This window comes from Acuticoccus kalidii (assembly GCF_021556395.1).
Taxonomy (GTDB): Bacteria; Pseudomonadota; Alphaproteobacteria; order Rhizobiales; family Amorphaceae; genus Acuticoccus; species Acuticoccus kalidii.
Window position 1 is genome coordinate 1 of record NZ_JAKGCS010000032.1, and the last position, 47,555, is coordinate 47,555.

At 65.3% G+C, this 47,555-nt stretch carries 37 protein-coding genes, 2 tRNA genes and 3 rRNA genes; 21 read left to right on the forward strand and 21 right to left on the reverse strand.

The features are described 5' to 3' along the window. From L1787_RS18295 to L1787_RS18305, 3 genes are all read left to right on the forward strand, one after another. On the forward strand, nt 1–840 hold an 840-nt coding region (locus L1787_RS18295), incomplete at its 5' end, for a pirin family protein (RefSeq protein WP_235710535.1). 103 nt (nt 841–943) lie between these two features. Then, nucleotides 944–2,209, forward strand: coding sequence for a DUF5996 family protein (locus tag L1787_RS18300; RefSeq protein WP_235710536.1), 1,266 nt, complete (start codon nt 944–946; stop codon nt 2,207–2,209). Between the two features lie 333 nt (nt 2,210–2,542). Next, entirely contained in the window at nt 2,543–3,460 is a 918-nt protein-coding gene (locus L1787_RS18305; protein WP_235710557.1) for an MBL fold metallo-hydrolase, read from the forward strand. Between the two features lie 312 nt (nt 3,461–3,772). Here the strand turns inward: L1787_RS18305 and L1787_RS18310 are convergent, their stop codons facing one another. The 7 genes from L1787_RS18310 to L1787_RS18340 all read right to left on the reverse strand — a co-directional run bounded on the left by L1787_RS18310 (nt 3,773) and on the right by L1787_RS18340 (nt 10,495). Further along, nucleotides 3,773–4,300 (reverse strand): carboxymuconolactone decarboxylase family protein, encoded by a 528-nt coding sequence (locus L1787_RS18310; protein ID WP_235710558.1) that lies wholly within the window; start codon nt 4,298–4,300, stop codon nt 3,773–3,775. Nucleotides 4,301–4,321: 21 nt separating this feature from the next. After that, nucleotides 4,322–4,687: a cupin domain-containing protein gene (locus L1787_RS18315; protein WP_439648301.1), complete on the reverse strand. Its 366-nt coding sequence runs from the start codon at nt 4,685–4,687 to the stop codon at nt 4,322–4,324. 60 nt (nt 4,688–4,747) lie between these two features. Beyond that, entirely contained in the window at nt 4,748–5,542 is a 795-nt protein-coding gene (locus L1787_RS18320) for an SDR family oxidoreductase (protein ID WP_235710560.1), read from the reverse strand. A 490-nt stretch (nt 5,543–6,032) separates the two neighbouring features. Further along, a complete protein-coding gene (locus L1787_RS18325) occupies nt 6,033–6,737 on the reverse strand; it encodes a response regulator transcription factor (protein ID WP_235710561.1) in 705 nt (234 codons plus the stop codon). Next, entirely contained in the window at nt 6,727–7,116 is a 390-nt protein-coding gene (locus L1787_RS18330) for a response regulator (RefSeq protein ID WP_235710562.1), read from the reverse strand. Before L1787_RS18330 ends, L1787_RS18325 begins: the two co-directional genes overlap by 11 nt. Continuing rightward, entirely contained in the window at nt 7,113–7,760 is a 648-nt protein-coding gene (locus L1787_RS18335; RefSeq protein ID WP_235710563.1) for a response regulator transcription factor, read from the reverse strand. The genes L1787_RS18330 and L1787_RS18335 overlap by 4 nt, the downstream gene beginning before the upstream one ends. After that, nucleotides 7,757–10,495 (reverse strand): PAS domain-containing sensor histidine kinase, encoded by a 2,739-nt coding sequence (locus tag L1787_RS18340; protein ID WP_439648300.1) that lies wholly within the window; start codon nt 10,493–10,495, stop codon nt 7,757–7,759. Before L1787_RS18340 ends, L1787_RS18335 begins: the two co-directional genes overlap by 4 nt. Before the next feature lie 255 nt (nt 10,496–10,750). Here L1787_RS18340 and L1787_RS18345 point away from each other — a divergent pair, with 255 nt between their 5' ends. The 8 genes from L1787_RS18345 (at nt 10,751) to L1787_RS18380 (ending at nt 17,746) form a co-directional block, all read left to right on the forward strand. Beyond that, nucleotides 10,751–11,518 carry an SDR family NAD(P)-dependent oxidoreductase gene (locus L1787_RS18345; protein WP_235710565.1) on the forward strand — a complete coding sequence of 256 codons (768 nt, stop codon included), beginning with the start codon at nt 10,751–10,753 and terminating at the stop codon, nt 11,516–11,518. Between the two features lie 213 nt (nt 11,519–11,731). Next, nucleotides 11,732–12,568: an alpha/beta fold hydrolase gene (locus tag L1787_RS18350; protein ID WP_235710566.1), complete on the forward strand. Its 837-nt coding sequence runs from the start codon at nt 11,732–11,734 to the stop codon at nt 12,566–12,568. Between the two features lie 85 nt (nt 12,569–12,653). After that, nucleotides 12,654–13,259 carry an LOG family protein gene (locus tag L1787_RS18355; RefSeq protein WP_235710567.1) on the forward strand — a complete coding sequence of 202 codons (606 nt, stop codon included), beginning with the start codon at nt 12,654–12,656 and terminating at the stop codon, nt 13,257–13,259. 319 nt (nt 13,260–13,578) lie between these two features. Then, complete coding sequence (locus L1787_RS18360) at nt 13,579–14,544, forward strand: Bug family tripartite tricarboxylate transporter substrate binding protein (RefSeq protein ID WP_235710568.1); 966 nt, start codon at nt 13,579–13,581, stop codon at nt 14,542–14,544. A 63-nt stretch (nt 14,545–14,607) separates the two neighbouring features. Further along, nucleotides 14,608–15,099, forward strand: a complete 492-nt coding sequence (locus L1787_RS18365; protein ID WP_235710569.1) for a tripartite tricarboxylate transporter TctB family protein — start codon at nt 14,608–14,610, stop codon at nt 15,097–15,099. After that, a complete protein-coding gene (locus L1787_RS18370) occupies nt 15,096–16,604 on the forward strand; it encodes a tripartite tricarboxylate transporter permease (RefSeq protein ID WP_235710570.1) in 1,509 nt (502 codons plus the stop codon). The genes L1787_RS18365 and L1787_RS18370 overlap by 4 nt, the downstream gene beginning before the upstream one ends. A 120-nt stretch (nt 16,605–16,724) precedes the next feature. Further along, a complete protein-coding gene (locus L1787_RS18375; RefSeq protein ID WP_235710571.1) occupies nt 16,725–17,207 on the forward strand; it encodes a cupin domain-containing protein in 483 nt (160 codons plus the stop codon). Nucleotides 17,208–17,290: 83 nt separating this feature from the next. Continuing rightward, complete coding sequence (locus tag L1787_RS18380) at nt 17,291–17,746, forward strand: DUF6790 family protein (RefSeq protein WP_235710572.1); 456 nt, start codon at nt 17,291–17,293, stop codon at nt 17,744–17,746. Nucleotides 17,747–17,765: 19 nt separating this feature from the next. On the opposite strand, the gene L1787_RS18385 is transcribed toward L1787_RS18380, so the two are convergent. Continuing rightward, nucleotides 17,766–19,643, reverse strand: coding sequence for a tetratricopeptide repeat protein (locus L1787_RS18385; protein WP_235710573.1), 1,878 nt, complete (start codon nt 19,641–19,643; stop codon nt 17,766–17,768). Between the two features lie 234 nt (nt 19,644–19,877). Between L1787_RS18385 and L1787_RS18390 the strand changes: the two genes are divergently transcribed. The 4 genes from L1787_RS18390 to L1787_RS18405 all read left to right on the forward strand — a co-directional run bounded on the left by L1787_RS18390 (nt 19,878) and on the right by L1787_RS18405 (nt 24,941). Further along, the gene (locus L1787_RS18390; RefSeq protein ID WP_235710574.1) at nt 19,878–20,117 is read left to right on the forward strand and encodes a hypothetical protein; all 240 of its coding nucleotides are present in this window, start codon (nt 19,878–19,880) and stop codon (nt 20,115–20,117) included. A gap of 47 nt (nt 20,118–20,164) precedes the next feature. Next, a complete protein-coding gene (locus tag L1787_RS18395) occupies nt 20,165–21,862 on the forward strand; it encodes an arylsulfatase (protein WP_235710575.1) in 1,698 nt (565 codons plus the stop codon). An 89-nt stretch (nt 21,863–21,951) separates the two neighbouring features. Then, complete coding sequence (locus tag L1787_RS18400; protein WP_235710576.1) at nt 21,952–22,953, forward strand: HAD family hydrolase; 1,002 nt, start codon at nt 21,952–21,954, stop codon at nt 22,951–22,953. Between the two features lie 620 nt (nt 22,954–23,573). Beyond that, nucleotides 23,574–24,941, forward strand: a complete 1,368-nt coding sequence (locus L1787_RS18405; protein WP_235710577.1) for a phenylacetate--CoA ligase family protein — start codon at nt 23,574–23,576, stop codon at nt 24,939–24,941. A gap of 559 nt (nt 24,942–25,500) precedes the next feature. Here the strand turns inward: L1787_RS18405 and L1787_RS18410 are convergent. After that, nucleotides 25,501–27,285, reverse strand: a complete 1,785-nt coding sequence (locus tag L1787_RS18410) for a potassium/proton antiporter (protein WP_235710578.1) — start codon at nt 27,283–27,285, stop codon at nt 25,501–25,503. Nucleotides 27,286–27,694: 409 nt separating this feature from the next. Continuing rightward, nucleotides 27,695–27,985 (reverse strand): hypothetical protein, encoded by a 291-nt coding sequence (locus tag L1787_RS18415; RefSeq protein WP_235710579.1) that lies wholly within the window; start codon nt 27,983–27,985, stop codon nt 27,695–27,697. Between the two features lie 665 nt (nt 27,986–28,650). Between L1787_RS18415 and L1787_RS18420 the strand changes: the two genes are divergently transcribed. Then, the gene (locus tag L1787_RS18420) at nt 28,651–29,340 is read left to right on the forward strand and encodes a sulfotransferase family 2 domain-containing protein (protein ID WP_235710580.1); all 690 of its coding nucleotides are present in this window, start codon (nt 28,651–28,653) and stop codon (nt 29,338–29,340) included. A gap of 10 nt (nt 29,341–29,350) precedes the next feature. Here the strand turns inward: L1787_RS18420 and L1787_RS18425 are convergent, their stop codons facing one another. From L1787_RS18425 to L1787_RS18445, 5 genes are all read right to left on the reverse strand, one after another. Further along, nucleotides 29,351–29,989: a helix-turn-helix transcriptional regulator gene (locus L1787_RS18425; RefSeq protein ID WP_235710581.1), complete on the reverse strand. Its 639-nt coding sequence runs from the start codon at nt 29,987–29,989 to the stop codon at nt 29,351–29,353. 584 nt (nt 29,990–30,573) lie between these two features. Further along, nucleotides 30,574–31,815, reverse strand: a complete 1,242-nt coding sequence (locus tag L1787_RS18430) for a M20 family metallo-hydrolase (protein WP_235710582.1) — start codon at nt 31,813–31,815, stop codon at nt 30,574–30,576. After that, complete coding sequence (locus L1787_RS18435; RefSeq protein ID WP_235710583.1) at nt 31,812–32,705, reverse strand: alpha/beta fold hydrolase; 894 nt, start codon at nt 32,703–32,705, stop codon at nt 31,812–31,814. The genes L1787_RS18430 and L1787_RS18435 overlap by 4 nt, the downstream gene beginning before the upstream one ends. A 10-nt stretch (nt 32,706–32,715) precedes the next feature. Next, nucleotides 32,716–33,501, reverse strand: a complete 786-nt coding sequence (locus L1787_RS18440; protein WP_235710584.1) for an SDR family oxidoreductase — start codon at nt 33,499–33,501, stop codon at nt 32,716–32,718. 54 nt (nt 33,502–33,555) lie between these two features. Continuing rightward, a complete protein-coding gene (locus L1787_RS18445) occupies nt 33,556–34,689 on the reverse strand; it encodes a pyridoxal phosphate-dependent aminotransferase (RefSeq protein ID WP_235710585.1) in 1,134 nt (377 codons plus the stop codon). Nucleotides 34,690–34,915: 226 nt separating this feature from the next. Here L1787_RS18445 and L1787_RS18450 point away from each other — a divergent pair, with 226 nt between their 5' ends. The 5 genes from L1787_RS18450 to L1787_RS18470 all read left to right on the forward strand — a co-directional run bounded on the left by L1787_RS18450 (nt 34,916) and on the right by L1787_RS18470 (nt 40,212). Next, nucleotides 34,916–35,902: a Bug family tripartite tricarboxylate transporter substrate binding protein gene (locus L1787_RS18450; RefSeq protein WP_235710586.1), complete on the forward strand. Its 987-nt coding sequence runs from the start codon at nt 34,916–34,918 to the stop codon at nt 35,900–35,902. 61 nt (nt 35,903–35,963) lie between these two features. Then, nucleotides 35,964–36,458 carry a tripartite tricarboxylate transporter TctB family protein gene (locus L1787_RS18455; RefSeq protein ID WP_235710587.1) on the forward strand — a complete coding sequence of 165 codons (495 nt, stop codon included), beginning with the start codon at nt 35,964–35,966 and terminating at the stop codon, nt 36,456–36,458. 18 nt (nt 36,459–36,476) lie between these two features. Beyond that, nucleotides 36,477–37,994: a tripartite tricarboxylate transporter permease gene (locus L1787_RS18460; RefSeq protein ID WP_235710588.1), complete on the forward strand. Its 1,518-nt coding sequence runs from the start codon at nt 36,477–36,479 to the stop codon at nt 37,992–37,994. Further along, nucleotides 37,984–38,664 (forward strand): GntR family transcriptional regulator, encoded by a 681-nt coding sequence (locus tag L1787_RS18465; protein WP_235710589.1) that lies wholly within the window; start codon nt 37,984–37,986, stop codon nt 38,662–38,664. The genes L1787_RS18460 and L1787_RS18465 overlap by 11 nt, the downstream gene beginning before the upstream one ends. Nucleotides 38,665–38,868: 204 nt before the next feature. Continuing rightward, nucleotides 38,869–40,212, forward strand: a complete 1,344-nt coding sequence (locus L1787_RS18470; RefSeq protein WP_255720632.1) for a KAP family P-loop NTPase fold protein — start codon at nt 38,869–38,871, stop codon at nt 40,210–40,212. A 6-nt stretch (nt 40,213–40,218) separates the two neighbouring features. Here L1787_RS18470 and L1787_RS18475 read toward each other — a convergent pair whose 3' ends face one another. The 6 genes from L1787_RS18475 to L1787_RS18500 form a co-directional block, all read right to left on the reverse strand. Next, nucleotides 40,219–41,616: an MFS transporter gene (locus L1787_RS18475; protein WP_235710591.1), complete on the reverse strand. Its 1,398-nt coding sequence runs from the start codon at nt 41,614–41,616 to the stop codon at nt 40,219–40,221. Nucleotides 41,617–41,916: 300 nt separating this feature from the next. Continuing rightward, nucleotides 41,917–42,031: ribosomal RNA gene (gene rrf, locus L1787_RS18480) — 5S ribosomal RNA — on the reverse strand. Between the two features lie 278 nt (nt 42,032–42,309). Continuing rightward, nucleotides 42,310–45,019 (reverse strand): 23S ribosomal RNA (locus L1787_RS18485). Nucleotides 45,020–45,426: 407 nt separating this feature from the next. Next, nucleotides 45,427–45,502, reverse strand: a tRNA-Ala gene (locus tag L1787_RS18490). Between the two features lie 52 nt (nt 45,503–45,554). Continuing rightward, nucleotides 45,555–45,631, reverse strand: a tRNA-Ile gene (locus tag L1787_RS18495). A gap of 217 nt (nt 45,632–45,848) precedes the next feature. Beyond that, nucleotides 45,849–47,312 (reverse strand): 16S ribosomal RNA (locus L1787_RS18500). Together the 16S, 23S and 5S rRNA genes with 2 tRNA genes alongside form the textbook arrangement of a ribosomal RNA operon. Nucleotides 47,313–47,555 lie beyond the last annotated feature (243 nt).

Consider the following 47,555-nt stretch of genomic DNA (forward strand, 5'->3'; position numbering starts at 1 on the left):
GGCTTCGAGGTGCGGCGCGCTCTGCCGGCGCCGAAGCGGCAGATGGTCGGGCCGTTCATCTTCTTCGATCAGGCCGGGCCGGCCGAGCTCCTCACCGGCCAGGGGGTCGACGTGCGGCCGCACCCGCATGTCGGGCTCGGCACCGTCACCTACCTGTTTCGCGGCGACTTCCACCATCGGGACTCGACCGGCGCCGATCAGATCATCCGCCCCGGTGCGCTGAACTGGATGGTCGCCGGGCGCGGCGTCACCCATTCGGAGCGCACCTCCGCTGCCGCCCGGACCGGACCCAACAGCCTGTTCGGCATCCAGACCTGGCTCGCTTTGCCCGACAGCCACGAGGACATGGCGCCCCTCTTCGAGCATTACGGCAAGGACACGCTGCCGGTGATCGAGGATCGCGGCGTCTCGGTGCGGCTCATTCTCGGCACCGCCTATGGCGAGACCGCCCCGGCGCGCATGCTCTCCGAGACCTTCTATGCCGACGTGACGCTCGCCCCCGGAGGCCGCCTGCCGATGCCGGACGATCACGAGGATCGCGGCATCTATATCGTCGACGGCTCGATCAGCGTCGCCGGCCAGGACTATGCGGCGGCGCAGATGATGGTCTTCCGCCCCGGCGACCCGATCACGGTGGCGGCCGGCGAACGCGGCGCGCGGCTGATGATCCTCGGCGGCGCGACGCTCGGCGGACCGCGTTATATCTGGTGGAACTTCGTCGCCTCCTCGAAGGAGCGCATCGAGGCCGCCAAGGCCGAATGGCGGGCCGAGAATTGGGGCGTGGGGCGCTTCGATCTGCCGGTCGACGACCGGGACGAGCACATCCCTCTGCCGGACTGACCGCCGCCGCGCCGACGAGACACCCGTCCGCCCGCGGCTCGACCCGCGCCGGACGACCGACACGACACCGCGTGCCGCGCGCATGCTGGATGGAGGACGCCGAATGCCCGACGCGAATGCATGGCCCGAACTCGATTATCTCGGCTGGCGCGAGACCTGCTCTGCCTTGCATCTTTATTTGCAGGTGGCGGGCAAGTATCGGCTGGCGCACACCCCGTGGATCAACCATTCCTGGCACGCGACCTTTTATGTCACGCCGCGCGGCCTCACCTCCTCGCCGATCCCGGACGGGCCCGGCATCGAGATCCTGTTCGATCTTCACGAGCACAAGGTCGTCGGCACCAATGGCGAGGGCGGCACCGCGTCCTTCGCGCTCGGGCCGACGACGGTGGCGGCGTTCCATGCCGACTTCGTCCGCCTGGTGACCGAGCTCGGCGGCACGCCGACCTTCGACGGGCTGCCGAACGAGGTGCCGAACCCCGTCCCGTTCCGCGAGGATCATCGCGACCGGCCCTATGATCGCGACGCCGTCCGCCGCTTCCACCGGGCCTTGATGGCGATCGACCGGGTCTTCCAGACCTTCCGCACCGGCTTTCTCGGCAAGTCGAGCCCCGTCCACCTGTTCTGGGGCAGCTTCGATCTGGCGGTGACCCGCTTCTCCGGCCGGCGCGCGCCGCTCCACCCCGCCGGCATCCCGACCTTGCCGGACGACGTGGCGCAGGAGGCCTACGACCGTGAGGTGTCCTCGGCGGGCTTCTGGCCGGGGGGCGGCGGCATCGACTATCCGGCCTTCTATGCCTACGCCTATCCGACGCCGAACGGCTATGGCACGACGCCGGTCCGGCCCGATGCCGCCTTCTGGCATGACGGGCTCGGCGAGTTCGTCCTGCCCTATGAGGCGGTGCAGTCGGCGGCCGATCCGGCCGCGGCGCTTCTCGCCTTCCTGGTCTCGACCTACGAGGCGGCGGCCGATCGCGGCGGATGGGACCGCGATCTCCTCGATTGCGCGACGGGGAAGCCGGGCGAGGTGCGCCCGCCGGACGCGGTGACGGAGAAGGCGAAGACGGCGCTGCCGCCGGCCGACGCGCCGGTCGAGCGGGAGGACGGCGCGGCGAAGGGGCGTTACCGGATGGTCGTCGACGGCATCGAGGCGGAGATGACCTATAGCCGGGCGGGCGACGGGCTTCTGATCATCGACCACACGGAGGTTCCGGCAGCCTTGCGCGGCCGCAAGGTGGGCGAGCAGCTGGTGCGCCGGGCGATCGAGGACGCCCGCCGCGACGGGATCGCGATCATCCCCCTCTGCCCCTTCGCCAAGGCCCAGATCGACCGACACCCCGAATGGCAGGACGTCCTGCGGCGGTCATAAAAACGGCCGGCCGCACGGGCCCCGCCCCAAAGAGGCCCGCCCGGCATCGCGGGGCGGGGCGCTCCGCCGGTACGGCGCGAGCGACGCCCGAGACGTGATGCGATGTGCGTTCGTTAGTCCCGTCCGATCCCTCGTGCGCTGTCGTTCGCGGGGACTTTATCGTGTGCGGGGGGTTGGGCGCCGCCAAGAGGCCGAGGTCGGAAGAGGGCCGAGCGCCCCTCAACCATACCATCACGCAGGCCGATCTATCCCTCGGTTCAGTCGTTCGCGGGTCGCCGCGGACGTAGCGTCCCCCGATGCCGCATGTCTGGCGGCGGTCATCTGGAGACGAACATGAGCCTTGAGAATATAGCGAAAACCATCCGCCCGGTGCGCGACGAGTTGGTCCCCTCGCGGTATGCGCTGCGGATCGGCGAGATCGACGTGCTGGTGGTCAGCGACGGGGTCTTGCCCCTGCCGACCGCGATGTTGGCCCACAACGCGGATCCCGCCGTGCGGGAGGCGTGGTTGGACGACATGTATCTGCCGCAGGATGCGTTCGATTGGTCGCTCAACGTGGTGGTGGTGCGCAGCGGCGCGCAGACCATCCTCCTCGACGCCGGCCTGGGTCTCGATCCTGATCTCAACCTGCCGCGGGCCGGGCAGTTGATCCGACGGCTGGAGGCCGCCGGCATCGACCTCGGCGCCGTCACCGACATCGTGCTGACCCACATGCACATGGACCATGTCGGCGGGCTGCTCGTCGACGGGGTGAAGGAGAGGCTGCGCGCCGATCTGCGCATCCATGTGGCGGCCGCCGAGGTCGAATTCTGGAAGGCGCCGGATTTCACACACGCCGTCATGCCGCAAGGCTTTCCGGATGCGTTGCGGGCGACCGCCACGCGGTTCGCCGATGTCTATCGCAGCCGGTTGTGCCTGTTCGACGAGACGGCCGAGGTGGCGCCCGGCGTCGTGGCCCAGCGAACCGGCGGGCATACGCCCGGGCACAGCGTGATCCGCCTGTCGTCCGGCGGTGAGCGGCTGACCTTTGCGGGCGATGCCATCTTCGCGGTCGGATTCGACCATCCCGATTGGCACAACGGGTTCGAGCACGACCCCGAGGAAGCGGCCCGCGTCCGGATCCGCCTCCTGAGGGAACTGGCCGGGACCGGCGAACAGCTGGTGGCCACGCACTTGCCGTTCCCGTCCATCGGCCGCGTGGCGGTCGATGGCGACGCGTTCCGATGGGTGCCGGCCTTCTGGGACTACTGAACGCTCGCCCGTCACGGACGAGATCGGGGCGCCGACCCATGACGTCATGGGGCGGCGCCTTTTGTCGTTTCGGCGTCCGCGTCGGTGGGGGAGGGAACAGACGTGCCGCAGGATGGGATCGTCGGCCGCACAGGAGATCGAAATCCGGCGGGTGGCGCGCGCACCAAGGCGGCCCGAGCGAGAACGCCCGGACCGCCATGCGAAAAGACGTTGCGGCGACGGTGAGCCTGGTTCGCCAGGATCGGCGCCTCTGGGCCGGCGGCGTTCGGGGACTCGCGAACGCGCGATCCCGTGCCACGGCCACTCCCCGTGTCAGCCGAGACCGGCCTTTGTCAGCCCGTATTTTGCATCATAGGCGCCGGGTACCGGCCGAAAACCGACATTCAGCCGGTTCCACGCGTTGATCGCGACGATGATGAAGGACAGATCGGAGATCTCCTTCTCGGAAAACTCGGCGCGGACACGGTCGTAAAGGCCGTCCGGCACACCGTGTTCCCCGATCTTGGTCAGCCCTTCGGTCCAGGCGAGAGCGGCGCGTTCGCGCGCGGTGAACAAGTGCGATTCGCGCCACGCCGCGATGTGGTGCAGCCGCAGGTCCCGCTCGCCATGGATCTTCGCCATCTTCACATGCATGTCGATGCAGAAGGTGCAGCCGTTCATCTGCGATGCCCTGATCTCAACGAGATCGCGGATCGGCTCTTCGATCGCGCCCGTTGCGATCGCGACATTGAACTCGGTCAGCTTCTTCAGCAATTGCGGCGACTGCTCGGCATAATCGAGGCGTTGAGCCGGGCCGGTCGGCAGGGTCGCCGGCGCGCGAGGGGTGGTGTTGATGTCCATCTGTCTATCCTTCGCGGGGCATTAATCTTCGTAGGTCGCAAGTTCGGTCTCGTCCGTGTCGAGGACGAAGACCGCGAGGAGGCGGGCCGGCTCGGTCTGGCTCGCATTCTCGCTGACGGAGTGGTGATCGCCGGGAAATTCCGACCAACTGTCGCCGGCGCGGTAGACCGTGACGGGGCCCCCATTGACCGCGCTACGGATCGTCCCTTCGAGGACGGTGGCGTAGATGAAGGCCGAGTTCGGATGCGTGTGCGCGGGCGAGGTGCCGCCGGGAGCGTACTCGACGACAACGCCCCGGATGCTCATGCCCGGCACGTTCGGGAGCGGCTGGTCATAGGCGAGCGTCACGGTGGCGCTTTCATCGTGCGCGCAGACGGCGGCGGGCATGAGGACGATGCCGGCGCCGACGATGATGGTTCTGATCATGAAAAACTCCTCTCTCGGGGGTCAGGCCGGCTGTTTCGCGGGATGGTGTGCAGCGGCCGGTTGCGGGGACTTTGCCGAGCGGGCGAGCCAATCGGCGTAGCGGATGGCGCCGATACGGGCGCCGTCGTCCGGGACGAGCGAGCGCTCGTCGAGCGTCGCGCCGAAATACGGGGCGTCGACGTCGGGCATGACCGTGCGCGGGTCGTGGATCGCGGCGAGATATCGTGCGACGGCCTCGGCGAGGGGGAGGCGGTCCGGTCCGGCGATCTCGACGATGCCGCCGGCGGGGGCGGATAGGGCGACGTCCGCCATCGCGTCGGCGACATCGTCGGCCGCGATGGGTTGGACGGCGGCCGGTGAGATGCGGGGCACGCCGTCCACCGATCCCGATATCGCGATCGCGCCCATGAACTCGAAAAACTGTGTCGCGTGGACGATCGTGTAGGGAATCCCGGCAGCGCGGATCAGGTCTTCTTGCGCGCGTTTGCCGCGAAAGTAGCCGCTCGCCTGCAATCGGTCGGTGCCGACCACGGAAAGCGCGATGTGATGTTCGACGCCGGCCGCCGCCGCGGCGGCGAGAAGGTTGCGGCCGCTCGTCCGGAAGAAGTCGAGCACCTCCGCATCGTCGAACGAGGGGGAATTGGCGAGGTCGATGACGACATTCGCGCCGGTGAGGGCCTTGGCGAGGCCTTTGCCGGTGATCGTGTCGACGCCCGAAGCGGGGGAGGCGGCGAGGACCTCATTCGCGGTGCGACGCAAGCGTTCCACCGTCTTCGAGCCGATGAGCCCGGTGCCGCCTATGACGACGATCTTCATGGGTCTGTGTCCTTGGTTGGGGTGAGAAACCGGCCGCCGGAACGCGCCGGCGGCGAACGCCTCGGGAGCGGGAGGCGGCATTTCGAGGCGTCGGGACGACACGTCCGATCCGCGGATCGTCGACGTCCGACGGGCCGGGGCGGGATCGAACATCGCGCGACACGGGCGCGATGGCGTTCGATCGGCTCGCCTCCTCGTGTTCGGATCGGCCGGCTGCTTGCGAGAATGCGGGGGGCGTGTGCGCGGCGCTATCGGACGGACGGCGTGCTCGGCCTCGCCGAAGGTACAGGTCGGCGATCGATTGGGACGATGCGGACCGCCACGTGGCCCAGCCGGACCGCTGTCCGGCGATGGAGCCGGCATCGGTCCGAAGGCGACTGCGGGGCCTATCTGCGCGGCGCGCTGCGGCCGGCCACCAGCGCGGCCGGATTCTGCCCTTCCAGCCGGTGCATAGGGGACGCCAAGGCGGACCGCGGCGGCGCGGGAGGGGTCAGTGGGTTCGGCGCGCCCCGGTATCGGCCGTGCGCACGTGCGGGGGCAGGGTCTCCCACAGTCGGATCAACGCGGCGAGGGACGGCAGCTCCAGCTTTCGCATGCCATTGCCCCGATGCAGCTTCACGGTGACTTCGCTGATGCCGAGATCGAAGGCGATCTGCTTGTTCAAGCGCCCGAGCGCGACTTCGCCGAGGACCTCGCGTTCGCGCGGCGTCAAGCTATCGAGACGCTCGACATTGCGACGGACGACCGCCGCCTCCGCGCGGCGCGCGCTGTCGAGCGCGATGGCGGCCAACACCGCGTCGAGCAGCGCCTGATCCCGCACCGGCTTGGTGAGAAAATCGATCGCACCGCACTTCATGGCCTGGACGGTCATCGGAATGTCGCCGTGCCCGGTCAGGAAGATGACGGGCTTTTGGTCCCCCCCGGCCGCGAGCTGGCTCTGCAGATCGAGCCCGCTCGCGCCGGGCATCCGAACATCGAGGATGAGGCATCCGGGCTCGTCACGGACGCCGGCATCGAGGAGGTCGCCGGTGGAGGCGAAGGACACCGCCTGAAGTCCGCTCGACAGGATCAGCTCGGTGATCGCCTCGCGTACGGCGGGGTCATCGTCGACGATGAAGACGCACGGGTCTTTAATGGATCGGCCGCCACCTGCGGATGAAGCCGGCCGTTCGCGGATCGGTCGTTCACGTCCCATCGTCATCCTCCTTGGTTTCGGTGTGCAAGGCGTGGTCGACCGCCGCGAGAAGCGCGTCGCCATCGAAGGGTTTGCGGAAGAAGCCGGCCGCGCCCCGTGCGCGGTGCTGGTCGGCGATCTCGTGGCGTCCGGTGATGAGGAAAACCGGCATCTCCGGGCGCACCGCCCGCACGCACTCGCGCAGGTCGAAGCCGTTCATGTCCGGCATGCCGATATCGGTGATGAGGAGATCGAGGCTCGCGAGTCCCTCCTCGAGGAGGGCGCGCGCGGAGGCGTAGCTCCGGGCGACATAGCCCGCCGATTCCAGAAGCTCCTCGACCGATTCCCGGAGGCGCGGATCGTCGTCGACGATCGCCACGACGGATGGCCTCGCGCTCATGACACGTCACCGGAAGGGCGGCGCGAATGGGTGATCGGGATCTCGAGGCGTTGCGCGATGCGCACGAGATCGGCCAAGGACGCGGCCGCCATCTTACTCATAACGTTCCTTCGATGGATCTGAAGCGTCACCTCGCTGATGCCGAGCTCGGCGGCGGCCTGCTTGTTGAGAAGGCCGCTGACCACGAGGGGAAGAACCTCGCGCTCGCGAGGCGTCAGATCGTCGTAGCGTCGCCGCAATGCAGCTTGATCGGCGCGGGCCGCACGGTGCGCTCGGTCGAGATCGACGGCGGTCTCCACTGCGCCGATCAGGTCGGCATCACTGAAGGGCTTCGTCAGGAAATCGACCGCGCCCTCCTTGATCGCGCGCACCGAGGACGGAATGTCGCCGTGTCCGGTGATGAAGACGATCGGTGGATGCTCGCCAGCGGCGATCCTGCGTTGGAGGTCGAGCCCGTTGATATCGGGCAGCTCGACATCGAGGATCAGGCAAGCGGCCGCGTCGGGCTTTTCCGCCTCGATGAACGCGCCGGCGGAGGCGAAGGCGACCGTGCGCATCCCGTGTGACGCCAACAGCTCCTCGAGCGCTTCCCGGATCCGCATGTCGTCGTCGACGACATAGACGATGAAATCCGGACCGCTCATGGCGCGACGGCCGCCGAGACGGGCAGGGTGAAGACGAACGTCGCGCCACGAGGCGCGTTCGCTTCGGCCCAAAGGCGGCCCCCATGGGCCTCGACGATCGAGCGGCAGATCGCGAGCCCCATGCCCATGCCTTGATCTTTCGTCGTGAAGAAGGGCTCGAAGATCTTCTCGGGCGAGAGGATCCCGCCGCCGCAATCGGAGACCGCGATACGGATCGCATCATCCATCCGGCGCGCTTCGATGCGGATCGCCCGCTCGCTTTTGGGGGCCTCCACCGCGTCCATGCCGTTGCGGATGAGATTGACGAGGACCTGCTGAATCTGGACGCGGTCGACGCACGCGGGCGGCACGTCGGTCGCGATCTCGACGAGGAGGCGAATGCGCCGCCGCGTCGCCTCCTCCGCCATCAGCTCACGGGCTTCGGTGATGACGTCGGCCGGCGCGACGAGATCGCGCGTTTCGGCGGACTGTCGGAACAGGGCGCGAATGCGGCCGACCACGTCCGCCGCGGCGTTCGCATCGCGGATGATGCGTTCGGCCGTCGTCTTCGCGCGCTCCAGGTTGGGCGGGGCCGCCGACAGCCAGCGATGGCATGCGTGCGAATTGGCGACCACCGCGGCCAAAGGCTGGTTCACCTCGTGCGCGATGGAAGCGGAGAGCTCGGCAAGGCTCGCCGCGTGACTGGCGCGCGTCAGCCGATCGTGCGCGAGGCGCAGCTCTTCGCGGGCGCGCACCTCTCCATCGATGTCGAGGCAGATCAGGTTCCACTGGACGATGTCGCCACTCTCGCCCCGCATCGGCGCCGCGCGCGTTTCGACCCAGCGATATTCGCCATCGAACCGACGCAGCCGATGCTTGCGCAGATACGGCTCTCCCGTGGCGAGGCATCGGGCATAATGCTCCTTCACCGCGGCACGGTCGTCGGGGTGGATGGCGGCGTCGAGCGTGCGGTTGAGGCGGGTTTCGCCCGCCCCGTCGAGCGTCTCGACCCCGAAACCGAGATAGGTGCGCAACCGCTCGCTGCGATAGACCGGCTCGCCGGCCGGGTCGGCGCACACGATCATCGCCGGAAGGGTCTCGACAAGCTGCCACAAGGCACGCTCCCTCTCGCGCAACGTCTCCTCGATGCGGAGCTGGTCGTCGATATCGTGGCAAAGGCCGTACCATTGGGTGATGGCCCCGCTCTCGTCGCGCAGCGGTTCGGCCCGGACCGACATCCAGCGATACACCCCGTCGGCGCGTCGCAGGCGATGGTTCAAGGCGAAGCCCTCGCCGGTCGTCAGGCAGCGGTCGAGGGTTTCGATCACCCGCGGAAGGTCGTCCGGGTGGACGTGCGCCGTCGCCGAGGCGCCGACGCCGGCTTTTCCCGGCAAGTCGAAGGCCTCCACGTCGTCGCCGAAATATTCGACCATGCGCTTGCTGAAAAAGACCGGCCGACCGTCGGGGTCGAGGCGCCAGAGCAGGCCGGGAACCATGTCGACGAGCTGCGCCAGCTCTCGCTCGCGGCGCCGCGCCTCGTCCTGCGCGCGGACCTGGTCGTCGATGTCGAGACACAGGCCGTACCATTGGACGATGCGGCCGCCCTCGTCCGTGAGAGGCTCCGCGCGGCTCGACATCCAGTGATAGGCCCCGTCGGCCCGGCGCAGGCGATAACGCAGGGCGAAGGGCTCGCCGGCGTGGAGGGACCAGCCGAGCGTGCGCCGAAAGGCGGCCTGGTCATCCGGGTGAACCGCCGCGGCGAGACGGTCGAGCCGATCGAGGCCGGGGTTCGACATGGTCCCGACATCGAAGCCCAGAAAGTTGGCCATCCGGCGATTAAAGAAGATCGGCTCGCCATCGGGCGCGAGGCGCCACAGGTGGCTCGGAACCAGGTCGACGAGCCGAGACATTTCCCGCTCGCGCTCGACGAGCGCCGCCTCGGCTCGCTTCTGGTCGTCGATGTCGATGGTCGTGCCGTGCCAGCCGACGATGCGGCCCTCGCGGTCACGCTCGGCAAGGCCGGCGTTGCGGAACCAGCGATATATCCCATCATGACGACGGAGCCGATGCTCGGTGTCGTAGGGATCGCCGGTCGCGAGTGAGTGCCGCCATGCCTCGATCACGCGGCCATAGTCTTCGGGATGGACGACGCGCCGCCAGCCGAACTCATCCGAGCCCGGCAGCGGTGCAAGGTCGGCGACGGGCGCGCCGAGATAGTCGAGCGTGTTGGGGCTGACATATGTGAAGCGACCACCCGGATCGGCCGACCATGCGTGCGCGGGCATTGCCTCGATGATCCGGGTCGCGATCGCCGGCCGCCCCAACGGCGACCGCCCCGCCTGGATGGCGATCGTGCGGCCCACGGCGAAGGCGACCGCGCAGAACGCGGCCCAGTCGAGCGCGCGATGGGCGATGTCGGGGGGCGCGAGACCGGCCGCCAAAGCGAGCACCCCCGCCGCCACGGCGAGCGCGCCGTTCACGATGCGGGTCGCCGTCCCTCCGGCATAGAGGAGGAGGGCGGCGAAAGGTGCGAGGAGACCGAAGGGCGTGCCCGTCGCCACACACGCCGCGAGCCCGACGAGGAGCGCGAGAAGCACATTCGCCTCGCGCGGTTGGGAAACGACAGCTCTCATGCTCGGCGGCTCCTGCCGGAAAGGGCCCCGGTGGCGAGGGCCGCGCGCGGGCGCACGGCCCTCGATCCGGGATCTGCGGACCGACGCGCACTCTAGTCCCGGCCGCCTTCGGCCGCACCTCATGGAAACCCATGCATCGGGGCGGTACGGGCGAGCGCCCTTCGCCCCTCGTCGTGGGGACCCCACACCTCGGCATAGTTGTTCCGCGGCGTTGCTTCGACGAATTACGGCGTCGTGACACGGCGTCGGCCGAACGGATGCACGAGAAGAGATCGTCCCGCGTGGCCGGCCCGTCGTACTCGCCTCGCCGTCCGGCGCGGGCGAACGCGTCACCCGATCGTGGCCTCAGGCCGGTCTTACCGAATGAGAGAAACGGGCATGGATTTCGACCATAAGACGGACTTCGACCAGAAGGTCGTGATCGTGACCGGCGGTGGATCCGGGATCGGCCGCGCGGCGGCCCTCGGCTTCGCCAGCCGCGGCGCCCGGGTTCTGATCACCGGCCGTCGCTCGGAGCCACTCGAAGAGGTGAGCGCGGCGCATCCCGGCATCGTCGGTTGCATCGCCGACGTCGCGCAGACGGCCGACGTGGACCGGACCGTCCGGTCGGCGATCGACCGGTGGGGGCGGCTCGATGTTCTCGTGAACAATGCCGGAGCGGGCGCGATCCTGCCGCTTGCGGAGGCCACCGCCGAGCGGATCGCTTCGATATTCGCGGTCAATGTGGTGGGGCCGAGCCTGATGGCGCGCGCGGCGCTCGCATATCTGACGGCGGGGCAGGGCTCGATTGTAAACATCTCTAGCACATTCGGGCACAAAGCGGCAAAGTCGCTGTCGCACTACGCCGCCAGCAAAGCGGCGCTGGAGCATCTCACACGCTGCTGGGCGCTGGAGCTCGCGCCACTCAAAGTGAAGGTCAACGCTGTTGCCGCGGGGCCCACCGCCTCGGGGGCGCTGACCGGCATGATGGGCCTTTCAGCCGAGGCCGCCGCCTCGGTCGAGGCCGAAGAACGCGAGACCATTCCGCTCAAGCGTCGCGGGATCCCTGACGATGTCGCGCGGTGGATCCTCCACCTCGCCGACCCTGCCGCCGACTGGGTGACGGGACAGGTCATCTCCGTCGACGGCGGTCTTTCCCACTCGTGAACCGAGCCGTTCTCAACAAGGAGATTCGATGTGACGGACACGAACAACGACCCCCGAACGACGCCGGACCCGCGGCGCGAAACGGGGTTCGTATTGAACCGAAGGGACGCGTTGGCAGCCGGTGTCACGCTCGGCCTCATGGCCTTGGCGCCCGACATCGCGTCGGCGCAGCCACGCGACAGGACGGAATCCGATTTCAGCAGGAGCAGCAACATGAATTTCGTGACGACGCGCGACGGTGTTCAGATCTTCTACAAGGATTGGGGCCCGAAAGACGCCCAACCCATCGTTTTCCATCACGGCTGGCCGCTCAGCGCCGACGATTGGGACAACCAGATGCTTTTCTTCCTCGGCGAAGGCTATCGTGTCGTCGCCCATGATCGGCGCGGGCATGGGCGGTCTTCCCAGGTCTCGGACGGTCACGACATGGATCATTATGCGGCGGACGTCGCGGCGGTGGTCGAGGAGCTCGACCTGCGAAACGCGGTGCATATCGGCCACTCCACCGGCGGCGGGGAAGCGACGCGCTATGTCGCCCAACATGGGCAGCCGGCGGACCGGGTGGCGAAACTCGTCATCATCGGCGCCGTTCCGCCCATCATGGTGAAGACCGAAGCCAATCCCGGCGGCACCCCGATCGAGACGTTCGACGGCTTTCGGGCGATGCTGGCGGCCAACCGCGCCCAGTTCTATCTCGATATCGCGGCCGGTCCGTTCTACGGCTTCAATCGTGCCGGAGCGACGCCGAGCGAGGGGGTCATCCGCAATTGGTGGCGCCAGGGCATGGCGGGCGCCGCGAACGCCCACTATGACGGGATCAAGGCGTTCTCCGAAACCGACTTCACCGAAGACCTCAAGACAATCACCGTGCCGACGCTGGTGATGCACGGCGACGACGATCAAATCGTCCCGATCGCCGACAGCGCGCCCCTGTCGGCCGCCCTCCTGTCCGACTCCACCTTGAAAATCTACGAAGGCTTTCCCCATGGCATGTGCACGACACACGCCGATGTGGTGAACCCCGATATACTCGCTTTCGTCAAAGCGTGACCCTCGCGGCGTGCCGGGCCGCCAAGCCCGGCACGTCAGGGCGGGCAGCCCTCTTCGCCATCACGCGCGAAATGGACGGGAACACATGCGTATCTGCATCTTTTGCGGGTCCAATTCGGGATTCGATCCTCAATTCGTCGACGAAGCGCGGGAGCTCGGGCGGGTTCTCGCGGCCAACCGGATCGGGCTCGTCTATGGCGGCGCCTCGGTCGGGCTGATGGGCGCCGTGGCGGATGCGGTCCTCGCGCACGGCGGTGAGGCGATCGGCGTTATCCCGGAGGCCCTCGTCGACAAGGAGATCGCCCATCACGGCCTTTCCGATCTGCGGGTCGTCGGGTCGATGCACGAGCGCAAGGCGCTGATGGCGGACCTGTCCGATGCGTTCGTCGCGCTACCGGGCGGCATGGGAACGCTCGAAGAGATGTTCGAGGTCCTCACATGGGCGCAGCTCGGTTTTCATTCCAAGCCCTGCGCCGTCTATAATATCGGCGGGTTCTTCGACACGCTGTTGGCGTTTCTGGATCAGTTGGTCGCCACGGGTTTCGTGAAGTCGCAGCACCGGGACATGGTACGCGTCGCACACTCTGCGAGCGCCTTGTTGGACCGTCTGCGCGAGGACGCGCCGGTCGTCGTGTCGAAGTGGCACGACGTGCCGTCCACCGGCGGCCCGGCGCCGCGAAAGGGGCGTTGATCCGGCAACCGATGGTGGGCGGGGCCGAGCGCCGTGCGTGCGTCCACCGATATTGCGGGCCGAGGATGGCGGACTGGCGCGGCCGCCATTCGCCGCGAACGTCCGCCTTCAAAATTCCCATTCTAATTTACAACATCGGCGTGTAGGTTTCGCGCGAACGCGAAAGGGCGCCGTTTCGTCCTCAGCCGTCGGGCGGTGCTGCCGCGTCGCGGTTATTGGGAAATGGCAGGCTGCTTTTTTGCAATAATGCCGTCGCACGCGCGAGCAAAGCGTCGGGGAAACGAGCCGGTTCAATCGGCCGGCCGAGAGGAGGAATACGATGCGAAAGACAATCGCCGCGCTGGCGTTCGCCGGCGCATTGCCGTTGATGGCGGGCGGCGCCGCCCTCGCGCAGGATTTTCCGAGCAAGGACGTGCGCGTCGTGGTGCCCTGGGGCGCCGGGGGCGGCACCGATGCGATCGTGCGCAAGATCACGACGCTCGCGGAAGGCGAACTCGGCGGCACGATGTACGTCGAGAATGTCGAGGGTGGGGCGAGCGCCACCGGCATCATGGAAGTGATGAACGCCGCACCCGACGGCTACACGGTCGGTGCGCTGACCTATGACAGCGTCGTCACCGTGCCGCGCCAGGGCCTCCTCAAGAGCTATTCGCTCGACAAGTTGGCGCCGATCGCCCGCATTACCAGCGAGCCGGACGCGCTGATGGTCTCCAAGAACGCGCCGTTCCAGACGTTCGACGAGATGATCGCCGCCGCCAAGGAGCAGCCGGGCGGGGTTCGCGTCGGCATTCAGAATATCGGCTCGCGCACGCATCTCGCGATGCTCCAGCTTCAAAAGCTCACCGACACGGAGTTCGACCTGATCGCCTATCCGGGTGGCGCGGCCCCGCAAAAGGAAGCGGTGCTGTCCGGTGAGGTTGACGCCGTGGTGACGAGCCTCGGCGACTTCGCCCCGCTCATCCAGTCGGGCGACGTGAAGGGCGTCATCGAGTTCTCCACCGATCGCAATCCGACCTACCCGGACGTGCCGACGACGGCGGAGAAGGGCGTCGACTTCCAGATCGGCAGCTTCATCCTGCTCGCCGTTCCGGCCGGCACGCCCGATGCGGTGGTCACCAAGCTGACCGATGCCTATCAGGCCGCTTATGACAGCGAAGCGTTCCAGAGCTGGGTGTCGACCATCGGCGTCACGCCGAGCTGGCTCGCCGGCGCCGAAGCGCAGTCCTGGATGACCTCGACCCAGGCGGAACTCTTCCAGTTGATGGACGAGATCGAAGGCAAGTAGCGCCGGACATGCGGGCCCGGTTCATTGCCGGGCCCGCATCTGGCTCACAACGTCGGCGGTTCCATGCACCTCATCGCGCGTTTGTTCGTTCCGCTCGGCCTCATCGGCTTCAGCGTGATCTACTTCATCGAAGCGGGCCAGATCCGGTCGATCTATGACACCGGACCGATCCGCTCGGGCGACTATCCGAAATTCCTCGCCGTTGCGCTCGCGGTCGCCGTGGTGGTGGCGGTGGCGCTCGACTTCCGCAAGGCTCACAAGGCCGAGCGGGTCGAGTGGGGCGGCGTCGGGCTCGCCTTTCTCGTGATCGCGACGTGCGCGGTCTATCTCCTGCTCTTCCAGTTCGTCGGCTATTTCGTGTCGACGATCCTCTTCACCCTCGCGCTCCTCGCGATCTTCTCGCGCCTCGAGATGAGCATTCCGCGCACCATCCTCGAGGCCGTCGTCCTGACGGCGGTCGTCTACGGCCTGTTCGCCGTCGTGTTCGAGGTCCGCTTGCCGGCCTTCCCCTCCTTCGGTGGCGCGACGCCGCCTGCGGTTGAGGCACCCCAATGAGTTACCTCGCGGACGTGCTCGGCGGCAGCCTCGCGCTGTTCTCGCCCTCCGTGTTCGGGTTCATGGTCCTCGGATTTCTGATCGGGACATTCTTCGGCGCGGTTCCGGGGCTGACGGCGGTGCTCGCCATCGCTCTTCTCCTGCCCTTCACCTACAGCCTCGATGCGGTGAGCGCGCTCGTCATGTGCGCTTCGATCTTCATGGCGGGGATGTATGCCGGCTCGATCACCGCGACGACGGTGAACATTCCGGGTGCGCCGTCCTCGATCATGACCGCCGTCGAGGGTTACAAGCTGATGCAGAAGGGGGAGGGCGCCAACGCGCTCGGCCATGCCGCCCTCGGCTCGATGATCGGCGGCGCGATCGGCGCGGTGCTCCTCCTCGTGTCGATGCCGCTGACGGCTGAGCTCGCCCTCCTCATCAAGACGCCCGGCAAGTTCTCGCTCATCCTCTTCGCCCTCGTCGTGATCGTGGTGGCGCAGCGCGGCGAGGTCGCGAAGGCGGTCGTCGCGGCGCTCCTCGGCATGATGATCGCGACCATCGGCGTCGACGTGATGCAGCCGATCCCCCGGTTCGCCTTCGGCACCGAGACGCTGGTGGAGGGGATCGACCTGATGCCCCTGATCATCGGCACCTTCGCGATCAGCGAGATCATGATCCAGGCGGCGACGCGGGATGATCCGGCGGTCCGGCAGGCGGCGAGCCAGGCCGCGCGCGCGTTGCGTCGGCGCGATTTCGTGCCCCGCTGGAGCGAGATCCGCGAGATCGGGATCATCACCTACATCAAGAGCTCGCTCATCGGCTATGGCGTCGGCGTCCTGCCGGGGGCGGGCGGGTCGATGGCGGCGTTCGTCTCCTATGCGGAGGCGATGCGGGTCTCGCGCAAGAGCGAGGAGTTCCGCCATGGCAGCCGCGAAGGTATCGCCGCGGCGGAGGCGGCCAACAACTCGATGTGCGGCGGCGCCTTCGTGCCGATGCTGATGTTCGGCATTCCCGGTGATCCGACGACGGCCGTGGTGCTCGGCGTCCTCGTCATCAACGGCCTTCAGCCGGGGCCGCAGCTTCTCACCACCCAGACGGAGCTGCTCGGGCCGATGATCGGGTCGCTGTTCTTCAGCGCGCTCCTCCTCATTCCGCTGTCGCTCTTCCTGTTCGGGCCGCTCTTCATCCGGATCGTGTCGATCAGCCGGCCGCCACTCTATGCCGCGATCGCGCTCGTCGCTCTCGTCGGCGCCTATGTCGCCACCTATTCGATGTTCCAGATGGCGTTGACGCTGGTGTTCGGCGTGCTCGCCTTCGCGTTGCGCCGGGCGGGCTATCCGATCGTGACGCTGCTCCTCGGCTTCATTCTCGGACCGAGCCTGGAGGAATATCTGCGACGCTCCCTGTCGCTGAGCAAAGGCGACCCGACGATCTTCCTCACGAGCCCGGACAGCCTCGCATTTCTGGCCCTCACGGTGGTGTTCGTCTTCATGCTCACGCGGCCGCGGCGCACGCCGGCCTGAGGCGCCAATTTCGCCTGACAACGGCATCGCGGCGGCGCATATATACGGGCGCCGCCGTTCATCAGCAGGGCCGCACAGCGTCTCGTGCCGACGCTCCCTCGCGGTCGAGGACACCCGACATTGCCGATCGTCTTCAGCCATTCCCGCGGAACGGAACCCGCGATCGACGTTCCGGCCATCGGCCTCAATCTCTTCGTGCGGTTGCCGCCCGAGGCGAGCGGCGGGACCTACTGCTTTATCGAGACGGTGAACGCGCCCGGCGCGGGGCCGCCCCGGCACCGTCATCCCCAGGCCGAGATCTTCCGCGTCATCGAAGGGCGCTATCTCTACGAGGTCGATGGCCGCCGCTTCATCGCCGAGGTGGGCGATGTCGTCAGCATTCCGGGCGGCACGCCACACGCCTTTCGCAATGTCACCGACGCACCCGCCCGGCAATATATCCTGATCGCGCCGGCTCTCGATGCCGCCGGCTTCTTCACCGAGCTTGCGGCGGTGATGCGCGACGGCATTCCAGACAAAGCGGCCTTGAACGCCTTCGGAGCGAAATGGGAGGTCGATTTTCTCGGCCCGCCTCTGTCGCACACCGACGGCCCGACCGACTGAGGCCGGGCGCCCGAGTTCGACCCGGCGGCCTCTCGTCCGCCGTCGCTGACTGACGCCGTCGTTCAACTCTCGCGGAGGGTGCCGTGTACGTCGTGATCGTCGTCCTACTCACCGTGATCGTTCCGGGTCTGTCGATCGCCGTCGACTGGCTCCGGGGCGCCGGTGATCTCGTCGTCCTGCTCGGCAAATGGTTCGTCTTCTGGGGCGGCGGCGTGCGGCTCCTGCTCGCCGGCCTGTCCCAGGTCATGCGGCCGGCCGTCACGAGTGGTATCCTCGGCATCAAGGATCCGGCCGCCGAGAAGGTCGTGGCCGAGCTCGGCTTCGCCAATTGCGCGATCGGCCTCGTCGGGATCCTCAGCCTCTTCGTGCCGGGCTGGACCGCGCCCGCGGGGCTCGTGAGCGGCCTCTTCCTCACCGCGGCGGGGGTGAAGCATGCGCGCAATGCGGAGCGGACGCTTCGCGAGAATGTCGCGATGGGGACGGACCTCTTCGTCGCCCTGATGATCGCGATCTATCTCGTCGGGTGGCTGATCCGCTGATCCGGGACCGGCCGCGCCGCTATGGCCGGGCGGCGACCGCCTCGGCGTGCTGCAAACCGCGCGACAGGGCCTCGACGATCTCGTCGTTGGCGCCGTGGCGGCGGAAATAGGCGCTGGGATCACGCGAGAGCGGCCCGTACTCTGACAAATCGGCCAGCGCCTCCGCGGTCCGTTCCGGCATGTCGAGGGCGCCGGCCGCGATCGCGATGAGCGCTTCGCCGATGCCGAGACCGGGCGCGGCCGAACGTTCGGCGAGGCTCAGCATCTCCTGATAGTCGCCCCGCAGATAGAGATCGATCGCAATCAGATGATTGTACCATCCCGGCGGATCGACGCTGCGGGCGATCGCACGTTCGAGCAGGGGGATGCCCTCCTCGAAATTCCCGCGGACGGCGAGGCGCCAACCGAGTTGGGCAAGCGCGTCCGGATCGTACGGATTGCGAGCGACCGCCTCGCGCGAGAAGCGTTCTCCTTCGCGAAAGCGGCCCATATAGTGGTTGATCGCGGCGATCGCCTTGAGGGCGAGGCTGTTGTGCGGGTCGAGCGCGAGGGCGCGCGCGGCGACATCGAGCGCGCGTACGTAGCTCTCGTCCTGGGGGACGCCGTCGGCGAACTCGAACCGGCCCGCATCAAGATAGAGCCAGCCGAGCATGGCGAGCGCGTCCGGGTAGGACGGATCACGGGCGACGGCCTCCTCGAGGCAGGCGAGCGCCGGCGCGAAGGCCCTCCGGGCGAACGTTCGCCGATAGGTGTAGGCCTGCATGACGCACAGATAGCTCGACATGCTGGCCGTCGCGGGCGAGGTGTGAAGCTGGGCGGCCTTGTTGACGATCCCGTAGGGCTGGGCGAGCGCGGTGGCGAGTTCGCCGGCGAGATCGCGCTGCAGGCCCATCAGCGCCTCGGTGGTGAAGGGGCGATCATAGGTCGTCGCCCAGATCACTTCGCCGGTTCGCGCATCGTAGAGCTGGGCGGTCAGGCGGGCGTGTTCGGCTTCGATGCCGACACGGCCATCGACGACATAAGCGACACCGAGGTCGCGCCCGAGCGCGGCGGGCGATCCGTTGGCCAAGGGTTGGGCGACGGGCCTCACATAGACGCGAAACCCCGGAAACTGCATCAGGTGCCCGATCAGCTCGTTGCTGATGCCTTCGGCGAGAATGGGGCCGTCCTCGGTCCGGCCGAACGCCTTGAAGGGAAGCACCACGACGGCGGGTTCGCCGGTGCCGATCGGAGGCTTGGTCTCGCCGAAGACGAGCCACAGCGCCGTCGCGAGCATCGCGAGGCCGAAGATCGCCACGGCAGCGGCGGCGAGGAAGACCATGACATGAAGGCGGCGCGATGGGGCAGCCGGAGCGGCGTCGCTTGTCGCCGGCTCCAACGGCGCCGGTACCTGCGTCACCGGCGCGGTGTCGGGCTCGGCTAAGGGGGCGGGCAGGGCCGTCGCATCGGCGACGGGGAGGGGCTCGCCCGCCAATGCGCTCTCCGGCACCTCGAGGGGCGCGGATGGACGCGGCTCGGGGCGGGCGTGCCACTCGAAATTCGGCACATAGCCGCCCTTGGGGATCGAGATGCGGACGGGGTCGTGATGGCCGGCATCGAGATAATAGCTGTCGAGATCGCGCCGAAGCCTCCGCGCTTCGAGGCGCACGACGGGATCGGCGCTCGAATCGAAGGTTTCGTCACGGCCGAAGACGGATACGGCAATCGTGTAACCCTTCAGCCGGTCTGACCGGCCGTCGAGGGTTTCTTCCACGATATAGCGCAAGAAGGCGCGGCGTCGCTCGCTCGCATCGAGCCGCGGATGCGAGAGGAGGCGATCGAGCTCCTCTCGTATGTCGTTCGGAGAAGGGCCGGGATGACGCGGCCCTTCGCCGATTGCGACAGAAACAGGGCGCACCGATCGCTCCGTTCAAAAAAAGATGCGGGCGAGGCCAAACCAATCCGCAGGTGACAATAACACTTTTGGCGGGGATTTGCCAAAGACGTGGCGTGAACGCGCCGCCGCGGTGAAAGGTACGAACACGTTCGTACTGCGTATCGCAGCCGGAAACAGGCCAGAACCGTTCGCGTCTACCGGACTTTGGAAACCGCGAATGTGCGTCTCGACCGATCCGACGGGAGCAACGGGGCGATGCCGGACTCTATCCGCTCGATCGTCGAACGCTTCCCCGAGCGCGAGCTCGAGCTCTATCGACGCTGCGCGCGGGATGCACGGTTCCGGGCGGTCTGCGCCGATTATGAAGAGGCGTCGGCCGCGCTGCTCCGCTGGCAAAACGTTCCGGCGACGGGGCCCGGCAGGGTGGACGAGTATCGCCACCTGCTCGCCGAGCTCGAGGTCGAGATTCTCGCCCAACTCGAAAGGCCGGCCTGAGCGTTCGGGTCGCCTCCCAAAACAACAATATTTTCATGGAGAATGACATGCCGAACACCCCAAGACGGGGCCGAGCCAGCGTGCGCGCGTGCGTGCCGGTGCTCGCTCTCGCGATCGGCACGTTCGCCGTCGCGCCGGCGTTCGCCCAGAAGTCGACGCCGGACACCGGCGCGGCGAGCGAGGCCAAGCCGAACATTCTGCTGATCGTCTCCGACGATACCGGGTGGGGCGATCTCGGCCCTTATCTCGGCGGCGGTGCGCGGGGTATGCCGACGCCGAATTTCGACCGGCTCGCCGATGAAGGGATGACCTTCACCAACTTCTACGGACAGCCGAGTTGCACGCCGGGCCGCGCCGCGATCCAGACGGGCCGCATTCCGAACCGCTCCGGCATGACGACGGTCGCCTTCCAAGGCCAAGGCGGCGGGCTGCCGCACGCGGAGTGGACCCTCGCCTCGGTGCTCAAGGAAGCCGGCTACAAGACCTATTTCACCGGCAAATGGCACCTCGGTGAATCGGACTATGCGCTGCCGAACGCGCAGGGCTACGACGTGATGAAGTATGCCTTCCTTTATCACCTCAACGCCTACACCTACACCGATCCGAAATGGTTCCCGGGGATGAGCCCGGAGCTGCGCGAGATGTTCACCAACGTGACGAAGGGCGCGCTGTCGGGCAATGCCGGCGAGGAGGTCAAAGAGGACTTCAAGGTCAACGGCCAATATGTCGACACGCCGGACCAGGGCGTCGTCGGGATCCCCTTCCTCGACAAATATGTCGAGAGCGCTGCCGTCGAGTTCCTCGAAGACGCGGCGAAGGACAAGAGCACGCCGTTCTTCATCAACGTCAACTTCATGAAGAACCACCAGCCGAACATGCCGGCGCCGGAGTTCGAGGGAAAATCGATCTCCAAGTCCAAGTACGCGGATTCGGTGGTCGAGCTCGATGCCCGTGTCGGCAATCTCCTCGAAAAGCTCGATGAGCTCGATCTCGCGGACAACACCGTCGTCTTCTACACGGTCGACAACGGCGCCTGGCAGGACGTCTATCCCGACGCCGGCTATACGCCGTTCCGCGGCACGAAGGGCACGGTGCGCGAAGGCGGCAACCGGGTTCCGTCGATCGTCCGTTGGCCGAACAAGGTCGAGGGCGGATCCGTGAACGACGACATCAGCGGCGGGCTCGACCTCATGGCGACCTTCGCCTCGATCGCCGGCCAGGACCTGCCGACGAACGACCGCGAGGGTGAGCCGATCATCTTCGACAGCTACGACATGACCCCGGTTTGGACCGGCAGTGGTCCGTCACCCCGCAAGGAGTGGTTCTATTTCACCGAGAACGAGCTGTCGCCGGGCGCCGTCCGCGTCGACAACTTCAAATACGTCTTCAATCTGCGCGGCGATGACGGGGCGCAGACCGGCGGGCTGGCCGTCGACACCAATCTCGGTTGGAAGGGGGCGGAGAAGTATGTCGCAACCGTTCCGCAAGTTTTCGACCTTTTGGCCGACCCGCAAGAGCGTTATGATACGTTCATGACGAACTTCGTCGAACACACTTGGGCGCTGGTTCCGGCCAACGAGGCCATTGCCAAGCTCATCAAGACGTATGTGCAGTATCCGCCGCGGAAGCTGCAGAGCGAGAGCTACACGGGGCCGATCACGCTGACGAACTATCAACGGTTCCAGTGGGCGCGTGAAGCGCTTGCGAAAGACGGCGTCAATATCGGGTTGCCGACCGGAAACTGAGCCGGCGGACACATGCGGCCTACGGGTCGCCTTTCGGGCCGCACGTCGGCCCGAATCCCTGATGCGCCAACGGATCGAGGAGATATCTGATGCCGCTTGCAACCATGGTCCGCAGGCTCGCGTGCCTTGCCGCGATCCTCGTCACCGCCGCGCCCGCTTTGGGCGCCGACGATCCGCTCCCCTCCTGGAATGACGGGGCCAACAAGTCGGCGATCGTCGAATTCGTGGAGGCGGTGACGCGCGAAGGCGGCGCCGATTACGTGGCGCCCGCCGATCGCGTCGCCACGTTCGACAATGACGGCACCCTTTGGAGCGAGCAGCCGATGTATGTGCAGCTCGCCTTCGCGCTCGACCGGGTGAAGGCGCTGGCGCCCGAGCACCCGGAATGGACGACGACGGAGCCGTTCAAGTCCGTCCTCGCCGGCGATATCGCAGGCGTCGCGGCCGGCGGCGAGAAAGCCGTCCTCGAATTGATCGGCGCCACCCATGCCGGGATGAGCACCGACGAATTCGACACGATCGTGTCGGACTGGATCAAGACGGCGAAGAACCCGAAGACGGAGAGGCTCAACACGGCGATGATCTATACGCCGATGGTCGAGCTGATCGACTATTTGAAGGCCAACGAGTTCGAGGTTTTCATCGTGTCGGGCGGCGGGATCGCCTTCATGCGACCCTGGACGGCGAAGGTCTACGGGATCGAGCCGGAGAACGTCGTCGGCTCGTCGATCAAGCTGAAATACGAGGCGGGCGAGGCGGGGGCCGCGCCGTCGATCATGCGCCTCGACGAGGTCGACTTCATCGATGACGGGCCGGGTAAGCCCGTCGGCATCGTGAACCATATCGGCAAGCGCCCGATCGCCGCCTTCGGCAACTCCGACGGCGACTTCGAGATGCTGGCCTGGACGACGAGCGCGCCGGGCCGCCGCCTCGGCATGATCGTCCATCACGACGACGCCGCACGCGAGGTCGCCTATGACCGGCAGTCTCATTTCGGCAAACTCGACCGCGCGATGGATGCGGCGCCGGCAGAAGGCTGGCATCTCATCAGCATGAAGGACGACTGGGCGACGATCTTTCCCGCCGACTGATCGGACGACCGCGAAAGCGGCGGTCGGCGGCGTCAGTTTGGGCAAGGGCCGGCGCGACCGGCCTGCGCCGGGCACGGAATGCGCCGCGGACGGGCCGGAAATGCCCCGTCCGCTCGCAGCTTGCTACCTCTGAGTGTTTCCCCTTCGGCTCGGCCCGCGATATGCATAGGCCATCCTGAGTGCCGTCTCGGTGGCCGCCTCGGCGCGGTCGCCCTCGGAGCCCGTGGGAGCGACGCCTGGTTGTGAAACCGGGTTGGGACGCTTCCGGCCCCGCCCTGGGGCCGTTGTCGGTCGATATGATGACCGCCGGGTTTTGTGAGCACCTTGGCCCGCGCCGCCATCCGTCGACGGCGTGAGCCTATGTGCTCGTCCGATCGGCCCGTGCGCCCGATGGGTGGCGGACCACGGAGCACGACGTTTCGTTTCCGAAGCGACGCGCTCGCGGCGCTCGAGTGCGACGGCCGCGCGCCTGCCTTGCGGGTGCGGCCGCGCGATGGGGCGCGCGTCGGACGACGCGCGGAGCCTCGTGGCGCGGGTCGTCCTTCCCCGAAGCCGACGGTCCGGCCGTGGCGACTGCATCCGATCCGCAGCCGCCGGTCCGGACCCACGACGAGGAACGAATGAACAAACATCAGACCGCCACCGCCGGCGAGCGCGTGGCTGCGGACCGCCTTTATTGGGATCCCGCGCTGGAGACCCAGAGCCGGGCCGAATGGGACGCGATGAAGCTCGACCTTTTGAAGAAGAGCCTTCATCACGCCTACGCCAACGCGCCCTATTATCGTCAGCTCTTCGACGAAGCGGGGCTGAGCCCGGACGACGTTCGCAGCTTCGACGATCTGCGCCGCTTTCCGACGATCAACAAAGCCGTCCTGCGCGAGCGGCAGGAGGCGGCGCCGCTGCTCGGCGATCTCGCCGCGGTGCCCGAGGAGGAGGTCGTCTATGTGTCGGCCTCGTCGGGCTCGACCGGCGTTCCGACAGTCTCGCCGTTCACTGCCGAGGATTTCGAGGAGTGGATGGACTATGAGGCGCGCCAGTTCTGGTCATCCGGCCTGCGGCCGTCCGACCGCTATGCGCACTCGCTGAATTTCTCGCTCTTCATCGGCGGGCCGTGCGTGCTCGGCGCGCAGAAGATCGGTGCGCTTTCGATCCATGCGGGAACCGTCCCATCGGAGCGTCTCCTGTCGATCCTCCAGACCTTCCAGGCGACCGCGATGTGGACGACGCCGTCCTACGCTTGGTATCTCGGTGAGACCGCCGCCAAGCACGGGATCGATCCGAAGAAGGACCTTGCGATCAAGCGCATCTTCGTCGCCGGCGAGCCGGGCGGCTCGATCCCGGAGACGCGGGCGCGCATCGAGGCGCTCTGGGGCGCCGACGTCTACGACTATTACGGCCTGTCCGACATTTTCGGCGCTTGCGCCGGGATGTGCGAGGCGAAAGACGGCCTCCATTGGGCCGAGGATCATATCCATGTCGAGGTGATCGACCCGGAGACCGGGGCGCATGTCGCCCCCGGCGGACGCGGTGAAATGGTCCTCACCACGCTGAAAAAGCGGGCCCGGCCGCTGATCCGGTTCCGCACCGGCGACATCGTCTCCTTCTCCGAGGAAACGTGCACTTGCGGGCGCACCAGCATGCGCCTGATGGGCGTTCACGGCCGGCTCGACGATATGCTCGTGATCCGCGGCGTGAACATCTTCCCGTCCGACGTCGAGGCGATCATCCGCAAGGATCACGACTTCACGGGCGAATATCGCCTGGTGGTGGAGCGCGAGAACCATCTCGACACGCTGATCGTGGAGGCGGAGCGCATTCACGGCTTCAACGGGACCGACGCGGAGCTCGCCCAGCGTCTCAAGGACCACATCAAGGCGACGACCGGGGTGGGCGCGAAGGTGTCGATCCTCGCGGCCGACACGCTGCCCCGTGCGACGCACAAGGCAAAGCGCGTCGAGGATCGTCGCGGTCAGGTCTGGACCGAGTAGCGGCGACGCGCTGCCGATCGGGCCGTCCCCGCTGCGTGGGGACGGTCAGACCCGGCAATCGATCCGGGCGAACGCCGCGTGGTTCGGGTTGTAGCCAAGGCGGGGCGCTTGCGAGACCTCGTCCGTCATGACGGGCGAGGTGACCTTGTCGAGCGTGAGGGATTTCCACCCCTCGTGCGCTCCGCTGGACTGCCGCCGCGGACCTGCCACACGCTCGCGTGCGGCTCGTCCTGCCGGGTGTGGCCGACGATGTGGACCTCGACCACGCGGTCGGCACCCTCATAATGGAGAGTGACCCGCCGAGCATGGCGGAGCGCGGTGCAGAGCACGCGTGCGACAGGTGTCACGAGCATTTTTCCGCAAAAAAAATCGAAAGAGACGACCCATTTGAGGGGCGATTGTACGGTCACCCCGTCCTAGCATCATCTCGGATCTGTCGCGTTGCGTATCGACGGATCGATCTATGCGTAAATTCTATGATCTAGTGTTGCGTCATACTCTTGTTGTTTTCCGCGCCCCGTCGTGGTCGACGTGTCGGCCGCGACGGGGATGAGGGCGATCAACGGAAGAGGCTCACGAGCTTCTTCATGATCGGTGGCCGTTTCTGCTCGTCGATCGCGATGGAGTCGATCACGAGTCCGACTTCGCTGATCTTCCCCTCGGCGTCGAGCGCGCGGACGACGACGTCGAACGCGCCGAGCGACATGCGGTCGCCGATGTGCGGCTGGCCGTGAAATTCGCGATGCAGCATGTCGCCGAGCGTCCGGTCGGGCGGGCCGGTGAAGGACAGACCATATTCGCGGGCGAATTCGCCGATCGTCGTCTTCGGCAACAGCGAGAGCTCGCCGAGCACCTCCCGCTCGTCGACGCCGCCCGGCGAGGTGTAGACCTTGTCGAGGAAGGCGACCTGGCGCGGCGTCGAGAACAGATAGACCTGATCGTTGGCCTTCAACGGGCCCGCATTGTGAACCGAATAGGTCCTCCCATTGCGGATGATGATCAGCGGGCGGGCCCATCGCGGAATGCGTGTGCCGGTCGCGACGGCGCTTTCGGGATGAATGCGATAGCCGACGAGCTCGATCTCGGCGCGGCCTGGCAGCTCGATCTGGACACGGTTCATCATGCCGGGCGTCGGCGGCACCAGCAATTTCAGCCAGCGGGCGGCGCGCGCGATCGTCCACCCCTGAACGATCAGCGAGATCAGCACCATGATGAAGACGACGTTGAAGAAGAGGAGTCCGTCCGCCATGCCGCCGAGCCCCGGCAGGATGGCGAGCAGGATCGACACCGCGCCCCGCAGGCCGACCCAGCCGATGAAGAGCACTTCACGCGGGGTGAACCCGTAAGGGAGGAGGCAGAGCCACACCGCGAGCGGACGCGCGACGAAGATCAAGAGAAGCGCGAGCGCGATCGACGGCGCGGCGACGATGCCGAATTGCGAGGGGGTCGCGAGGAGCCCGAGCGTCAGGAACATGCCGATCTGGGCAAGCCAGGTGAGACCCGACTGGAAGCGCCGAACGCGACTGGCGAACCGGATCTGCCGGTTGCCCGCGACGACGCCGGCCACGTAGGCGGCCACGAAGCCGCTGCCGCCGAGGAGCCCCGTTGCGGAGAACACGACGAGCGAGGCGGCGACCGCCGTGATCGGGAAGAGGCCGGCTTCGAGATTGCCGAGCCGGTTGAGGAGGGAGGCGATCCCGATCCCCCCGACGACGCCGATCACGCCGCCGACACCGATCTGGATGACGAAGTCGCTGAGGAGCGCCCAGCCGAGTTGCGGCCCGCCTTCGCCGGCCGAGATACCCGATCCGACCGCGAAATCGACGAGCGTCGCGGTGAGGAAGATCGCCATCGGGTCGTTGGCGCCGGATTCGATCTCGAGTGTCGATTTCACCCTGTCGCGCAGTTTCGTCCCGCCGACGCGTAAGAGCAGGAAGACGGCGGCGGCGTCGGTGGAGGCGACGATCGCGCCGAGCAGTAGGCCTTCGATCCAACTGATGTTCAGCAGATAATGTGCCCCGACGCCGACAAAGGCCGTCGTCAGCACGACGCCGAGCGTCGCAAGGGTCAGCGCCGGGGCGGCGGCGACCTTGTAACTCGAGAGAGGCGTTTCAAAGCCACTGTCGAACAGAATGATCGCAAGGGCCAAAGAGCCGACGAAATAGGCGGCGCCACCGCTGTTGAACTCGATGCCGAGCACACCGTCCTCGCCGGCGAAAAGGCCGATCGCGAGGAAGATGAGAAGCAGCGGTGCGCCAATGCGTTGGCCGATGAGGCTCGTCAGCGCACTCGCTGCAATCAACCCCGCACCGATCAGGATTGCAAGGTTCATGGCGTCGAACATGGTCGCGTGGGTCCTGCCGCTCGGATCTCGTTGGTCGGGTGAATGCGCTGGCTGGGCAACGCGTCGGACTCATCCTAACGGGATGATGCGCGACTTCCCATATGGCGGGTCGGCGCAGGCGGCGATGAATGCCTGATCCGCGGTCGAAAGTGCTTGCCGTCGGATTCGACGGTCTCGCAGCTCGCGGATGGGGGGCCGCTTGGCGACGGGGTGCTCCGGTCGTGGGGCCTGACCGACCTCGATCGGGTCTTGCCGCTCCGCCTGGTGGGCGCCGACGATGGGGCGCTGCAGTCGTCCGGTAAGGGGCGCGGCGACCCTAGGGGCGCCGCTCCCGCTTCGCATACACCGTCCGGTTTGCGCCGGTCGGTTTGCCCCACTCCACCGTATTCGGAAGACTGGGTGGAAGCGATTACTTCGCTTCGTCTTCTTCCATCTTGGCGTCGCTGGAGTCGCCCGAGGACTCGGACAGGCTTTCGTCGAGCGATTCCATGCCCGAATCGGCCGGCGCTTCGTCAGCAGCGGCGGTGCCTTCTTCGATGGGGCGCTCGGCCTCATCTTCGTCCATGTGCGCGTCAGCCGCGTCGCCGGACTCTTCGGAGATGCTTTCGTCGAGGGATTCCATGCCCGAAGATTGCGCATACACAATCCCCGGCGAAAGCAGAAGAGCGAGAGCGAGCGCGAGAATGCTCATGTTCTTCATAAGCTATGCTCCTTATTTGAGTGAAATATTTTGAGACTTTTCCTTAACGGAATTCAAGTCGCGGCGGGTGAAGGTATTCGCTATCCTTCAGAGGCAATCATACAGAGATTTCCCCTATGAGTCAAGGCGATAGCGATTAAAATATCCCATTTGGGATATTGAATTGACGATCGAGTGTCCAAATGGGGTGAATTCGTTCTGCAAGTCTCAAATCGGTGTTGCGACAATTTTATATAATGATTGCAACCAGATGACATTTGCATGGCGCTTACGGCAGCGATTTCAAGGCGAGCAGATCTCATATCATGCTTCCAATGATCGGAACGTGACATTGAGTGAATGGCGAGTGAACTGAAATTTTTCAATATTCTAAAGGCGTGACTTCAGCGCTGGGAGTCAGCTTCATCTAAGATGTGCGGCAGGCCTCGTGCGCTCCGTGTGCGAGAAAGATTGACGTCATGTGAATGTTGCGGGTCGCGAAATCTCGATCGGCAGGTGCGATACGCGTTCGGGCCGCGGAGAGGTCCGCCGCCCGTGCATTCCCGCCGCCACGTGTTGATCCGCGGGGCGGGCCGTCCCACACTCCGCCGCGTCATGAGGGGCGGAGACGCCGAGGCGGCAGGCCCGTCCAGTCGGCGGTTCTCGCGTGTATGGGGCGCGTGTGCGTGCTGATCAGTCATCGGAAGGCGTTCATTTTCCTCAAGACGCGCAAGACCGCGAGCACGTCGTTAGAGGTGGCGCTCGAGCCCTATTGCCGGCCGGAGGGGGCTGCGCCGCCGGACCGCCGGACGGGAGAGGTCGTCACCGAGGCGGGGATCGTCGGCGCGCGGGGGCCTGGGGCGGAGTCGTGCAAGTTCTACAACCACATGCCGGCGCGGGCGATCCGCAGCGCGATCGGTGGCCGGATGTGGAAAGACTACACCAAGGTTTCGATCGTCCGTAATCCTTATGACAAGGCGGTATCGTGGTTCTGGATGCAGCTTTCGCCCGGTGATCGGCGGGCCTGCCAACACGATTTCTCGCTTTGCCGGCAGACCTTCAACGCTTGGCTCCGTGCGAAGCCGCGGCTGCCGGACGATAAGCCGATCATCACCATCGCGCGCAGCGATGTGGTCGACGTCATGCTCCGCTATGAGCAGCTCGAGGCGGATTTTGCCGCGCTTCTCGGCCGGCTCGGAATTGGCGACCCGATCACCCTCCCGCGGCTGAAGGCCGAGACGCGGGTCCGCCCCGAGCCGTTTGCGCAGTATTACGACGCCGCGGGCGAGGCCATCGTCGCGGCGGCCTACCGCTACGAGATGGCCCGCTTCGGATATGCGCGGCTCGATGTCCGCGCGGATGCCGGGCCGTCCTAGAGGCACGCCTTTATTCCGGATTGTTTCCGTAGATGAGGCGCACAACGTCGACCTGGCGGTGCACCTTCATCTTCTCCCGCACGCGGGCCATGTAGCTGCGCACCGTGTGGGCTGTGAGGCCCGTGACGTCGGCATAATCACGCAGCGACTGGCCGCTCGCGAGGGCGATCGCGAGCCGCGCCTCGGCATTGGTGAGGCTGAACTGGTCCTGGAGCTCCTTCTCGTCCGGAAGCGTCGGGCCGGCCTCCTCTCGCACCCGCACGAGGAGGCGGATGGGGCTGTCATTGTCCGGCACCCGCGCGATCGTGACGATCAGCGGCCGAGCGCCGTTGCGACGATGGACGGCGAGCGTTTTTGGTGCCGATCGGCGGATCTCGTTGGGCCGGGAGGGGACCTTGAGGAGGGCGGCGAGCGCCTTGCGCGAGGCGAGTTCCGTGGCGTGAAGCGTCGTGTCGCGGAGTGCGATCCCGTCGCGTTCACGGACGAGCTTGGCGGCGTGCGCATTCATGAAGCGCACGCACCCCGTGGCGTCGAGCAGCATGACCCCTTCGTCGAAGGCGTCGAGACTGGCGGATAGGCCATCGTGAAGGGGCGCCTCGTTGGGCGCACGTCCGCTGTGGCTCGCAACGTGTGCGGCATGGAAAGTCACGGCGTTTCAACCTTGTTCTTGTCTCAGACGAGGCGGTGAGGGACCGATCAGGCAGCAAGCGAGGGTTCGGCCGCCCCTCGGGGCGCGGCCGTTGCCGCCGGCGGAAGCGTCATGACGGGGGTGCCCCCGCCGCGACGGTCAATCGCGAAGACGCGAGGGGGCGCATCGATCGTGCGGCACGTGTGGGGCGTGCTCTGGGATCGACGCAAGGTTATGGGATGGCGACCACGATGGATCGAAGAACCGGGCGGTTCTTGTGTGATGCCGCGCGTCAGCGGTCAAGAATTCAGACCGAATTGGCCATAGGGAATCAATATTCGTCAAAAATACGATCCTTTTGGTCAGAGGAATACGATACGCAACATCCTTATTATGGGATGTAGCTATGTCTGAAACGAATGACCATACGGAGCGGTATTAAATTTAGGTAATTGCGTGCAGGAGTCCTCGTCGTCGTGGTGGCGACGACCTGCGATGAGCCGAAGGCTCGTACCGAATTCTGTGTAAAATCGGGGAGCGCCGGTCGAGGCGGCATCGCCACACGCGCGAGGGCGCGTGTGGCAGGCGCTCAGGCGCTCAGGCGCTCAGGCGCTCAGGCGGACAACCGCTTCGGTCAGCACACGGGCGCCGTCGGCGAGATCGCCGGGTTCGGACGATTCGGCTTCGTTGTGGCTGATGCCGCCGGCGCAGGGGACGAAGATCATCGCCGTCGGGCAGACATAATGAAGCTGCCGGGCATCGTGTCCGGCGGCGGAGTAAATCGCCATGTGATCGATGCCGAGATCGGTCGCCACCTCGTCGAGGAGCGTCGTCAGCGTCGCGGGAAAGTCGAGTGAGGGCGAGGTCGCGATCTCGCGGGTCTCGACACCGCACGGGCCCTTCCGCGCCTCGGCGATCGGGCCGACCATATCGCCGAGCCGCTTCAAAGTCGGCCAGTCCGGGTGGCGAAGATCGACCGAGAAGAAGGCGTGCGCGGCGACGACCGACGGCGCGTTCGGCGCGATCTCGAAGCGGCCGACAGTGAACTTCACGATATCGTCCGGATCGGCGAACGCCTCACGCAGTCCGTCGACGATATCGATCGCCGCGAGGAGCGCGTCCTTGCGCTTGCGCAGCGGCTCGGTGCCCGCGTGCGCCTCTTCGCCGGTGACAGTGACGCGGAAGCGGCGCGAGCCTTGAATCCCGGTCACGACGCCGACGGGCTTGCCCTCCGCCTCGAGGATCGGCCCCTGCTCGATATGCGCCTCCAGGAAGGCGTGGACGGGAAAGCCGAGCGGGATCTCCGGCACCTGCGGGAAGGCGGCGGCGACACGCTGCACCGCCTCCGCAACGCTGACGCCTTGATCGTCGGTGACGGCGAGAATGGTCTCGAGCGGCTTCGTCGCGGTGAAGGCCTCCGAGCCCATCATGCCGGGGGCGAAGCGCGAGGCCTCCTCGTTCATCCACGCGACGACGATGACGGGCCGGCGCGGCTCGATCCCAGCCGCCCGCATCGCCTCCACCACCTCGAAGGCGGCGAGGACGCCGAACGCGCCGTCGAACTTGCCGCCGGCCGGCTGCGAATCGATATGCGAGCCGGTCATCACCGGGTCGAGATCGGGCTCGGAGCCTTCCATGCGGAAGAACAGGTTGCCGATCGCGTCGGTGCTGACCGCGAGGTCGAGCGCGGCGGCCCACGCGATCAGCGTTTTGCGGGCGGCGATCTCCTCGTCGGACAGAGCGAGACGGCACACGCCGCCTTTGGAGAGGGCGCCGTGCTGGGCGAGCTCCATGTGACGCGCCCAAAGGCGCGCCTCGCTGACATGCTGGACGGCCGCGCTCGTCATGACGTCTTCATGATTTCGCTGGGGGCGGAGCGCGGGTCGCGGGCAAGCCAGCGGCCGGCCTCGACCTGGGCGATGAAGTCGGCCACGGAGCTGTTGAAGCGGTCGGGCTCTTCGAGATTGATGGTGTGGCCGGTTTTCGGCAGGATGAGCAGGCCGGAGGCCGGGATCACGCGCTTCATGTAAAGCGCCGGCTGGAGGCAATGATCGTCCTCGTCACCCGAAACGATCAGCGTCGGTACGTCCATCGCCTTCAGCGCGTCTTCGAGATCGTAGAGCGAGGGGCGGTGCATCTGGACGCCGCGCATGGTGTTCGCCGCGCCCTTGGAGGAATGCTCGCCGAGCATCCGCACGAACTCGGCGTGGCCGCGCGGATCCTTCACGAGGAAGGGGATGCGCGAGGCGGCCATGCCGTAGATCTTGGAGAAATTCTCCGCGCCCATGGATTCGAACTGACGGGCCACCTCTTCGGAGACGCCGCGGAAATAGTCCTCGAACGCCTTTTCCGCGCCATAGCCGGCGCCGGCGACGGTGAGCGAAAGGGCGCGCTCGGGATAGGTGAGGCCGAAATGGACGGTCGCGAAACCGCCCATCGAAAGGCCCACGATGTGCGCCTTGTCGATCCCGCAATGGTCCATCACGGCGGCGATGTCGGCGGTGGCGCGGGCCTGGGAATAGGCCTCGATCGCTTCGGGCACCTCGGACGGCGGATAGCCCCGCGCGCCGTAGGTGACGACGCGATGGCGACGCGAGAAATAGCGCATCTGCGCTTCCCACGAGCGATGGTCGCCGCCGAACTCGTGCACGAACACGATCGGGGTGCCTTCGCCCGCGCTTTCGACATGGAGACGCACGCCGTCGTCGGTGGTGGCGATGCTCGTCCCTTCGGCCATCACGTCCTCCTCAGACGATCGAGTTGCGCGAGACGATCCCGCCGTCGATGGTCAGGATCGTGCCGGAGGTGTAGCCCGACCGATCGCTCGCGAGGAAGAGCATCGCGTCCGCGATCTCCTCGACCTTCGCCATCCGGTGGAGCGGGTAGCGTTCGAGAAGCTCCTCCCAGCGATTTTCGTCGCCGAACCAGTCCTTGGCCCGCTTGCGCAGGAGCTTCGGCATCCGCTCGGTGTCGACCGGGCCGGGATTGACGCCGACGACGCGGATCCCGTCGGCCGTCAGCGACTTGCCGCCCAGCGCACGCGTGAAGGCCATCAGCGCGGCGTTGCCGGTCGAGCCGCAGATATAGTCGGCGTCGAGCCGCTCACCGGCGTTGCCGATATCGTTGATGATGACGCCGCGCCCCTCGGGCTTCATCTTGGCGTAGACCGCGCGGCACAGGTTGATATAGCCGTGCACCTTGAGATCCCACGCCGCGCGCCAGGTCGCCTCGTCGACCGACCAGAGGTCGCCGCCCGGAATGGCGCCGGCATTGTTCACGAGCGCATCGACGAAGCCCACCGTATCGGCGAGCGCCTCGGCCGCGCCGGCGACCGAGAGGTCGAGCGGATGCAGCGTGACATCGACATCGTGAGCGGCGGTGATCGCCACCTTCACGGCGTCGAGATTCGTGGTGGATCGCGCCGTCAGATGCAGATGGCAGCCCTCGGCCGCGAAGGCACGCGCGGCGGCCGCGCCGATCCCTTGCGAGGCTCCCGTGATCAGCACTGTGCGGCCGCTGAGACCTAGATCCATTCTCTCTATCCTTAATCGTTCGGCGCGCCGGCCGCGGGCAGGCGCGCTGCCGCTCTAGAAGAGGGCGATGTCTTCGTTGATGCCGCGCGCTTCCTCGACCGCCTCGGGCAGGAGGCGGCAGAAGGCTTCGACCCATTCGGTCGGAACGGAGACGGAGACCTTGATGAACCGGTCGCCGAATGTCTTCGTGTGGTACGAGCCCTGCCGGATCATGATGCCGTGCCGCGCCATCACCGCGCAGAGCGCTTCGGGGCGGACGCCGGCGCCGACGGTCTCGACCACGAGGAAATTGCCGTTCGACGGGAAGACCGGAATGCGGAAACCGGACAGCGCGTCGAACGCCTCCTTCACGAGGCGCTGATTGCCGCGCTGGTTCTCGAGAATGCCCGGAAACCAACGCGATTTCGCTTCGAGCCCGGCGAGGGCGCCGCGCTGGGCGAGGATCGACGAGCCGAGATTGTTGGGCGGCGCGGCCGCGAGGGTCTCGATCACGTCGGGTGCGGCGACGAGCGCGCCGACGCGCAGGCCCGCAAAGCCGAGCCACTTCGAGAAGCTCCAGGTGGTGATCGTCTTCTCGGGATAATGCAGCGCCGCGAAATGGTGGTCGAACGCGAAGTCGCGATAGGTGCAGTCGTGGATGAGATAGGCGTCGACGGAGCGCGCGATCTCGGCGATCTCGGCGATCTCGGCCTCGGTCTGGGTGCTGCCGATCGGGTTGTTGGGATCGACGATGTAGATGACCCGCGTGCGCTCGTCGACGACCTCGCGCAGGCGCTGGGGGTCGAGACGGAAGCCGTATTCGTCGCCATAGATCGGGAGCTGGATGACTTCGGCCCCGGCGGCGCGGGCGAACGACATCGGCCAGGCCCAGGTCGGATCCGTGGTGATGAAGCGATCACCCGGCCGGCAGAAGGTGTGGCACACATGATAAAGGCCGGACACCGCGCCGTCCGTCACCATCGCCTCCATACCGGGAAGGCCGAGATCGGCGACGATGCCGGCGCGCAGCGCTTCGAGGCCCAGCGGCGGGGCGTAGGCGTGGAACTCCTCCTTGTCGAGGCAGCGCACCATCGCCTCCCGAACGCTCGGGTCGACCGGATAGTGGTTCGTGTTCTGACCGAGCCACTTGAGGCCCTCGGTGTTTACAAGCCTATCGAAATGCCTGTTGCGGTCGGCGGATGTCGTCACGTCGTGCTCCGTGTCTCTCACGAACCAAAGTGCCATCCGTGGTATGCCAGATAAAGCCTAAAAATGCAGCATCGAGTGCTTAAAAGTTTTTCTTGGATACCAGACTAGTCAAAGTCACACTCATGTGGTCGGATCCGACTGATCGTAGCGTGCCAGACCAGCAACCATGGCACGCGCTGATGGGACGGATCGCCTGCAGCAAAGAGACAGGGTCGGAGGGACTTTGATGATGAAATCGATCACCAAGCGCGCGCTGATGGCGGGCTGCGCGTTCGCCTTTGCGGCGGGCATCGTGGCGGGACCCGCCGCGGCGCAGGATTTCCCGGACGGGCCGATCACGCTCGTCGTCAACTGGCCGGCCGGTGGCGGTGGTGACCGTGCGGGACGCCTTCTCGCGCAATATGGCGAGAAATATGCCGGTGTGCCCATCGTGGTGAACAATATCGACGGCGCTGGTGGATCGACGGGCGTTCGCTTCGTCGCCGAGGCCGAGCCCGATGGTCAGACCGTGGGCATCTTCGGCTCCAGCATCGTCGCGCAGCAATATATCAACCCGAATGCGCCGGCCGTCGCCGACCTCGCGCCGATCTCCTTTTTCGGTCCTGATCCCGGCGCCCTCGAAGTCCGCGCCGATACCGGCATCGAGACGCTCGAGCAGTTCATCGCCGCGCTGAAAGAAAATCCCGGCTCGATCAAGAACGGGAACGACGCGCCGGGCGGCTGGTCCTATGTCGTCGCCGCGCTGATCGAGAAGGCGGCCGACGTTCAGATGACGAAGGTGCCCTATAAGGGCTATTCGCCGACCGTCGCCGCGATCATGTCGGGTGAGATCCAGTCGGCGACGCTGCCGGTGCCGCAGCTCGTCGATCAGGCGAAGGCGGGCGACATCAACATCCTCGCCGTCACCGCCGACGAGCGTCACTTCATGGCGCCCGAAACGCCGACCTTCAAGGAAGAGGGCATCGACCTCGTCGCCGGTGACTGGCGTGCGGTGTTCGCGCCCGCGGGTGTCTCCGACGAGGTGAAGGCGAAGCTCGAAGAGATCTTCACGAAGACGGTCGAAGATCCCGAGTTCCAGGAAGCGGCCAAGAATGTCGGCTTCGTGATCCAGCCGAAGGGCGCCGAGGAGACCGGCACCTACATCGCCGCGTTCGACGAGAATTATTATCCCGTCCTGCTCGACGCCGGCCTCGTGAAAGCGAATCAGAAATAACACGCGAGGAGAGGCGGCCGGTGGCCGCCTCTTACGACCTCGAACGCGCGGTGAGGGATGAATGGACGATGAGGCGAACGAACGGGATCTGACCGTCGAATTCGGGGTTCCCGTCTTCTTCGGCCTGTGGGCCGTGATCGGCTGGTGGGCGATCCTCGGCGATTCCTATGTGTGGACCGATTTCGGGCTCGACCCCGGCCCGGTCCTGATGCCGGTCCTCGTCCTCTCGTTCCTGTCGATCGGCGCGGTGATCATGTTCGCGCGGGCGGTTCTCCTCACACTCCGGCGCGATGGGCGCTTCGAAGGCCGGATCTTCCGCAATCTGTGGATCCCCGCGGTCTTCGCCGGCAGCGTCCTCCTCATGGTGCCGGTCATGTACCGGATCGGCTTTCTCGCCACGGCGCTGATCTTCGCGTTCGGTTGGATGTGCGTGCTCGCCGAAGCCTGGCACGGCAACTGGAAGCGCCGCCTCCTGATGATCGTGATCGCGAGCGCGGTCGGCGTGGGCCTCCTCACTTACATCTTCGCGGAAGTCATCCGCGTGCCTCTTCCCTGAGCGACGACGCGGGATCTCATGTACGGCGATTTTCTCGGCCACCTCACCGGCGTTCTCGGTACACCCGAGCTGATTGCGCTCAGCGCGATCGGCGCGATCCTCGGGATCGTGCTCGGCTGCCTTCCCGGCATCTCCTCCACGATGTCGCTCGCGATCCTTCTGCCCGTCACCTACGCGATGGCGCCCGAGGCGGCGATCGTGTTCCTGATCGGTGTCTTCTCCGCCAGCGTCTATGGCGGCTCGATCTCGGCGATCCTTCTCAATATTCCGGGTACGCCCGGCGCCATCGTCACCCAGCTCGACGGCTATCCGATGGCTCGCTCCGGCCGAGCGGGGGAAGCGCTGACGATTGCGCTCTTCTCTTCCACCCTCGGCGGCATCGTCGGCCTCCTGGTGCTGATGCTGATCGCGCCGCTCATCGTGGCGGGGGCGATGCAGTTCCGCAGCCCCGAATTCGCGGCGGCGACGGTGTTCGGCCTCACGATGCTCGCCTACGCCTCGCCCGGCTCGACCTTCAAGGGGCTGATGGCGGGTCTCGTCGGGCTCGTCTGCGGCATGGTCGGCTTCGATACCGTCACCGACACACCGCGCTTCACGTTCGGCACGACGCTCCTCGAAAGCGGCATCGATCTCGTTCCGCTGACGGTCGGCATTTTCGGCCTCGCCGAGGTGATGCGCACGATCGAGCTCGGCTCGGCGAAAACTGCGGCCGTGGAGCGGATCGGCCGTCTGATCCCGCCATGGCGTAGCCTGCTCGGGCTTTGGGGCTCGATCGGACGCGGCTCGATCCTCGGGGCGGTGGTCGGCGCGATCCCGGCGGCCGGTTCGGCGATCGCGGTCGCCGTGTCCTATACGCAGGAACAGCGCCTCTCCCGCCATCCCGAGCGCTTCGGCAAGGGCGCACCGGAAGGCATCGCCGCGCCGGAAGCCTCGAACAACGCCTGTGTCGGGGGCGCGCTCGTCCCGATGATGACGCTCGGCATTCCGGGCGACTCGATGACGGCGATCCTGATGGCCTCGCTGCTGATCCACGGGCTGCGTCCCGGCCCCATGCTCTTCGCCGACCGGCCGGATTTCGTCGCCGCCGTCTATGTCGCGCTGTTCCTGGCGCTGATCTTCACGTTGATCTTCGGCCTCGTCTTCATCCGGCAGATCGTGCGGCTTCTGCAGCTTCCGCCGAACATCCTACTCGTGATCGTCACGCTGCTCTGCTTCGTCGGCGCCTTCGCGATCCGTAACAATGTCGACGATGTCATCGTGATGGTCGCCTTCGGCGTCATCGGATTCATCATGACGCGGCTCAAGATCCCGATCGCGCCGCTTGCGTTCGGGCTGATCCTCGGGCCAATCCTGGAGGAGAATTTGCGCCGCGCGCTGATCGTCAGCGACGGGTCGTGGCTGGTCTTCGTGGAGCGGCCGATCTCGGCCACGCTGCTTGCGATCTCGCTTCTCGCGGTCCTTTATCCGATGATCTCGCCGTCCCTCAGAAAGGGGCTGAAGGTCGGGCGCGCCAAAAGGCTGAACGATGTCGAATGAGACCGGATCCCGCGCCGACGAGATCGTGAAGATGCTGGAGGAAGAGCTTCTCGCCGGCAGTCTCGCACCCGGCGAACGGCTCGACGAGCGCGGCCTCGCCGCCCGCTTCGGCACCTCCCGCACCCCGGTCCGCGAGGCGCTCCAGCGCCTGTCGGCGAGCGGCATCGTGACGGTTCAATCGCGCCAGGGGGCGTCCGTCGCCCAGCTCGATGTCGCCGACCTCTTCGATTCCTTCACCGTGAACGCCGAGCTCGAAGCGCTCGCCGCCAGTCAGGCGGCCCGGCGCATCCTGCCCGACCAGCGCGACACGATGGCTGAGATGCACAAGGTCTGCGCCGCCGCCGCCCGTGCCGGCGATCATATCGCCTTCAACGAGGCGAACGGCCGTTTCCACGCCGTCATCATCGCGGCGAGCCACAACCGCATCCTCGCCGCGCAGATCCGCACCGCGCAGCTCTTTACGGCGCCCTATCGCCGGCGCATCACCTTCCAGCCCGGCCGCATGCTCGTCTCGGTCGAGGAGCATCAGCGGATCGTCGACGCGATCCTCGCCAACGACGCCGAGAGCGCGGCCGGCGAGATGCGCCTTCACGTCAATCAGCTCGGCAACGGCGCGGGTGACGTTCTCCACCATCTGCGGATATCCTCGCGCGTCGAGCTCGCCGGCTGACATCCACATGATCGGCAGATCGCGACGCGGGCTCTGATGCTCGTGATCGCCGCGCCAGCGGTGTCCGACCGCAGCCGGCCTGGGGTGTTTCATTCCGCCGCAAGTCACATATTTCGGACCTTCAAATGAGGAGAGAGCCTCGTGACAGCCCCCGCCGGGCCGGTCATACTCGGCTCTGTTCAATTTGAAGTAGCCAATTCGTGTATGCGCATTTTACCGTCATCAGCCGAGTTTGGCCAAAGCGAAGGCTTTACAGAGGCAACTGATCTTTTCGGGCGTGCCGGTTTCGCACGCAGTCTGACCAATCTGATGCAGGACGAAGAGCCGCCTCTGATGGTCTTTCTCGATTCCCCGTTCGGCGCGGGGAAGACGACATTTCTCAAGATGTGGGCGGCCGAGCTGCGCCAGGCCGGCCACCCGGTCGTCTATTTCGACGCCGTCGCGCACGACCATGTCGAGAACGCGTTCATCGCCCTTGCCGCCGAGCTCGCCAGCCTCGCCCCGGAGGCGAGCGAACCCAACCTGCGCATCGTCGAGATCGCCGCGCGTGCCGGCCGGTTCCTCACCCGAGCCGAGGCGCCGCCCGCCCTTCTCGCGGCCGACATGCAAGAGGTGAATGCCCGTCTCGACAGGGCCTCGGCGCAAACGGACGACCTGACCGGCGATCGCGAGGCCTATGTTCGCCGCCTGATCGCGCAGCAGCCTGAAGAGCGCCGCGCTCTCGCCGGATTTCGCGACGGCCTCACCACCTTCGCCAAGGAGCTCGGCGAGACCGTGCAGGGCACCACGCCGCGGCATCCGCTCATCATCATCCTCGATGAGATCGACCGTTGCCGCCGTTCCTTCACGCTCGATCTCCTCGAGACGAGCCGCTATCTCTTCAGCGTCGCCAACATCCACTTCGTCCTCTCGGCGAACCACGCCTCGCTCGAGAACGCGGTGAGTGTCGCCTACGGCGCGGAGGAGAGCGACGGCCGCACCTTGCGCTCCTTCTACGACATCGCGCTGTCGCTGCCGGATATGGCCTTCACCTCCCACGCGACGCGCGTGCGCTATATCGAGGACGTCGCCCGCCGGCTCTCCCCGAACGGGCCGCGCGACCCAGACCATGCGGCAACGCTCGCGATGCTCGCCGCCGTCGCGGAGGTGCGGGCGTTCACCCCGCGCACGATCGAGCGCATCGTCACGATCTTCACCTATGGCCTCGCGATGACGCCGCGCACCATGTTGAAGCTCGCCCCCATCCTGATGGGGCTCAGCGTCATGAAGGTGTGCGACCCGAAGCTCTTCGAGCGGGCGAAGAGCGGTGCGTTGACCGCGGCCGATGTCGAGGCGGTCCTGCGTTTTCAGGACTGGCCGGAGGGCTATCGCGCCGAGGCCGGATCGGCCCCCGAATGGTGGATGTCGAGCGTCGACGGTGGTGGGGAAGGGGAGGGAACGTGGGACCGGATGCGCTCCGATCTCTTCTCTTATTATGTCCAGGACCGGAAGACGCTCATCCCATCGCTCGCCCGCAATATCGTGGAGCGCTTTCTGCCGGAGGAATGACCGGCCTCAATGGCGCGGCCGATCGGGCCGCGCGGCAATGCCCAGGACGAGCGCAAAGCCTGTAAGCCCCGCCGCGACCAGGAAGGTCTGCGCGAAGGCGTCCGCAAGCGTGTCCGCCGAGACGAGGGTGACGTCGACGCCGCGTAGAGCGAAGGCGAACAGGCTCGCCATGGCGGACGCCCCCGTCATGAAGCCGAGATTGCGGGAAAGGCCCAGCAGGCCGGACAGCATCCCGCGCTCCCCGGCGCGCGCGCTTAGCATCAATGTGGTGTTGTTGGCGGCGAGAAAGAGCTGATAGCCGGGCGTGATGATCGCCAAGGCCGCGATATAACCCGCGACCCCGAACCGTTGCGGCAACAAGGCAAGGCAGACGAGACCGGCCGTCATCGCGACGAGCCCGGCAACGAGCACCCGAGAGGCGCGGAAACGGTCCGTCGCCCGTCCCGCCGGAAGCCCCGAAAGCGCCGAGACGACGGGGCCGACCGCGAGGACGAGCCCCACGGCGGCCTGGTCGAGGCCGAGCCCGAAGGCGAGATAGAACGGCCCCACCACGAGCGTCGTCATAATGACCGTGGTGACGAGCATGTTCATGAGGAGGGAAAACGCGACCGTCCGCTCGACGAGGACCCTGACGGGGATCAGCGGCGTCGCCGAACGCGCCTCGATCGCGATGAAGACGATGAGCCCGCCGACGGCGATGAGCGCGAACACGCCGCTCCCGAAGGGCAGCGTGACGGCGTTCCCCGCGGTGGCGAGAGCGTAGCCGCTCAGTGTGACGGCGAGAACGATGGCGCTCGGCCAGCGAAAGTCGATCCGGCCACAAAGCGGGGACGGCGCGCGCAGATTGATCCGCAGCGCAAGGCCGAGGGCAGCGAGGCTGACTAGCGCCAGAGCGGCGAATGCCGCGCGCCAGCCGAACCATGCGATCACGATGCCGCCCAAAGACGGCCCGAGCGCGGTGCCGATCGCCGACATCGTGCCGAGGAGGCCCATCGCCGACCCGGTCCGCTCCAGCGGCACGATCTCGCGCGCGAGCGAGACCGGCAGCGCCATCAGAATCGCGCCACCGATCCCCTGGACTGCACGCGCCGCGATCAATGTCCCAAGGTCCGGCGCCGCTGCGCTCGCCACAGACGCCGCGGCGAAGAGGAGGAGCCCTGCGACCAACACTCGTCTTTGGCCGAGCTGATCGCCGAGCCGGCCGACCAGGAGAATGGTGATCGTCACCGACAGGAGGTAGCCGATGACGACCCACTGCACCTGCGAGATCGTGGCTGAGAAGGCCTGAGAAAGCGCGGGAAGGGCGACGCTCGCAAGGCTCACGCCCAGCGATGCGAGGAGGATCGACGACGCAAGGGCGAACATTGCCGTCGGGTTGGTGTCGGCGCGGGTGGGGTGCGGCAAAGGCGGGGACTCTGATGGCTGGCATCGCAATCTGCCACCCAAAGCCGGCCTGGGGTCAAGCCCGGCCGCGGGCCGAAACACCGGCGCGAGGCCGGCCGACGCCTTTATGGACAAGTCGGCGCGATCGTTCGCACCCGGCACACCGCCTTCGCGCGGTTTCGGTCAAGCAAAGCCGGGCGCGGGATGATGGGCGCAAACTGCCAGCATCACACGGAGTGCGTCGGCCAATGATAGCAAGGGGAGGGGTGTGCGCTGCAGGAGTGCATCGATGAAGAGAAGATGTTTGAACGTCCTCGGCAGGCCTGGCAGCGACCTACTCTCCCGCGTCTTGAGACGAAGTACCATTGGCGCTGAGGGGGTTAACGGCCGAGTTCGGAATGGGATCGGGTGGGGACCCCTCGCAAAGGCCACCAGGCCAGCGGAGGACGTTCATGTGTTCTGATGGCCGCGCAATGAGCCTGGCCGTCCGGCCGTGCGGGGCGCCGATGAGGAGCCACGCACACGCTCGTTGCGCTGCGATCAGATCGTGAAACTGGCGGGTTGAACCCGTCCGGCAAAAGCCGGTCTTTCCTCAATCGTATTCGTTTCAGTTCTCGCCACCGCCTCACAACAAGCAGCCCGAAGGCCAGGCTCATTGCAGAGCAATCAGCAGAGAACCGTTCGCCATTGGCGAATGGGCATGAACTAATGAGAGTGATCAAGCCGATCGAGCGATTAGTACTGGTAAGCTACGCATGTCACCACGCTTCCACATCCAGCCTATCAACGTCGTCGTCTACAACGGCTCTCAAGGGAGAACTCGTTTCAAGGTGGGTTTCCCGCTTAGATGCTTTCAGCGGTTATCCCGTCCGTACGTAGCTACCCTGCAATGCGGCTGGCGCCACAACAGGTCCACAAGAGGTACGTCCACCCCGGTCCTCTCGTACTAGGGGCAGATCCTTTCAATTCTCCGACACCCACGGCAGATAGGGACCAAACTGTCTCACGACGTTCTGAACCCAGCTCACGTACCGCTTTAATTGGCGAACAGCCAAACCCTTGGGACCTGCTCCAGCCCCAGGATGCGATGAGCCGACATCGAGGTGCCAAACAACACCGTCGCTATGGACGCTTGGGTGTCATCAGCCTGTTATCCCCGGCGTACCTTTTATCCGTTGAGCGATGGCCCTTCCACTCGGGACCACCGGATCACTATGGCCGTCTTTCGACTCTGCTCGACTTGTCAGTCTCGCAGTCAGGCAGGCTTATGCCATTGCACTCAACGAGCGATTTCCGACCGCTCTGAGCCCACCTTCGCACGCCTCCGTTACTCTTTGGGAGGCGACCGCCCCAGTCAAACTACCCACCATACACTGTCCCGGGCGTAAGCCGCGGTTAGACATCCATGAAAGCAAGGGTGGTATTTCAAGGGTGGCTCCACGCAAGCTGGCGCTCACGCTTCAAAGCCTACCACCTATCCTACACATGCCGCCACGAATGCCAGTGTAAAGCTATAGTAAAGGTGCACGGGGTCTTTCCGTCTGACCGCAGGAACCTCGCATCTTCACGAGGAATTCAATTTCACTGAGTCGATGCTGGAGACAGCGGGGAAGTCGTTACGCCATTCGTGCAGGTCGGAACTTACCCGACAAGGAATTTCGCTACCTTAGGACCGTTATAGTTACGGCCGCCGTTTACCGGGGCTTCAATTCGGAGCTTGCACTCCTCCTTTTAACCTTCCGGCACCGGGCAGGCGTCAGACCCTATACGTCGTCTTGCGACTTCGCAGAGCCCTGTGTTTTTGATAAACAGTCGCTACCCCCTGGTCTGTGCCCCTCGGATCTGCTTGCGCAAACCCAAGGCCTCCTTCTCGCGAACTTACGGAGGCAATTTGCCGAGTTCCTTCAGCATCGTTCTCTCAAGCGCCTTGGTATACTCTACCAGTCCACCTGTGTCGGTTTCGGGTACGGTCTATACGGTGGAGCTATTTCCCGGAACACCTTCGCTGCCAGACCAATCCAATAAGGACTGACAACACACGGCATTCGTCACTACCACCAGGTTGCAGAATATTAACTGCATTCCCATCGACTACGCCTTTCGGCTTCGCCTTAGGGGCCGACTAACCCTGCGCAGATTAACTTTACGCAGGAACCCTTGGACTTTCGGCGAGGGAGTCTCTCACTCCCTTTATCGTTACTCATGTCAGCATTCGCACTTCCGATATCTCCAGGACCTCTCACGAGTATCCCTTCACGGACCTACGGAACGCTCCGCTACCGCTTGTCAAAGACAAGCCCACAGCTTCGGCACGTGGCTTGAGCCCCGTTACATTTTCGGCGCGGAGACCCTTATTTAGACCAGTGAGCTGTTACGCTTTCTTTAAATGATGGCTGCTTCTAAGCCAACATCCTGGTTGTTTTGGGGTCTCTACATCCTTTCACACTTAGCCACGATTTGGGGGCCTTAGCTGGTGATCAGGGTTGTTTCCCTCTCCACGACAGACGTTAGCACCTGCCGTGTGTCTGCTGGATAATTCTCTCGGGTATTCGGAGTTTGGTTAGGATCAGTAAGGCGGTAAGCCCCCATAGCCCATCCAGTGCTCTACCCCCCGAGGAATACGTCCAACGCTCTACCTAAATAGATTTCGCGGAGAACCAGCTATCACCGAGTTTGATTGGCCTTTCACCCCTAGCCACAAGTCATCCGAGAATTTTGCAACATTCAACGGTTCGGTCCTCCAGTTGGTGTTACCCAACCTTCAACCTGCTCATGGCTAGATCACCCGGTTTCGGGTCTAATCCGACGAACTGAACGCCCTGTTCAGACTCGCTTTCGCTACGCCTACACCTACCGGCTTAAGCTTGCTCGTCAGACTAAGTCGCTGACCCATTATACAAAAGGTACGCGGTCAGGCTTGCGCCCTCCCACTGTTTGTAAGCATCCGGTTTCAGGAACTCTTTCACTCCCCTTGTCGGGGTGCTTTTCACCTTTCCCTCACGGTACTGGTTCACTATCGGTCATCGAGGAGTACTTAGCCTTGGAGGGTGGTCCCCCCATCTTCGAACAGGATTTCACGTGTCCCGCCCTACTTGATACGTCAACGTCGGATCCACATACGGGGCTGTCACCCACTATGGCCCACCTTTCCAGATGGTTCTGCTTTCCTAAGTTGCTCGGCTGGTCCGCGTTCGCTCGCCACTACTAGCGGAGTATCGGTTGATTTCCTTTCCTCCGGGTACTGAGATGTTTCACTTCCCCGGGTTCGCTCCCTTTCGGGTACCCTTAACGGGTGGGTTTCCCCATTCGGACATCCATGGATCAAAGTTTGTTCGCAACTCCCCACGGCTTTTCGCAGCGTACCACGTCCTTCATCGCCTCTCGATGCCTAGGCATCCACCAGATGCTCTTAAGGCACTTGATCACTCTCATTATCGATGCCCACCCGAGATCCAATCGGATCAAACGCCCTGCGGAGGCGCGACGTCGTTCAACGTCGAATGGTGCTTCGATAAGGAAAGACCAGTTTCACGAGATCTGTTCGCATCATCCCCAAATGGCCGGTCAGGACCATCGGGGCAGGGGAGGGGTACATGTCTGCAGCTGAGCCACAGGATGTCGGAGATACCCTCCGCCCGTCGCATCGAAACCGATCCGTCGAGGAACGCAACGCTCGCGCGTTTCGTCTCCTCATCGATCCCGATGGGCGAACACATCTTCTCTTCACGATGTCAGTCTGAGCTTGGGCCGCACAAAGTGCTCGAGCCCGGCGCCGCATCCGCGGCGTATCCTGCAAAGCAGGAATTCGGTTCTGTTCCAGAACGGTAAACTTGGTGGAGCCTGTCGGGATCGAACCGACGACCCCCTGCTTGCAAAGCAGGTGCTCTCCCAGCTGAGCTAAGGCCCCTCTGTTTGCGTCGTCGGCGATCAGCCAAAACAAGCCAGACCAGCCAAATCCGTGGTGGGCCTGGATGGACTCGAACCATCGACCTTACGCTTATCAGGCGTACGCTCTAACCACCTGAGCTACAGGCCCCGCCGGCAACGCTCGCATACACAAGATGCGCGCATCACACAACGCTGGTTCGCGCCCAGCCCGTCCTCTCGTCGCCGAGAGGGGAGGGCCGGTCCCAACCGTTCTGTTCAGAAAGAGAAACGAAGGCGGCGTCGTCTCGCCAATGCCTGTGATCCGAAGATCCAGGCGTGTTTCCAAGCGTTCGGGAAAGGCAAGCCTTAATCCCAAACATCCTTAGAAAGGAGGTGATCCAGCCGCAGGTTCCCCTACGGCTACCTTGTTACGACTTCACCCCAGTCGCTGACCCTACCGTGGCTGCCTGCCTCCCTTGCGGGTTAGCACAGCATCTTCGGGTAGAACCAACTCCCATGGTGTGACGGGCGGTGTGTACAAGGCCTGGGAACGTATTCACCGTGGCATGCTGTTCCACGATTACTAGCGATTCCGACTTCATGCCCTCGAGTTGCAGAGGACAATCCGAACTGAGACAGCTTTTTGGGATTCACCCATTGTCACTGCCATTGTAGCACGTGTGTAGCCCAGCCCGTAAGGGCCATGAGGACTTGACGTCATCCCCACCTTCCTCTCGGCTTATCACCGGCAGTCCCTCTAGAGTGCCCAACTGAATGATGGCAACTAGAGGCGAGGGTTGCGCTCGTTGCGGGACTTAACCCAACATCTCACGACACGAGCTGACGACAGCCATGCAGCACCTGTCACCCTGTCCCCGAAGGGAAAACTGGATCTCTCCAGCGAGCAGGGGATGTCAAGAGCTGGTAAGGTTCTGCGCGTTGCTTCGAATTAAACCACATGCTCCACCGCTTGTGCAGGCCCCCGTCAATTCCTTTGAGTTTTAATCTTGCGACCGTACTCCCCAGGCGGATAGCTTAATGCGTTAACTGCGCCACCGAGATGCATGCACCCCGACGGCTAGCTATCATCGTTTACGGCGTGGACTACCAGGGTATCTAATCCTGTTTGCTCCCCACGCTTTCGCACCTCAGCGTCAGTACCGTGCCAGTGAGCCGCCTTCGCCACTGGTGTTCTTCCGAATATCTACGAATTTCACCTCTACACTCGGAGTTCCACTCACCTCTCACGGACTCAAGATCACCAGTATCAGAGGCAATTCCGAGGTTGAGCCCCGGGATTTCACCCCTGACTTAATGATCCGCCTACGCGCGCTTTACGCCCAGTAATTCCGAACAACGCTAGCCCCCTTCGTATTACCGCGGCTGCTGGCACGAAGTTAGCCGGGGCTTCTTTACTAGGTACTGTCATTATCATCCCTAGCGAAAGAGCTTTACAACCCTAAGGCCTTCATCACTCACGCGGCATGGCTGGATCAGGCTTTCGCCCATTGTCCAATATTCCCCACTGCTGCCTCCCGTAGGAGTCTGGGCCGTGTCTCAGTCCCAGTGTGGCTGATCATCCTCTTAGACCAGCTATGGATCGTCGCCTTGGTGAGCCGTTACCTCACCAACTAGCTAATCCAACGCGGGCCCATCCATCGGCAATAAATCTTTCCCCCAAAGGGCGTATCCGGTATTAGCTTCCGTTTCCGGAAGTTATCCCGAACCGATAGGTAGGTTCCCACGCGTTACTCACCCGTCTGCCACTCACCCCGAAGGGTGCGTTCGACTTGCATGTGTTAAGCCTGCCGCCAGCGTTCGTTCTGAGCCAGGATCAAACTCTCAAGTTGAGACAATCTGATCCGGCAAGATCACGTTTGCGACGAACTTCCCATAAAGAGAAGCCCGTTTGACGAGGACACACTCTCCGATATCTCATCGGAGCGGTCCGTCTTGAAAACGTGTCCGCCATTGTCTTGTTGATCCGCTCCAAACCCCGAAAGGTCCGAGCCGCGATCCGCAGAGACAACGCCGCCCACGTTTCTCTTTCTTCATCTATGCGATTGTCAAAGAACCCGAGGCCGAAACCTCGC

Coding starts and splice junctions, on each gene's coding strand:
- L1787_RS18325 (WP_235710561.1), bottom strand. CDS start 6,737: ATGGGACGTGAACGACCGATCCGCGAACGGCCGGCTTCATCCGCAGGT.
- L1787_RS18470 (WP_255720632.1), top strand. CDS start 38,869: ATGCGCATTTTACCGTCATCAGCCGAGTTTGGCCAAAGCGAAGGCTTT.
- L1787_RS18315 (WP_439648301.1), bottom strand. CDS start 4,687: ATGCCCGCCGCCGTCTGCGCGCACGATGAAAGCGCCACCGTGACGCTC.
- L1787_RS18435 (WP_235710583.1), bottom strand. CDS start 32,705: ATGGCCGAAGGGACGAGCATCGCCACCACCGACGACGGCGTGCGTCTC.
- L1787_RS18395 (WP_235710575.1), top strand. CDS start 20,165: ATGCCGAACACCCCAAGACGGGGCCGAGCCAGCGTGCGCGCGTGCGTG.
- L1787_RS18340 (WP_439648300.1), bottom strand. CDS start 10,495: ATGAGGTGCGGCCGAAGGCGGCCGGGACTAGAGTGCGCGTCGGTCCGC.
- L1787_RS18300 (WP_235710536.1), top strand. CDS start 944: ATGCCCGACGCGAATGCATGGCCCGAACTCGATTATCTCGGCTGGCGC.
- L1787_RS18450 (WP_235710586.1), top strand. CDS start 34,916: ATGATGAAATCGATCACCAAGCGCGCGCTGATGGCGGGCTGCGCGTTC.
- L1787_RS18455 (WP_235710587.1), top strand. CDS start 35,964: ATGGACGATGAGGCGAACGAACGGGATCTGACCGTCGAATTCGGGGTT.
- L1787_RS18330 (WP_235710562.1), bottom strand. CDS start 7,116: ATGAGCGCGAGGCCATCCGTCGTGGCGATCGTCGACGACGATCCGCGC.
- L1787_RS18335 (WP_235710563.1), bottom strand. CDS start 7,760: ATGAGCGGTCCGGATTTCATCGTCTATGTCGTCGACGACGACATGCGG.
- L1787_RS18430 (WP_235710582.1), bottom strand. CDS start 31,815: ATGACGAGCGCGGCCGTCCAGCATGTCAGCGAGGCGCGCCTTTGGGCG.
- L1787_RS18310 (WP_235710558.1), bottom strand. CDS start 4,300: ATGGACATCAACACCACCCCTCGCGCGCCGGCGACCCTGCCGACCGGC.
- L1787_RS18410 (WP_235710578.1), bottom strand. CDS start 27,285: ATGTTCGACGCCATGAACCTTGCAATCCTGATCGGTGCGGGGTTGATT.
- L1787_RS18350 (WP_235710566.1), top strand. CDS start 11,732: ATGAATTTCGTGACGACGCGCGACGGTGTTCAGATCTTCTACAAGGAT.
- L1787_RS18390 (WP_235710574.1), top strand. CDS start 19,878: ATGCCGGACTCTATCCGCTCGATCGTCGAACGCTTCCCCGAGCGCGAG.
- L1787_RS18415 (WP_235710579.1), bottom strand. CDS start 27,985: ATGAAGAACATGAGCATTCTCGCGCTCGCTCTCGCTCTTCTGCTTTCG.
- L1787_RS18440 (WP_235710584.1), bottom strand. CDS start 33,501: ATGGATCTAGGTCTCAGCGGCCGCACAGTGCTGATCACGGGAGCCTCG.
- L1787_RS18370 (WP_235710570.1), top strand. CDS start 15,096: ATGAGTTACCTCGCGGACGTGCTCGGCGGCAGCCTCGCGCTGTTCTCG.
- L1787_RS18365 (WP_235710569.1), top strand. CDS start 14,608: ATGCACCTCATCGCGCGTTTGTTCGTTCCGCTCGGCCTCATCGGCTTC.
- L1787_RS18405 (WP_235710577.1), top strand. CDS start 23,574: ATGAACAAACATCAGACCGCCACCGCCGGCGAGCGCGTGGCTGCGGAC.
- L1787_RS18400 (WP_235710576.1), top strand. CDS start 21,952: ATGCCGCTTGCAACCATGGTCCGCAGGCTCGCGTGCCTTGCCGCGATC.
- L1787_RS18360 (WP_235710568.1), top strand. CDS start 13,579: ATGCGAAAGACAATCGCCGCGCTGGCGTTCGCCGGCGCATTGCCGTTG.
- L1787_RS18355 (WP_235710567.1), top strand. CDS start 12,654: ATGCGTATCTGCATCTTTTGCGGGTCCAATTCGGGATTCGATCCTCAA.
- L1787_RS18345 (WP_235710565.1), top strand. CDS start 10,751: ATGGATTTCGACCATAAGACGGACTTCGACCAGAAGGTCGTGATCGTG.
- L1787_RS18320 (WP_235710560.1), bottom strand. CDS start 5,542: ATGAAGATCGTCGTCATAGGCGGCACCGGGCTCATCGGCTCGAAGACG.
- L1787_RS18460 (WP_235710588.1), top strand. CDS start 36,477: ATGTACGGCGATTTTCTCGGCCACCTCACCGGCGTTCTCGGTACACCC.
- L1787_RS18465 (WP_235710589.1), top strand. CDS start 37,984: ATGTCGAATGAGACCGGATCCCGCGCCGACGAGATCGTGAAGATGCTG.
- L1787_RS18305 (WP_235710557.1), top strand. CDS start 2,543: ATGAGCCTTGAGAATATAGCGAAAACCATCCGCCCGGTGCGCGACGAG.